Source organism: Pseudomonas sp. HMSC063H08 (assembly GCF_001813645.1).
GTDB lineage: Bacteria > Pseudomonadota > Gammaproteobacteria > Pseudomonadales > Pseudomonadaceae > Pseudomonas > Pseudomonas aeruginosa.
Map to the genome: position 1 here is coordinate 185,075 of NZ_KV813561.1, position 45,728 is coordinate 230,802.

Sequence of the window (45,728 nt, forward strand, 5' to 3'; positions counted from 1 at the left end):
AAGTACATCGAGAAGGACGCCGCGCTGGAGCGGCGCTTCCAGCCGGTGTTCGTCCCCGAGCCGACGGTGGAGCAGACCATCTCCATCCTCCGTGGCCTGCGCGACAAGCTCGAAGGCCACCACAAGGTGACCATCCGCGACGAGGCCTTCGTCGCCGCCGCCGAGCTGTCCGACCGCTACATCGGCAACCGCTTCCTGCCGGACAAGGCCATCGACCTGATCGACCAGGCCGCCGCCCGCGTGCGCATCGCCAGCACCTCGCGGCCGGCCGAGATCCAGGAACTGGAGGCCGAGCTGGCGCAGCTCAAGCGCGAGCAGGACTACGCCGCCAGCCGCAAGTGGTACGACGAGGCGAAGGTCTTCGAGAAACGCATCCAGGAACGCAAGGAACACCTCGAGCAGATCACCGAGCGCTGGCAGCAGACCCAGGGGTCGAAGACCGAGGAGGTGCGGGTCGAGGACATCGCCGAGATCATCTCCAAGCTCACCGGCATCCCGGTCACCGAACTGACCGCCGAGGAGCGCGAGAAGCTCCTGCAGATGGAAGAGCGCCTGCACCAGCGGGTGATCGGCCAGCAGGAAGCGATCACCGCGGTCAGCGACGCCGTGCGCCTGGCCCGCGCCGGGCTGCGCCAGGGCAGCCGGCCGATCGCCACCTTCCTGTTCCTCGGCCCGACCGGGGTGGGCAAGACCGAGCTGGCCAAGGCCTTGGCCGAGGTGGTGTTCGGCGACGAAGACGCGATGATCCGCATCGACATGAGCGAATACATGGAGCGCCACGCGGTGTCCCGGCTGATCGGTGCGCCGCCGGGCTACGTCGGCTACGACGAGGGCGGCCAGCTCACCGAGCGGGTGCGCCGGCGGCCGTACAGCGTGATCCTGCTCGACGAGATCGAGAAGGCCCACGCCGACGTCAACAACATCCTCCTGCAGGTGTTCGACGACGGCCGCCTGACCGACGGCAAGGGGCGCGTGGTGGACTTCACCAACACCATCATCATCGCCACCAGCAACCTCGGCTCCGAGCTGATCATGAAGAACGCCCAGGCCGGCGAGTTCGCCCAGCCGCCGGAGAAGCTCAAGCGCGAACTGATGACTACCCTGCGCGGGCATTTCCGCCCGGAATTCCTCAACCGCCTCGACGAGGTGATCGTCTTCGAGTCGTTGAGCAAGGCGCAGATCGAGGACATCGTGCGCCTGCAACTGGAGCGGGTGAAGCGCGCCGCGCACGCCCAGGACATCTACCTGCACATCGACGACAGCCTGGTCGGCCACCTCGCCGAAGAGGCCTACCAGCCGGAGTTCGGCGCCCGCGAACTGAAGCGGCAGATCCGCCAGCAGCTGGAGACGCGCCTGGCCACGGCGATGCTCAAGGGCGAGGTGAAGGAGGGCGAGACGGTCACCTTCTTCTACGACGCCAAGGACGGCGTCGGCTACCGCAAGGGCGCCGCGCCGAAGCCGGCGGCACGCAAGAAGTCCGGCGCCGGCGAGACGCCCAGGGGCCGCGCGACGGCGGCGAGGAAGCCGGCGGCGAAGAAAGGCGCCGCCGCCAAGGGCAAGGCCGACAAGCCGAAGACCAAGTGACCCGACCAAGGTTGGGGAACAAGGCACCGGCCGGCCGGTCGAAATCTCACCCCGGCCTGCGAATGCGGCCGGGGCGTTCGATATCTCATGAGGAATTGCCGATGCGCGTCACCACTCACGCTACCCTGGCCGCGGCCCTGCTGCTCAGCGCCGCCTCCGCGTTCGCCTTCAATCTCGGGGATGCCGCCAAGGCGGTCGCCGGGGCGTCCCAGGGCGACTCCGCCCAGGTAGCCACCACCCCGCAGACCAGCGGTCTGCTCGGCGCACTCACCGGTCAGCTCGGGGTCAGCCAGGAGCAGGCGGTCGGCGGTACCGGCGCCCTGCTCGGCCTGGCCAAGAACCAGTTGGCCGGCAACGATTACTCGCAACTGGTGAAGACCATCCCCGGCCTCGACAAGCTGGCCGGCAACAACGCCCTGGCCGGTCTCGGCGGGCTCGGCAACGTGCTCGGCAAGAGCGGCGGCGACAGCAAGGGCCTCGGTTCGCTGCTCGGCAATGCGGACAGCATGGGCGACGTGAACAAGGCCTTCGGCACCCTGGGCATGGATAGCGGGATGACCGAGAAGTTCGCCCAGGTGCTGGTCGACTACTTCGGCAAGCAGGGCGCCAACAGCGAGCTGCTGGGCAGCCTGAGCAATCTCTGGGGAGTGAGCAAGGCGGGCGGCTCGTCGCTGCTCTGATCTGCCGCCAGCGGATCGGCGGATAACCGCGTTGCGGTTATTCGCCCTACGAGGTGGGTGCGACCCCCGGGTATTCGTTGCCCGCACCGGTAGGGCGAATAACGCCCCCGGCGTTATCCGCCGCTGCGCCGTGGAAACGGCGGATAACCGCGTTGCGGTTATTCGCCCTACGAGATGGGTGTGCTTCGGCCGGTACTTCAGCGCAGTTGCCGCAAGCGGGCGATGCGTTCGTCCTTTTCTTCCCACATGCGCGAGACCCATTCCTGCACGTACTGGCGGAACACCGGGTCGTTCTCGTAGTCGCCCTGCCACAGGGCGGGATCGATCGGCCGGGTCTGGATGTCGACGATCACCTTCGGCACCCGTCCGCAGAGCAGGTCCCAGAATCCCGGAACCTTGTCGCTCGGGTAGACCACGGTGACGTCGAGCAGGGCGTCCAGCTGCTCGCCCAGCGCGGCGAGGACGAAGGCCACCCCGCCGGCCTTGGGCTTGAGCAGGTGGCGATAGGGCGACTGTTGCTGGGCCTTCTTCTGCTCGCTGAAACGCGTGCCTTCCAGGTAGTTCACCACGGTCACCGGGATGCGCTTGAACTTCTCGCAGGCGGCCCTGGTGATCTCCAGGTCCTTGCCCTTGAGTTCCGGGTGCTTCTCCAGGAAGGCCTTGGAATAGCGCTTCATGAACGGATACTCCAGCGCCCACCAGGCCAGGCCGAGGAAGGGCACCCAGATCAGCTCCTTCTTGAGGAAGAACTTGAAGTACGGGGTGCGCCGGTTGAACACCTGGATCAAGGCGGGGATGTCGACCCAGGACTGGTGGTTGCTCACCACCAGGTACGAGGTGTCCTGACGCAGGTCGCCGGCGCCGCGCACGTCCCAGACCGTCGGCGTGCAGGTGGCGAAGATCCACTTGTCGATCTCCGCCCAGGTCTCGGCGATCCACATCACGCCCCTGGAGCAGAGGTCCTTCAGGCGCTGGCCGGGGAGCACCAGCTTGAGCAGTGCGATCAGCATCATCGGGCCGATCAGGATCAGCGTGTTGAGAAGCAGCAGAAGGCTGCTGGTCAGGCCGGTCAACAGTTCCCGCATGGTTGGTTTCCCTGTCCTGGGTGTGGGTCGACGCGGCCCATCATACGCATCCGCGCCGCGCCGCCCAAGCCGCCGGCGTGGCGAACGAAACCGCGCCGTGCTAGTCCTATGTGGACCTCGTATCACTTCAGGAGATGCCCGCGTGAAGCGTGCCCTTGCCTTGCTCTCGCTGTTCGCCCTGCCGGTCCTCGCCGCCGAACCCAACCTCTACGGCCGCTACGAATGGGTCTCCCTGCCGGAGCTGGACCGCACCCTGCAGGCGAAGATGGACACCGGCGCCTACACCTCCTCGCTGTCGGCCAAGGACATCGAGTTGTTCCAGCGCGACGGCGAGGAGTGGGTGCGCTTCCGCCTGGCCACCAAGGAGGCCGATGGCTCGGTGTTCGAGCACAAGCTGGCGCGCATCGGCAAGATCAAGAACCGCGCCGACAACCGCAACGGCGAGGACGAGGATGAGGACCGCCTGAGCGAACGCCCGGTGATCGACCTGCAGGTCTGCCTGGGCGGAGCGATGAAGACCATCGAGGTCAACCTCACCGACCGCAGCGCCTTCAACTATCCGTTCCTGATGGGCACCAAGGGCTTGCGCAAATTCCACGTCGCGGTCGATCCCTCCGAGCGCTTCGTCGCCGACAAGCCCACCTGCAAGTAAGCGTCCTACGCCACCGGCGGCGCGATTGACGCGCGCGCCGGCTTGCGGCACCGTTCCGGCATTCCCGTCAGCCGCCGTCACACCATGCCGCATATCCTGATCGTCGAAGATGAAGCCGCGATTGCCGACACCCTGCTCTACGCCCTGCAGGCCGAAGGCTTCGCCACCACCTGGGTGACCCTCGCCGGCGAGGCGCTGGCGTTGCAGGAGCGCCAGCCGGCGGACCTGCTGATCCTCGACGTCGGTCTGCCGGACATCAGCGGTTTCGAGGCCTGCAAGCGCCTGCGGCGGTTCTCCGAGGTGCCGGTGATCTTCCTCACCGCGCGCGATGCCGAGATCGACCGCGTGGTCGGCCTGGAGATCGGCGCCGACGACTACGTGGTCAAGCCGTTCAGCCCGCGCGAGGTGGCGGCTCGGGTCAAGGCCATCCTCAAGCGCATGGCGCCGCGCCCGGCGGCGCTGGAAGGGGCCGCGCCGAGCGGGCCGTTCCAGGTCGACGAGGAGCGCGTGCGGATCCACTACCGCGACACCCCGCTCAACCTCACCCGCCACGAGTTCCGCCTGTTGCAGACGCTGCTCGGGCAGCCCGAGCGGGTATTCAGTCGCGAGCAGTTGCTCGACGCCCTCGGCGTCGCCAGCGAGGCCGGCTACGAGCGCAACATCGACAGCCACATCAAGAGCCTGCGCGCCAAGCTGCGCCAGGTGAACGAACGCGGCGAAGCGATCCAGACCCATCGCGGCCTGGGCTACAGCTACAGCCCGGACCACGCCTGATGCCGCTCGGCGTTCGGATCTTTCTGGTCTACTTCCTGTTCGTCGGTCTCACCGGCTACTTCGTGCTGAGCACGGTGATGGACGAAGTGCGCCCCGGCGTGCGCCAGTCCACCGAGGAAACCCTGGTGGACACCGCCAACCTGCTCGCCGAGATCCTCCGCCAGGACGTGAAGAACGGCACCCTGGCGCAGAGCGACCTGCCGGAGATGCTCGAGGACTACGGCAAGCGGGTGCCGCAGGCGGATATCTGGGGCTTGCGCAAGGAGGCGGTGAACCACCGCATCTACGTCACCGACGCCAGCGGCAAGGTGCTGCTGGACTCCGCCGGGGTGGCCGTCGGCCAGGACTATTCGCGCTGGAACGACGTCTACCTGACCCTCCGTGGCCAGTACGGCGCGCGCTCCAGCCGCGAAGACCCGGACGACCCGGATTCCTCGGTGATGTACGTGGCGGCGCCGATCAAGGATGCCGGGAAGATCATCGGGGTGGTTTCGGTGGCCAAGCCGAACAGCAGCCTGCAACCCTACATCGACCGCTCGCAGCGGCGCCTGGCCTGGCTCGGTGCCGGGCTGATCGCCCTCGGCCTGCTGGTCGGCGGCCTGCTCTCCTGGTGGCTCAGCGGCGCGCTGCGGCGCCTCACCCAGTACGCACAGGCGGTCAGCGAGGGGCGCCGCGCCGAGCTGCCGCGCTATCGCGGCGGCGAGATGGCGCAACTGGCCGACGCGGTGGAACGCATGCGCACGCAACTGGAAGGCAAGGACTACGTCGAGCGCTACGTGCATACCCTGACCCACGAATTGAAGAGCCCGCTGGCGGCGATCCGTGGCGCCGCCGAGTTGCTCGACGGCGAGATGCCGGCCGAGCAGCGGGCGCGCTTCGTCGGCAACATCGCCGGCGAGAGCGAGCGCCTGCAACAACTGATCGAGCGCCTGCTGAGCCTGGCCCAGGTGGAGCAGCGGCAAGGCCTGGAGGAGGTCGGCAAGGTCGACTTGCGGGAGATCGCCGCGTCCCTGCTGGAAGGCCAGGCGGCGCGTATCCAGCGCCAGCGATTGCGGGTGGAGAACCGCCTGGAAGGTCCCTGCGAGGTTCGCGGCGAGCAGTTCCTGCTGCGCCAGGCGCTGGCCAACCTGCTCGACAACGCCCTCGACTTCACCCCGCCCGGCGGCATCCTTCGCCTGCTCGCCGAGGCCGACGGCGAGGGTATCGCCTTGCGCCTGTTCAACCAGGGGCCGGCGATTCCCGACTACGCCCTGGCGCGCCTCACCGAACGCTTCTACTCGCTGCCGCGCCCGGCCAGCGGGCGCAAGAGCACCGGGCTGGGACTGAACTTTGTCGCCGAGGTGGCGCAACTGCATGGCGGCCGGTTGCAGGTCGGCAACCGCGACGACGGCGTCGAGGCGCTGCTCTGGCTGCCGCGCGGCTGAGGCGTCTCCACGGAAACTCCATCGACTCTCCACACGGCGACCCGAAGCCCGCCATCGCGGCGCCGCAGACTTTCCGCCATCACCCCGACGGAGAGTCCCCCATGAACCGCACGCTGGCCTACAAGCTCGGCGCCATCGCCCTACTCATCCTGCTATTGCTGATTCCCCTGTTGATGATCGACGGCCTGATCCGCGATCGCCAGGAGGTTCGTGACGGCGTGCTGCAGGATATCGCCCGCAGCTCCAGCTACAGCCAGCGCCTCACCGGCCCGCTGCTGGTGGTGCCGTACCGCAGGACGGTGCGCGAGTGGGTCACCGAGGAGAAGACCGAGAAGCGCGTGTTGCAGGAGCGCGAGCAGCGCGGCGAGCTGTACTTCCTGCCAGACCGCTTCGCCCTCGACGGGCAGATGCGCACCGAGCTGCGCTACCGTGGCATCTACCAGGCGCGCCTGTACCACGTCGACAACAAGGTTGCCGGCTACTTCCAGGTGCCTGCGCACTATGGCATCGAAGAAGACCTGGAGGACTACCAGTTCGAAACGCCGTTCCTGGCGATGGGCATCAGCGACATCCGCGGCATCGAGAATGCCCTGCGCCTGTCCCTCAACGGTGCCAGCGTCGACTTCGAGCCGGGTAGCCGGGTCGGCCTGCTCGGCAGCGGTGTGCACGCACCGCTGCAAGGCGTCGACGGGCGCCAGGCGCAGCGCCTGGAGTACGCCTTCGACCTGTCGTTGCTCGGCAGCGAGCGGCTGGACATCGTGCCGGTGGGCCGCGACAGCCAGGTCATCCTGAAGGCCGACTGGCCGCACCCGAGCTTCGGCGGCGAGTTCCTGCCCAGCGAGCGGGAGATCACCGCCCAGGGCTTCACCGCGCGCTGGCAGACCAGCTTCTTCGCCACCAACATGGAAGAGGCGCTGCGCAGTTGCGTGGAGGAGCAGCGCTGCGACGGTTTCCAGGCGCGCGCCTTCGGCGTCGGCCTGGTCGATCCGGTGGACCAGTACCTGAAGGCCGACCGCGCGATCAAGTACGCGCTGCTGTTCATCACCCTGACCTTCGCCGGCTTCTTCCTCTTCGAGGTGCTCAAGCGCCTGGCGGTACACCCGATCCAGTACGCGCTGGTCGGCCTGGCGCTGGCGTTCTTCTACCTGCTGCTGCTGTCGCTGGCCGAGCACGTCGGCTTCGAGCTGGCCTACCTGGTCTCCGCCGGAGCCTGCGTCGGCCTGATCGGCTTCTACCTGTGCTTCGTCCTGCGCAGCGTGGCCCGAGGGCTGGGCTTCAGCGTCGGCCTGGCAGGGCTGTACGGCCTGCTCTACGGCTTGCTGAGCGCGGAGGACTACGCCTTGCTGATGGGCTCGCTGCTGCTGTTCGCGGTGCTTGCCGCGGTGATGGTGCTGACCCGCCGCCTGGACTGGTACGGGGTCGGCCGCAAGGACCTCCCGGCGGTACCCGCCAGGGCCTGACGACGAGGGCGGCGGCGCCGGCCGCCGCCGATTTCCAAGGAGGAAAAGCATGCGCCTGTTCTTCGAGTTCACCCTCTGTGCCGCCCTCGGCCTGCTGGTCAGCGGCGTGATCCTGATCTTTCTGCTGTTCTTCGGCAAGTTCGGCCTGATCGAGTACTGGATCGCCAGCGGCAAGCCCCTGGCCCACGCCATGCTGGTGCTGATGCCGGACGGATTCTGGGAAGGCCTCAGCGGCATCGAGGGCGCCGCCGGCAATCCGCACGTGCGCTCCTTCCTGGAGCTTTGCATGGGGCTCGGACAGAGCGCGCTGTTGCTGGGCCTGCTGCTGTTCCGCCTGGTGTGCTGGAAATGAACGGCTATGTCGGCCTGCGCGACGACCGTCGCGACGGCGAGCGCCTGGCGGCGCGGATCGGCCTGCTGTTCCCCGGCCCCTCGGTGGCCTGGCTGCAACGCGCCGAACGTCTGCGGCGGCAGCAGGCGTCGGCGGGCCTCGGGGTCAGGCGCGGGTGGCCTGCATCGACGGGCGCTGGCTGACTTCGGCGAACCAGGCGGCGAGTCGCGGGTAGCGGCCGCGCCAGTCCCACTCCGGCTGGCGCAGGTCGAGATAGCCCAGGGCGCAGGCGACGCCGATGGCGGCGATGTCGAAGCGCGCCTGCAGTTCGGCGATGCAGTCGCTCTCCAGCCATGCCAGGGACCGCGCGATCTTTTCCCGCTGTGCCTCGAGCCAGGCGTCCCAGCGCTTCTCCTCGGGGCGGACGAAGGTCTCGTAGCGGGTCAGCACCGCGGCGTCGAGGACGGCGTCCGCCAGCGAGGCGATGGTCAGGCGTCGCCAGCGGGCGCTGCCTTCGCGGGGGATCAGCGGTTCGCTGACGTGCTGCTGGTCGAAGTAGTCGCAGATCACCCGGCTGTCGTGCAGCACCTGGCCGTCCGGCAGGCGCAGGGCGGGAATCTTGCCGGCCGGGTTGCTGGCGTTGAGCTGCCGGATGGGCGCGACCGGCGTCGGCGTGACTTCCTCGAGCGCCACGCGCTCGCGTTGGCCGGTTTCGTGGAGCAGGACCAGGACCTTGCGCACGAAGGGCGAGGCGGCGGCGTAGAACAGCGTATGGGTAGCGCTCATGCGGGCTCCTTGGAAGGATCAGTCGCGGACGACGCGCAGACGATCGGCGGCAGGCTCGGCGCTCCAGGTTTCTCCGGGGCGACCGCCGAGCAGGGCGTTGCCGGGCGCCGGCCGGTCGCTGGGCAGGACGCGGAATGTCGCCTGCTCACTGTCGAAACGCAAGAGCGCCCCGCTGGCGGCGTCGTGCAGCCAGACACGGTCCATGGCGTCGACCCGCAGGCTGTCCGGGCGGGCCTGGCTGTCCGGCAGCGGCCAGCTCTGCCACGAGGCATCGCTGGGATCGTAGCGGTACAGCCGGGCGCCACCGCTGTCGCTGGCCCAGAGCCTGCCGATGGAGTCGGCGCCGATCCCGCGCAAGGCCTTCGTGCCTTCAGGCGCGGGCAACCGCTCGGCGCTGCCGTCGAGCGGATCGACATGCACCAGCGCGTCGTCCTGCGCGTACCAGACCTCGCCGTCCGGGGTGACGCAGATGCCGTTCGCCGCCTTGCCCTGGGGCGAGGGCCAGACCTCCACCAGGCGCCTGGCTGGGTCGAGGCGACCGTGGAAGCCGCGGCTGCCGGTGAACCAGAGGCGCCCGTCGTCGTCGAATACCGCGGACTCGAGCCCGGCCGGCGCGGCCTTGGCCGGTAGCGGGAAACGTTCGCTGCCCAGGCGCTCGCCGCCGATGCGAAGGATGGCGTTGAGGCCACTGTCGAGCACCCAGGCGTTGCCGCTCTCGTCGCTGACGATGGCTCGCGGCCGCGCGCCTTCGCCGAGCGGCACCTGCACGCTCTCGCCACTGGTCGGGTCGAGGCGCCCCAGCGAATGCCCGCCGTCCGCGCCGTACCAGACCGCACCCTGTGCACTGGGCGCGACCGCGTAGGGCGCGGAGCCCTTGTCCAGCGGGTAGTACTGTTCGCCGGCCAGGGCGGCGCCGGTCGACGACAGGGCCAGGAGCAGGCCCAGCAGCGGGTAGGGCAGGTGACGCATACGGTTCTCCCGGAACGACGAGCGGAACGTGGAAAGGCTCTGTCTTGCTATTCTGGCAGCGCATTGAGCATAGGAGGAACTGCGAATGGCCACAGTGGAAATACTCGGGGCGGAATGCCGCGCGGGGGGCGCGGTGAACGACGATGCGCTGGGCTGCACGGCGCAGGCCGCCTGGGTGATCGACGGTGCCACCAGCATCGGTCGCAGCGTGCTGGGCGTGGAAAGCGACGCGCGCTGGCTGGCCCAGGCGGTGGACCGGCACCTGCGGTTGCTGCTGGAAGTCGAGCCCGAGCAATCCAGCGAGACCCTGCTGCGGCGCCTGCTCAACGATATCCAGGGCGACTTCCGCGCCCAGAGCGGCCGCGACTGGCACGACCTCGAAGACATGCCGGCGGCCTGCCTGAGCCTGCTGCGGATTCGCGGCGGAGAAATCGAACTGCTCAACATCGGCGACAGCCGGATTCTCGTCGAAGGCGCCGACGGCCAGGTACGCAGCTTCGGCGATTCGGCCCTGTACGAACTGGATCGGCAATCCCTGGCGCATTTCTGCCGGATGCGTGAGGAACATCCGCAGTGGGACCACGCCGAACTGTTCAAGGCCAGCCGCCCGCGCGTGCGGCAGAACCGCCTGCTGATGAACAAGCCCGAGGGCTACTGGGCGCTGGACATCAGCGACCGCTGGCTCGGCCAGGTGCAGCGCGAGACCTTGCCGCTCGCCGCGTTGCGTTCCTTCGTGCTGATGACCGACGGCTTCGACCGGCTGGTCGAGCCTTTCCGCCGCTATACCGACGAACAGTTGCTGCGGCGCCTCGAGGACGTCGGAGTGAGCGCCATGCTCGACGAGTTGCGCGAGATCGAACAGGGCGACGACCAGGCCCTGGCTTTCCCGCGTTTCAAGATCCACGACGACGCCAGCGCGCTGTGGGGTCGGATCGCGGGGTGAACGACGATCTCCGGCGCCCGGAATGCAGCTCCTCCCCGATGCGCCGGCTACCGATATCCCGGCCCTCTCCCACAGGCGGGAGGAGGGCATCCGGTGCCCGGAAGGTACGTTCTGCGGTAGGGCGGATAACCGCGAAGCGGTTATCCGCCGTTGCGCACCTGTGACGCGTCGCTTACCACTTGTAGCTGACGCTGCCCACCACGCTGCGCTGGTCGCCGTAGTAGCAGTAGTAGCCGTCGCAGGACGCCAGGTAGTCCTTGTTGAACAGATTGTTGGCATTGACCGCCACGCTGACGCCTTTCAGGCTGCCGTTCAATTGGCCCAGGTCGTAGCGCACGGCGGCGTCGTACAGGGTGTACGAGCCGGCGTAGCCGTCGTAGGTGTTGGCCTGGTCGCCATAGGTCGAGCCTACGTAGCGGGCGCCGGCACCCACGCTGAAACCGTTCAGCGTACCCTCGTGCCAGGTGTAGTCGGCCCATAGCGAGGCCTGGTTGCGCGGCGCCTGTTGCAGGCGGTTGCCTGCGTACTGGCCTTTTTTCACTTCGGTGTCGGTGTAGCTATAGGAGCCGATCACTTTCAGATTGTCTGTGACGTTGCTGGTGGCTTCCAGTTCCAAGCCGGTGACCTTAACCTCGCCAGCCTGCGAGGTAGTGGGTGTCCCATTGACGTTGTCGGTGACCCTCACGTTCTCCTGGCGTAGGTCGTAGACGGCTGCGGTGAACAGCGAATCGGAGCCTACGGGTTGATACTTGACGCCCAGTTCCCATTGTTTGCCTTCGGTGGGTTTGAACATCTTGTTGGAGCCTATATCGTCGGCGCCGGTGCTTGGCTGGAATGACTCTGCATAGGAAAGGTAGGGCGCCAGGCCGTTGTCGAAGATGTAGCTCAGAGCTGCGTTACCGCTGAATTTCTTGTCGCGGCTGGTGTTGGTGGCATCGTTCTGATTGTAGAACGTGGCGCCGGCATGTACCCAGTCCTCACGGCCGCCGAGGGTCAGGCGCCAGTTGTCGAGGGCGATCTGATCCTGGACGTAGAGCCCGGTCTGATAAGTCTTCTGTCGGTAGTCATAGAACGCACTAGAGCGCGATGGCTTGGGAATTGGCTGACCATAGATCGGGTTGTTGACGTTGGTCGGCGGCACACCGGTGAAGTTGTAGATCGAGGTGTAGTCGGTGCGGGTGCGGTTGTGATCGATACCCAGCAGGAGAGTATGGCGCAGCGCACCGGTCTCGAAGTCAGCCTGGAAATTGTTATCTACCACGAACTGACTGATGTCCTCGTCCACCGAGGTCGTCATGCGCTGTAAGGTGCCGTCGGCGCTGGCCGCATCGATACTGCTGGTTGGCGTAAGCGTCTGGAACGACAGGTCGTTGCGCAGGTAGCGCAGGTTCTGGCGAAACTGCCAGACATCGTTGATGCGCCGTTCGAAGGAATAGCCCAACCAATAGTAGGTGCGGTCGTAGAAGTCCCAGTCCGGATCGCCGAGGTTTTTGTGATGGGAGATCTTTCCGAACGGAGCGTCGTATTTGGTCCCGCGTAACGGCAAGAATTGGCTGGTGGCGGCTGTATCGTCGCGGTTGAATTGGCTGAGGAAGGTCAGCCGGGTATCGTCGTCGATGTTCCAGGTCAGGCTCGGGGCGATGTTGTAGCGCTTGTCGTCGATATGGTCGACCTGGGTGTTGCTGTCGCGCACCACGCCGGAGAGGCGATAGAGAAAGCGCCCCTCGTCGTCGATCGGGCCGGTGCTGTCGAAGCTGATCTGCTTGTGGTTGTAGTTGCCGATCTCGGCCTTCACCTCGTGACTGGCGACGTTCTGCGGACGCAGGCTGACCATGTCGAGCATGCCGCCGGGCGGGGTCTGGCCGTAGACCGAGGAGGCCGGGCCGCGGAGCAGGGCGAGGCGCTCCAGGTTCCAGGTCTCCAGCTTCGGGTTGTTGTATGAGCCTGTCGCCATCGGCAATCCATCGAGGAACTGGGTCGGCTTGAAGCCGCGCACCTTCAACCAGTCGGAACGGGAGTCGCTGCCGAAACTGCTGGCGACGACGCCGGGCATGTAGCGCACCGCGTCGTCGAGGTTGTGCACGGCGCGGTCGGTCATCTGCTGGCGGGTCGCCACCGAGATCGAGCGCGGGGTCTCGAGGATCGGCGTATCGGTCTTGGTCCCGGTCATGCTGCGCTTGGCCACGTAGCCGCTGGTCGGCCCCAGTGGGTCTTCCTCGGCGCCGCTGACCGTCATCGCCTGCAACGACAGGGTGTCTTCCGGCACCTTGCGCAGGCTGTAGGTGCCGCCGGCATTTTCCACCAGCTCCAGGCCGCTGCCCTTGAGCGCTTCGCGCAATGCGCCGGGCGCGTCGAAGCGACCTTGTACGGCGTGGGCGCTGCGTCCTTCGGCGAGCGCCGGGTCCAGGGTGAGGACCAGGCCGGCCTGGGCCGCGATGCGGTTCAGGGTGCCTGCCAGCGGGCCGGCGGCGATGCGGTAGTCGCGCACGCTGGCCTGTTCGGCCGGGGCTGCGTGGAGGAACGGTGCGGGAACGGCGAGGGCGATGGCTAGGGCGAGCAGGCCGGGACGGAACGTCGGGCGGGGCATGTGCGGGGCTCCTGGATGGAAACGAGTCTCAATGCCTCCTTGCCGGACGAGTCGGAAAAAGTGATAGGGCCGGCGGGAAAAATTTTTCGCCGGCCCGTTCGGTTCAGCGTGGCACCACTTCGAACCACCAGGCGTTGTGCCTCACGCTGCGCACCGGCAGGCTCGGCTCCAAAGCCTGAAGGGCGAGGCGGGTGTCCTTCAGCGGGAAACTGCCGGTGACGCGCAGGTCGGCGATGCTCGGGTCGACCAGCAGCAGCGCCGGCGAATAGCGCCCCAGTTCCGCCACCAGGTCGGCCAGCCGGGCGTTCTCCACCACCAGCATGCCTTGTGCCCAGGCGCCGGCCAGGGCCGGGGCCGCTTCGCTGGCCTGCAGGCCTTGCGGCAGGATCAGCACCTGCTGGCCTTCCTTGATCACACGCTCTTCGCTGAGCGTTTCCGCGCGCGCGGCCACCGCCGACTGCAACACGGTGAGGCGCGTGCCGGGTTCCTCGCGGCGCACCAGGAAGCGCGTGCCGAGGGCGCGCATGTCGCCATCGGCGCTGCTGACCACGAAGGGGCGCGGGTCGCCATGGGCGGTTTCCACCAGGATCTCGCCGGCCAGTAGCACGACCTGGCGGCGTTCGCCGTCGAAGCGGACGTCGATGGCGCTGCGGCTGTTCAGGCGCACATGGGTGGCATCCGGGAGGGTCAGCTCGCGCTGCTCGCCGGTGGCGCTGTAGGCATCGGCCAGCAGGTAGCGGACCGGGACGTAGCGGTTGGCCACGCCGAGCCCGACGCCCAGCGCCAGCACTAGCCCCAGGGCGCTGCCGCCGAGCCGGCGCAGGCGGCGCTTGAAGCGTGCGTTGCCGGACAGCAGGGCGTTGCGCGCCGGCCCGTTGGCGGCTCTCGCCAGGTGCCGGTCGAGGCCGCCGAGCTGTTCCCAGGCGCGTTCGTGTTCGGGATGCGCCGCGTACCAGCGGTGGAAGGCGCGGTGATCGTCGGGATGGGCTTCGCCGGAGTCGAGCAGCAATTGCCAGGCGATGGCTTCGTCGAGCACCCGCGCGCGTACCGGCGAATGACGATCGTCGGCGCTCACCGGGGCTCTCCGTAGAGGGCGATATAGCACTGGCGCAGGCCCTGGGCCAGGTATTGGCGCACGCGCGGCACCGAGACTCCGAGACGCTCGGCGATCTCCGCGTGGGGCATGCCGTCCAGGCGGCTATAGAGAAACGCGCTGCGCGCCTTCAGCGACAGCGTGCCAAGCAGGCGATCGATCTCGCGGAGATCCTCGAGAATCAGGTACTGCTCTTCGGCCGAAGGCTGCTCCGCTTCCGGAACCAGCGCCAGTTCGGCGAGATAGGCCTGCTCAAGGGCGGCGCGGCGGAAGTGGTCGATCATCAGGCCGCGCGCCACCTTCGCCAGGAACGCGCGTGGTTCGCGCAGGCCGGGCAGCTCCGGGCGGCCGAGGAGGCGAACGAAGGTGTCCTGGCTGAGGTCTTCGGCGCGCTGGCGGCAGCCGAGGTTGCGGTTCAGCCAGGCAAGCAGCCAGCCGCGGTGGTCCCGGTACAGGCTACCCACGAATTCGCTGTTGCTGACGTCACCCGCCGACACGACCGCTCCCCATCCCGAAACGGGATTGAATGGAAAAACGAGAATTATTCGCAAATGATCGCAAAGTGCGACTATCCCTGCAATTGGCGTCCGTCGGGAAGCCACTTGAGTCGTCCCGCTGGTTTGCCGGAGGATCGGCGTTCCCATAACAAGAACAGGAGTCTCGCCGTGGCCGAACCTTTGCTGATCATCGGTTCCTATCTGTCCCCCTATGTGCGCAAGGTGCTGGTGCTGCTGGAACTGAAAGGCATCGCCTACCGCATCGACCCCATCGTGCCGTTCTTCGGCGACGAGGCCTTCGAGCACCTCAGTCCGTTGCGCCAGATTCCGGTGCTGGTGGACGGTGACTTCGTCCTCAACGATTCCAGCGTGATCTGCCAGTACCTGGAGGAGCGCTACCCGCAGCCGAGCCTGTATCCCGTCGACATCGGCCAGCGCGCCCAGGCCCGCTGGCTGGAGGAGTACGCCGATTCGCGGCTGGGCCAGGTGATCATCTGGCAGTTGTTCCACCAGTTGGTGATCAACCGTGGCATCTGGCAGCGCGAACCCGACCAGGCGATCCTGCAACGCACCTACGACGAAGACCTGCCATCGATCTGCAACTACCTGGAAGGGCGGGTCCCGCCAAGCGGCTGGCTGTGCGGCGAGCTGTCCATCGCCGATGTCGCCGTCGCCTGCCTGTTCCGCAATGCCCAGTTGGCGCGCTACCAGGTCGACGGCGAGCGCTGGCCGCGCCTGGCGCGCCTGTTGGCTGACGCTTTCGCCCTGCCGGCCTTCCAGCATCTGGCGCGTTTCGAGAAGGCCACCGCGCAGACCCCGGTCGCCGAACAGCGCCAGGCGCTGCGCGAGGCCGGCGCGCCGCTCAGCGCGACCAGCCACGCCCGCGAGCGGCCGGTGCGCGGTCCGATGAGCCGCTGAGAGGGAGTGCGGGCGGCGCCCAGGGCGCCGTCCTGATGAGGCGCCATTCAGCGCCTGGATAAGACCTTCGCGGCGCTGGTGGATCCAGCGTCCGGGCATATTTTATATAGACCAGTCTATATAAAACGGAGGCCGCACCGTGATGAACGTCCCCGAAGGGTTCCAGCCGCTGTTCCGCAGCAGTCCGTTGCTCGACCTGCTCGGTCCTTTCTTCTGCCGGCAGGACGCCCAGCGCCAGTTGGTGGTGGCGCTGCGCATCGACGAAAAGCACTGCAACCACGGTGGCACCGCCCACGGCGGCCTGCTCTCGACCCTGGCCGACGTTGGCCTCGGCTACGCCATGGCGTTCTCCCGCGAACCGCCGCAGCCGATGGTCACCGTCGGCCTGCGCCTGGACTTCTGCGGGGTCGCGCGGGTCGGCGACTGGCTGGAGGTGCATACCCGGGTCGACAAGCTCGGCCAGCGCATGGCCTTCGCCTCGGCCCGGCTGCACAGCGGCGAGCGCCTGGTGGCCAGCGCCAGCGGCGTGTTTCATCTGCCCTGAGGCTCGGGCATGCTTGCCCGGTCGTCTGCCGTGAGTTGGGGAGTCAGGTTTGCCGAAGAAGTCCAATGCCGCCGAACGGATCGTCCATGCCACCGCCTCGCTGCTGGCCAGCCGCGGGTATTTCGGCACCGGGCTGAGCGACATCATCGCTCGCGCCGAGGCGCCGAAAGGCTCGCTCTATCACTATTTCCCCGAGGGCAAGCCGCAGATCGCCAGCGCCGCGATCGGCTTCGTCGCCGACGAGGTGGCGTCCTTCCTCGACCGCGCCGGGACCCAGGCTCCCCATGCGCGCAACGTCCTCCGCCAGTTCACCGCGACCCTGCGTGGCTGGCTGGAGCATTCGCGTTTCGAAGAGGCCTGCCCGGTGCTTTCCACCAGCCTGAGCATCGACGCCGAGCTGGCCCCGGTGCACGCTGAATGCCGCCGGGCGCTCCGCGCCTGGCACGCCAGCATCGAGCGTGCGTTGCGCGCCGACGGACTGGCGGAAAAGCTCGCCGCCTCGCGCGCCTGGCTGATCCTCGCGGCGCTGGAGGGGGCGGTCGCGGTGGCCCGCGTCGAGCGGTCGTTCCAGGCGCTGGATGCGATCGAGGAAGAATTGCAGGCGCTACTGCCGGCCTAGGCGGGTGTCGCGCCCAGGCCGGCCAGGTATCCGTCAGTGCTGCACGCTGTCCACCGCGATCGCTTCGCCGGAAACTTCGCGGTAGGCCGTGCGGCGCTTGGCCAGGGCGTAGTGGATCAGGCCGGCCAGGCCGGCGCCGAAGAACCAGGAGAACGGCGATAGCTCGGCGAATGCCGGCAACAATGCCAGCAGGGTGGAGATGATCGCCGCCGGGACGAACGCGGCGATGGCCCGCGGGTTCACCCCTCGCGTGTAGTGATAGGCGCCGGCGCGGCTTTCGGTGTACAGCTCCGGCAGGTTCACCCGGCCTTTCCGCACCAGGTAGTAGTCGACCATGATGATCCCGTACAGCGGGCCGAGCAGCGCGCCGAGGCCGCCGAGGAAGTAGAGGATCACCCCGGGGCTGTTGTACAGGTGCCAGGGCAGGATCAGCACCGCGATGGTCGCGCTGATCAGCCCGGCGCGGCGGAAGTTCAGCAGGTTCGGCGCCAGGTTGGTGAGTACGTAGGCCGGGGCGACGAAGTTGGCCATGATGTTCACCGCCACGGTGACGATCAGCAGCACCAGGCTGGCCAGCACCAGGAAGAGGGTGTCGGGGATCGCGGCGACGATGTCGGTGGGGCTCTGGATGAGCTGGCCGTCGATCCTGAACTGGGCACCGGCGAGGACCACCGCGAACAGGCCGAACAGCAGGATGTTCACCGGCAGCCCCCAGAAGTTGCCGACGCTGATGGTGCGCCGGTCCGGGCAGCCGCGGGCGAAGTCGCAGAAGTTCAGGATCATGGTGCCGTACAGGGTCACCCAGAACGCCGCGCCGCCGAAGATCTTCAACCACATCTGCGAACCGCTCATGGGTTCGCCGCTTGACCAGGCGATGGAGGCGCCGGCGCGCAGGTACATCCAGGCGGCGAGGGCGGCGACGGTGAGCAGGATCACCGGTCCGGCGAAGGATTCGTAGCGACGCACCATCTCCATGCCGTAGGCGAAGATCAGCAGTTGCACGCACCAGATGGCGACGAAGGTCGCCCAGCCCAGGCTCGACAGGCCGAGGATGGCGTCCTGGTCGTAGGCGGCCAGCCCCGGCCAGATCGCCGTCAGCAGCACGCGCAGGACGATGGAGGCGAGATAGGTCTGGATGCCGAACCAGGCGATGGCGATCACCGCGCGGATCAGCGCGGGGAGTTGCGCGCCGTGGATGCCGAAGGCGATGCGGCACATCACCGGGTAGGGCAGCCCGGTCTTCTGGCCCATGTAGCCGGACAGGTTCATCAGCCCGTAGACCATCAGCGCGCCCAGGGCCAGCGCGGCGAGGATCTGCGCACCGCTCATGCCGAGGGCGAAGAGGCCGATGGCGAAGGAGTAGTTGGCGATGTTGTGCACATCGTTGGTCCACAGCGCGAACAGGCTGTAGCGTCCCCAGCGGCGTCCTTCGGCCTTGGTCGGGGCGAGATCGGCGCTGTACAGGCGCGGGCTCAGCGGCGGCAGTTCGGGGCCGGCGTGATGGCTGGCGCGTGGCAGGCAATCGAGACTGGCGGGAGTGCCCAGGTCCAGGCGCGCCGCCGAGAACTCCGCTGCGCGCAGCCCGGCGCGTGGCAGGCAGTCGAGACTGGCCGGAGTGCCCAGGTCGAGCAGCGAGGCGGAGAACTCCGCGCTCCGCTGACCGGCGCGCGGCAGGCTGTCGAGGCTTTCCAGGGTGCCGAGGTCGAGCAGCGAGGGAGAAAACTCGCGGGGCGAGGCGGGCGGCTTCGGGGTGCTGGACATGGCGGTCTCCTCCGGCAGTCGGAAGAACTCGGCGCGAGGTCGGGTTCGTCTGTTGTTTTTGTATACAAGAATTTCGAAAATTTAAGCCAGTTATGTGCCAACCGATCCTCGACCGACTTTTCCGTGTTCTGCGGAAACCGGCCTTTCACCGGCAAGCCCCTGAAACCGCTTGGGAAAAAGCTGTCGCCTCGATCAGGTAGGAATTTCGAACCGATTCATGGGCTTATGCGGACGGACGAGGGAGAGGGGAAAAAAGCGTGGCGCCAGGAGAGCGTATTGGGAAAATTGTGCACAATAATTGTGCCCAGTGTTACCGCCGCGCCCGTCGACGGTGCGCGGCGCGAAGCTCAGCCCGTCCGGGAAATATCCAGGCCCTTCAACTGCCCGATCATCCACGCATGGGCATCACGCCCGACATGCTGGGCGTGGCTGTAGAGCCGCAGCACGTAGGGCGGAATGTCGAACGGCGCGGGATACAGGGCGAGGCCGGCGGCTTCCGCCAGTGCCTGTGCGGCATGTCGCGGAGCGGTGAGCAGGAAATCGGTGGAGCCTGCCAGGAACAGCGCCGCCAGCACCGTCGGCAGTTGCACCGCCACTTCGCGACGCAGGCCGGAGCGGGCCAGCAGCCGGTCGATCACCCCACTGTCCTCGTTCCACGGCGTCACCACCGCATGCCGTTCGGCCAGGTAGCCCTCCAGCGTCGGCGCCCCGGCGAGGCGCGGGTGGTCGCGCCGCGCTACCACCACGTAGCGGTCGGCGAACCAGTCATGGGCCTGGATGCCTTCGGGCAGGCGCTCGTGTTCCTCGTCGTAGCCGAGGGCGAAATCGATCCGCCCGCTGGCCAGGGCCTCCACCGACAACTTGCGTTCCGCGTTGACCAGGCGCAGGCGCACTCCGGGCGCGCTGTGCTGCAGGCGGTTCATCAGCGGCGGAAGCAGGGCGAAGGCGGTGTAGTCGGTGGCGGCGAAGACGAAGGTACGCTGGCTCTGTCCCGGTACGAACGGCCGCCACTCTTCCAGCCCCTCGCCGAGGGCGCGCAGGGCGGCGGCCACCGCAGCGGCCAGGTGCTCGGCACGCTGGGTCGGCTGCATGCGATTGCCCTGGCGCAGGAACAGTTCGTCGTCCAGCCCCTGGCGCAGGCGCCCCAGCGCATGGCTGAAGGCCGAGGCGCTGATCGCCAGTTCGCTGGCTGCGGTGCCGACGTTGCGGTGGCGATACAGGGCGTCGAAGACAAGCAGGAGGTTGAGATCGAGACGGCGCAGCAGGGGATGCATGTTATTCAGTTGCCGATGAGAAGAATGCACTTCATGCATCTTAGCAGTCGCACTAGGATGGCCGGATCCTCCACCGGAAGGTTGCCCATGACTCTCGAAATCCGTCCCGCCGTACCGGCCGACGCCGAACAGATCCTTGCCTTCATCATCGAACTGGCCGACTACGAGCGCGCCCGCCACGAGGTGGTCACCGATGTCGAAGGCATCCGCCGCAGCCTGTTCGCCGAAGGCTCGCCGACCCGCGCGCTGATGTGCCAGAGCGAAGGCCGGCCGATCGGCTATGCGGTGTATTTCTACAGCTACTCGACCTGGCTGGGGCGCAACGGCATCTACCTCGAAGACCTCTACGTCACCCCTGAGTACCGTGGCGTCGGCGCCGGACGCCGGCTGCTCCGCGAGCTGGCCCGCGAGGCCGTGGCCAACGACTGCGGACGCCTGGAGTGGAGCGTGCTGGACTGGAACCAGCCGGCCATCGACTTCTACCGCTCCATCGGCGCGCTGCCGCAGGACGAGTGGGTGCGCTACCGGCTGGATGGCGAGGCGTTGCGCAAGATGGCGGAGTAGCTGGCGGCAAGCCGGCGTTGATGCCGGGGGAGTGCGTGGGGGTAGGGCGAATAGCGCCTGGCGATATCCGCCAGCTTTTCACCGAGGACGCCTGGCGCCCTCCGCCCTGTCGCCGCTTTTCCCCCGCAACGTCGTAGCGTTGTCCCGCAGGAACGCCCACAGGCGTTCCGCTATCGGGCCCTGCGCGCGATCGCGCCGGCGCGCCGCCACCACCTCTTCGCTGCGTCCTGGCAGATGCGGCCCGGCCAGTGCGAGCAGGCGGCCGTCGGCCAGTTCCTCGTCGACCAGGAAGTCCGGCAGGTGCCCCCAGCCGAGGCCCTGGAGGATCACCTCTTTCTTCGTTCGCTGGTCCGGCACGCTGCACTGTCGCGCGCCGGCGAGCATGAAATAGTCCGTCGGCGGAGAATGGCGGGCGCTGTCGCGCATCACGCACTGGGCGAAGGGGCGCAGTTGTTCCGGGCGCACCGGTCGCGGCGGAGGATCGCCGAGCAGGCCCGGTGCGATGACCGGGACCAGCCCGACCCTGCACAGGTCGAGCCATTCCAGGCGTGGGTCGGACTTGTCCACGCGATGCAGGATCAGGTCGGCCTCGCCGTCCAGCAGGCGCTCCAGCGGGCCGCTGACGGTTTCGAACAGCAATTGCAGGCGGGTCTGCGGCTGGCTGCCGAAGAACCCTGCGAGCAGCGCCAGGGCCGGGCGCGGCGGGCAGAGGTCGCCCAGTACCACGCGCAGCTCGCTTTCCTCGCCCTGGGCCAGGTGCGCGGCGTGGCCCCGCAGCCCTTCCAGTTCGTAGAGCAGGGCCTGGGCACGCTGGTGGAAGGAGCGACCGGCGGCGGTCAGGCCGACCCGGTAGCCGCCTCGTTCCAGCAGCACCAGGCCGAGCTGGCGCTCCAGCCTGGCAACGGCGGCGAACACCGCCGGATGGGAGCGGTGCAGGCGCTGTGCGGCGGCCTGGAAGCCGCCGGCGTCGACCACTGCGTCGAAGCATTGGAGGTCGTGGAGGGTGAAATCGTGCATGTCAGCTTCCCTGACAGAGTCGTTCCATTCTTTGTAGTTTTTCCCAGGGGCCGTCGCAACTAGCCTGGCGTGCATGGCAATCACCCTGACCCCGGAGGCTCCCATGGGCAACCTGTCTTTTCTCGCTACCAGCGATGGCGCCAGCCTCGCCTATCGCCTGGACGGTGCGGCGGAGAAACCGCTGCTGGCGCTCTCCAACTCCATCGGTACCACCCTGCACATGTGGGATGCACAACTCCCGGCACTGACCCGGCACTTCCGCGTCCTGCGCTACGACGCCCGTGGCCATGGCGCCTCCAGCGTGCCGACGGGGCCCTATACCCTGGCCCGGCTGGGCGAGGACGTACTGGAGCTGTTCGACGCGCTGGAGGTACGGCGCGCGCATTTCCTCGGCCTGTCCCTGGGCGGGATCGTCGGCCAGTGGCTGGCGCTGCATGCGCCGCAGCGGATCGAGCGGCTGGTGCTGGCCAACACCTCGGCCTGGCTTGGCCCGGCGGTGCAGTGGGACGAGCGCATCGCCGCGGTGCTGCAGGCCGAGGACATGAGCGAGATCGCCGCGGGCTTCCTCGGCAACTGGTTTCCGCCGGCGCTGCTGGAGCGCGCCGAGCCCGTCGTCGAGCGCTTCCGGGCGATGCTCATGGCCACCAACCGGCACGGCCTGGCCGGCTCCTTCGCGGCGGTGCGCGATACCGACCTGCGCGCGCAACTGGCGCGGATCGAGCGGCCGACCCTGGTGATCGCAGGGGCGTACGACACGGTCACCGCCGCCAGCCACGGCGAGCTGATCGCCACGTCGATTGCCGGGGCCAGGCTGGTTACGCTGCCGGCGGTGCATCTGTCGAACGTCGAGTTCCCGCAGGCGTTCGAAGGCGCGGTGCTGAGCTTTCTCGGCGCAGCCTGATTAGGCTATCGTCGCGGCTTTTCCCTCGGCGCAGGAGCCGACATGAACGAGCCGGGCAGTTTCATCTGGACGTGGTACGGGCAGGATGAGCATCGATGGGTCCTGCTCAGCGCAGAGGCGTTCCTGGCGCTCGATTTCCTGGCCCTTGACGGTGCCATGCAGAGAGAGACCATCGGCAGTTGCCCGGGCTGCTCTACCTGGTCGGAGAAGATCGTGCCGCTGCACGAGTGGCTCGAAGGCTGTCCGGGTCACCAGGCCGGGAGTTTTCGCGATGCCTTGAGGCGTGTCTGGGCGCTGTGCAACGAGCTGCCCGAGGAAGCGCTGGGCTGCTTCGACTTCGACATCTATGCCCACCCCGGATGGCAGGCGGTACGTCGAGAGGCCCGGGAGGCGCTGCGGCAGAACGGTTGGGACAGCATCCGTAGCCACGCCGAGGAGCTGCGCGACGACTGTTGGGAGCGTGTGCATGGCTACCCGAAGAAATGAGAAAGCCGCCCCTCGGGGCGGCTTTTCGCTGCGCTGCGGCGAACGGCCTACAGCCCGTTCTTCGCCTTGAACTCGCGGCGGCGGCGATGCAGGACCGGCTCGGTATAGCCGTTCGGCTGCCGGGTGCCTTCCACCACCAGCTCCAGGGCGGCCTGGAACGCGACGTTGTCGTCGAAGTTCGGCGCCATCGGCCGGTAGGACGGGTCGCTGGCGTTCTGCCGGTCGACCACCACGGCCATGCGCTTGAGGCTCTCGACCACCTGCTCCTGGCTGATCACGCCGTGACGCAGCCAGTTGGCCAGCAGCTGGCTGGAGATGCGCAGGGTGGCGCGGTCTTCCATCAGACCGACGTCGTTGATGTCCGGCACCTTGGAGCAGCCGACGCCCTGGTCGATCCAGCGGACGACATAGCCGAGGATGCCCTGGGCGTTGTTGTCCACCTCGTTCTTGATCTCTTCCGCGGTCCAGTTGGTGTTCGGCGCCAGCGGAATGGTCAGGATGTCGTCCACCGAGGCCGGGGTGCGCTTGGCCAGCTCGGCCTGGCGGGCGAACACGTCGACCTTGTGGTAATGCAGGGCGTGCAGGGTCGCGGCGGTCGGCGACGGGACCCAGGCGGTGTTGGCGCCGGCCAGCGGATGGCCGATCTTCTGCTCGAGCATGGCGGCCATCAGGTCGGGCATGGCCCACATGCCCTTGCCGATCTGCGCCTTGCCTTGCAGGCCGGTGGCCAGGCCGACGTCGACGTTGTTGTTCTCGTAGGCGCCGATCCACTTCTCCGACTTCATGGCGCCCTTGCGCACCACGGCGCCGGCTTCCATGGAGGTGTGGATCTCGTCGCCGGTGCGGTCGAGGAAGCCGGTGTTGATGAACACCACGCGATCCTTGGCCGCCTTGATGCAGGCCTTCAGGTTCACGGTGGTGCGGCGCTCCTCGTCCATGATGCCGACCTTCAGGGTGTTGCGCGGCAGGCCGAGGACGTCCTCGACGCGGCCGAACAGCTCGTTGGTGAAGGCGGCTTCTTCCGGACCGTGCATCTTCGGCTTGACGATATACACGCTGCCGGTGCGGCTGTTCTTGCGGCTGGTGTTGCCGTTCAGGTCATGAATGGCGATCAGGCTGGTGAACAGACCGTCCTGGATGCCTTCCGGCACTTCGTTGCCGTCCTTGTCGAGGATCGCATCGTTGGTCATCAGGTGGCCGACGTTGCGCACGAACAGCAGCGAGCGGCCGTGCAGGGTCAGTTCGGAACCGTCGGCCCTGGTGTAGACGCGGTCCGGGTTCATGGTGCGGGTGAAGGTGCTGCCGCCCTTGCTGACTTCCTCGGCCAGGTCGCCTTTCATCAGGCCCAGCCAGTTGCGGTAGATCACTACCTTGTCGTCGGCGTCGACCGCGGCGACCGAGTCCTCGCAGTCCATGATGGTGGTGAGGGCGGCTTCCATCAGCACGTCCTTCACGCCTGCGGCATCGGTCTGGCCGACCGGGCTGCTCGGGTCGATCTGGATTTCGAAGTGCAGGCCGTTGTGCTTGAGCAGTACCGCTTGCGGCTTGGCGGCGTCGCCCTGGAAGGCAAGGAACTGGCCAGCGTTCTTCAGGCCGGTTTCGCTACCGTTCTTCAGCGCGACGACCAGCGCGCCGTTCTTCACGCTGTAGGAAATGGCGTCGACATGGGAGCCGGACTCCAGCGGCGCGGCCTCGTCGAGGAAGGCGCGAGCGAAGGCGATGACCTTGTCGCCGCGAACCTTGTTGTAGCCCTTGCCTTTCTCGGCGCCGCCTTCTTCGCTGATCACGTCGGTGCCGTAGAGCGCGTCGTACAGCGAGCCCCAGCGGGCGTTGGAGGCGTTGAGGGCGAAGCGCGCATTCATCACCGGCACCACCAACTGCGGGCCGGCCATGCGGGCGATCTCGTCGTCGACGTTCTGGGTGCCGGCCTGGAAGTCTTCCGCCTCGGGCAGCAGGTAGCCGATTTCCTCGAGGAAGGCCTTGTAGGCAGCGGCGTCGTGGGCCTGGCCGGCGCGAGCCTGGTGCCAGCCGTCGATCTTGGCCTGGAGTTCGTCGCGCTTGGCGAGCAGGGCTTTATTCTTCGGCGCCAGGTCGTTGATCACGGCCTCCGCACCGGTCCAGAACGTGTCGGCAGAGACGCCGGTTCCGGGGATGGCTTCGTTGTTCACGAAGTCGAACAGGACTTTGGCGACCTGCAGGCCACCGACTTGAACGCGTTCAGTCATTGTTTGCCTCACTCTGCTCTAGACCAGCTCTGGACCCGGGCCGCACGGCCTTGTAGTCCGAGCCGCGGCATACTACATGATGCCGCGGGAAAAATCAGTGGTTACGCGTCGCGTTACGACTGGATGACGCTTCACGGTCACGTTGGCCAGGCTCAATGTTCGCAAAAAAACTGTACTTTGTTCCAGATAAATCTAAAAACAGTACACGATTTATCGCGAGCCCAACTGCGGCGCGGCGTCGCAGGATGTTTCACTGCGCTGCGAGCGCCTTGCCTATACTCCCGGAATCGCCCCAGGAGCCTCGCCATGCCCGTCCATGCCGCATCCCTCGCCGATCTCGCCGACCTGGTTCCGCTGTTTTCCGCCTACCTCGACTTCTACGAAGTGCCGGCGCCGGAAGAGCAAGTCCGCGCATTCCTCGCCGAGCGCCTGCGCCAAGGCGATTCGACCCTGTTCCTGGCCAGGGATGCCGAGGCGCGGGCGCTGGGCTTCGTCCAACTCTATCCGCTGTTCGCCTCCCTGGCGCTACGACCTTCGTGGTTGCTCAGCGATCTCTACGTCCGCCCGGAGGCGCGCCGCCAGGGTGTCGGCGAGGCCCTGATGAACCAGGCCCGGGGTTTCGCCGAAAGCATGGGCGCCTGCGGCCTGCAACTGGAGACGGCGAAGACCAACCACGCCGGGCAGTCGCTCTACGAGCGCCTCGGCTATGTCCGTGACGAACAGTTCTACACTTACTGGCTGCAGCTCTGAACTCCCATTCGTCCCAGCAGGAGGCAAGCTCATGGATCACCTGGTCCTGACCGTGATCGCCACCGACCATCCCGGCCTGGTCGAGCGCATCGCCCAATGCATCGCCTCCCACGGCGGCAACTGGCTGGAAAGCCGCATGTCGCGGATGGCCGGGCAGTTCGCCGGGATACTGCGGGTGGCCGTGCCGGCGGAGGGCTACGACGAACTGGTGGAAGGGCTACAGGGCCTGTCCAGCCATGGCATCCGCGTGCTCCTGGCGGAAAGCGGGATCGAGCCGGTATGCAACTGGAAGCCTATCCACCTCGACCTGGTGGGCAACGACCGCCCCGGTATCGTGCGCGACATCACCCGGCTGCTGGCCGAGCACGGGGTGAACCTGGAGAGCCTGTCCACCGAAGTGCGCCCGGCGCCGATGAGCAGCGAACCGCTGTTCCATGCCGATGCGCTGCTGGCGGTGCCGCTGACCCTGTCGCTGGACACCCTGCGCGAGCGACTGGAAGACCTGGCCGACGACCTGATGGTGGAATTGGTGCTGGACGCGTCCTGAAGTTGTTCAGGAAAGCCGGGGACGGGCCTGTGGAAAAGCCTTGGGTGAAACCCTGAAGCCCAGGCGCCGCGAGGCTTGGAGGTCGTAGCGCGTTTTTTGACCAGCTACGTTGCGGTTATTCCCAAGCCAGGTGGACCAGCCTGTGGGTATTCTGTGTGGATAACCTTGCAGGCCTTTATCCATGGGCGATACAAGGGTTTGCTCGTTTTCTGAGCAGCCTCTCTTGCGCTTTTTCTTGTGGATTAACCTTCGCCGCTGTCATTGCCCCTGTGCACAAATAACGTGGAGCAGTCTGTGGGTAAGCCGGGGAAGAATCCATGCAGGCCTTTATCCATCGGTACTCCAGGTGTCAGTACGTTTTTTGATCGATGGCTTTTCCGGTTCATCCACAGTTGCTCACAAAAGCCTTGGGCAGATTTGTGGATAAGCCTTGTGTATATCGTTGTAACCCTTGGTAATACTGGCATACAGCGGTGTGCTCAAAGACTGATCAGGCGCTTTGCAGGGCTTCTTCCGACAAGTTATCCACGCGCCTGCGGGGAGGAGAAGGCAGGTCTATGCACAAAGTACGTGCATGAACCTGTGGAAAAGCCTGGGGTGGATCGCTGAGCGTCAGTATTAGCGGGGGATAGGAAGGAGTGCGTGTTTTTTCGCCAGGCTTGCGGAGTTCCGCAAGCCTGGGGATAACGTCAGCCCGGCTGGGGAAGGCGGCGCAGGCTGCGCCAGGCGTCGAAGCTGTAGACGGCCAGGGCGAGCCAGATGAAAGCGAAGGCGGTCAGGCGGCTGGAGTCCAGATGCTCGCCGAACAGCAGGATCGCCTGTAGCAGGACCAGCGTCGGTGCCAGGTATTGCAGGAAGCCCAGGGTGGCGTAGGGCAGGTGCCTTGCCGCAGCGTTGAAGCAGACCAGCGGAACCAGCGTCACCGGGCCCGCGGCGACCACCCACAGGGCTTCCGGGGTGCTCCAGAAAGCCGTTTCGCTGGTCGGCCCGTCGGCGAAAAACAGCAACCAGACCAGCGCCAGCGGCAGCAGCAGCCAGGTTTCCACCACCAGTCCGGGCAGCGCGGCGACCGGCGCCTTTTTGCGGATCAGGCCGTAGAAGCCGAAGGTCAGGGCCAGCACCAGCGACACCCAGGGCAGGCTGCCGAGTTGCCAGACCTGCTGCGCCACGCCCAGCGAAGCCAGGGCCACCGCCAGCCATTGCAGGGGACGCAGGCGTTCCTTGAGCAGCAACATGCCGAGCATCACGTTGATCAGCGGATTGATGTAGTAGCCCAGGCTGGCTTCCAGCATGTGGCCGTTGTTCACCGCCCAGACATAGGTCATCCAGTTGCTGGCGATCAGCAGTCCGCTGGCGGCCAGCACGACGAAGCGCTGCGGATTCTGGCGCAGCTCACGCCACCAGCCCGGGTGCTTCCAGAACAGCAGCAGGACGGCGCCGAACAGGGCCGACCAGACCGCGCGCTGGACGATGATTTCCACCGCGGGAATGCGTTCGAGCAGTTTGAAGTAGAGCGGGAACAATCCCCAGATCACATAAGCCGTCAGGCCGAGGACATAGCCCCGACGGAGGTTGGCGGTCGCCATGGAGAATCCTTGAAACGTCAGGCAGGTAAGAATGGCCGTGCACGGCATGCACGAGCGGATGACCTGTGAATTCTAGTAGGGGGGTGACGGGGTTGTCTGCGCACAGTTCCCGCGGAAAAGCACCGGCACACTTGCCGTTCCCTCGCCTGCCCCGCGGCGGGACGGATAGCGCCGCGCGCCATTCGCCCTGTCCGCAGGAGGCTCAGAACAGCCGCAGCGGTTCCTCGTCCAGCGCCGCCAGTTGTTCGCGCAGCACCAGCACCTGCTCGCCCCAGTAACGTTCACTGCCGAACCAGGGGAAGCTCGGTGGGAACGCCGGGTCGTCCCAGCGCCGCGCGAGCCAGGCGCTGTAGTGCATCAGGCGGAGGCTGCGCAGGCCTTCGAGCAGCGGTAGCTGGCGCGGGTCGAAGTCGTGGAACTCATTGTAGCCGTCGACCAGTTCGGCAATCTGCGCCAGGCGTTCGTGGCGCTCGCCGGCGAGCATCATCCACAGGTCCTGGAGGGCCGGGCCCATGCGGCAGTCGTCGAGATCGACCATGTGGTAGACCTCGTCGCGGCACAGCAGGTTGCCCGGATGGCAGTCGCCGTGCAGGCGGATCGGCTGGTAGGGCACCTCGGCGAACAGGGCGTCGAGGCGTTTCAGCAGGTCGCGGGCGACCGACTCGTAGGCCGGCAGCAGGCTCCTGGGGATGAAATTGCCTTCCAGCAGGGTGGCCAGCGAGGCGTGGCCGAAGTTATCCACAGCGAGCGCCTCGCGGTGCTCGAACGGCCGCGTGGCGCCGACCGCGTGCAGGCGGCCGAGCAACTGGCCGAGGCGGTAGAGCTGGTCGAGATTGCCCGGCTCGGGCGCGCGCCCGCCGCGCCGGGGGAACAGGGCGAAGCGGAAGCCGGCGAATGCGAACAGGCTTTCGCCGTCGCGCGACAGCGGCGCCACCACCGGCACCTCGCATTCCGCCAGCTCGGCGGAGAAGGCGTGCTCCTCGCGGATCGCCGCGTCGCTCCAGCGGTCCGGTCGGTAGAACTTGGCGATCAGCGGCTCGCCGTCCTCGATGCCGACCTGGTACACGCGGTTTTCGTAGCTGTTGAGCGCCAGCACCCGTGCGTCGCTGAGATAGCCGAGGCTTTCCACGGCATCCAGGACGAGGTCGGGGGTCAGTTGGTCGAAGGGATGGGACATGACGGGGCATCCAAGGCTCGAAAGACCCCTAGTGTACGCAAGCCGGCGCGGGCCGGCAGGTTCACAGCGGCGTGCCGAGCAGGACCTGGGCTGGATCGAAGGAGGCGATCACCTTCTGGCCCTTCTTCAGCCCCAGGCTGGCCAGGCGTTCGCCGGACAGCAGCGCGCAGAGGGTAAGACCGCTGCCCAGGGCGATGCGCACCTCGCTGGGACCGGCCTTGGCCGCGAGGATTTCCTCCAGGGTGCCTTGCAACTGATTCGGCTGGTCCTCGCGCGGTTCCAGCCCGACGTCCAGCCAGCCGGCCTTTATCAGCGCCAGTACCGGGCGGCCGCGACCGAGTTCGAGTTGCTCGGTGCTGGCGCGGGTGATCAGCGCCTCGATGCGTTGCTGGCCTGGCAGCTCGATGGCGATGCGGTCGTGGAAGCCTTCGCCATGGATCGACAGGACCCGCCCGTGCAATTGGTTGCGTGCGCTGGTGCGGAGCATCAGGCGGCCGATCAGGTTGAGGTCCTCGGCGTCTTCAGCGGCCTGCAACACCTGCGCTTGCAAGGCTTCCAGGCGCCGGTAGAGAGCCAGCAGGCGTTCGCCCTCGGCGGTCAGCCGGGCGCCGCCGCCGCCCTTGCCGCCGACGCTACGCTCGACCAGCGGACGCTCGGCCAGGTTGTTCAGTTCGTCGATGGCGTCCCAGGCGCCCTTGTAGCTGATGCCCACGGCCTTCGCCGCACGGGTGATGGAGCCCAGTTCGGCGATCTGCGCGAGCAGGGCGATGCGTTGCGGGCGACGGGTGACGTGCTGGGCGAGAGTGGAGAGTGCGGACATGGAAGCTTCGCTATGAGCGGACGTATACGGCGAAGGCTCCAACAGCCATGGGCAAAACGCAAGGGCGTCACTCGGCGGCCTGGTAGAGACCGTAGCCGGCGGCGGCGCCGGCCAGGTCCCAGGCGAGGTCCTTCCAGCTCCAGCCGCTGCCGGCGGAACGGCTGTCGTAGAGTTCCTTGCCGACGCCGAAGGCGAGCGAGAAGCTCAGGCCGAAGCGTGCCTGGCGAGCACCGTGCAGGCCGCGGTCGTGGGCCATCTGCATGCCCGCCGCGGCAAGGGCCGCGGAACTGGCGAAATGCAGGGCCTTGTCTTCGCCCAGCCAGTCGTCTTCGGCGAAGTGGCTGCAACCGCCGAGCAACAGGCAGGCCGCGACCAGCAGTGCGCGCATGGATCCTCTCCCGTATCGGTTGCACGGCAGTTTAGCCCAGCTCAGCCGGGCTTCGGCGTGCGCGCCAGGCAGTAGACGTCGACCCGCGCGGCGCCCGCCCGGCGCAACAGGCGGGAAAGGCACTCGGCGGTGGCCCCGGTGGTGAGCACGTCGTCCACCAGTGCCAGGTGCAGCCCGCGAACATCGCTGGCGGGCGCCAGGGCGAAGGCGTGGCGCAGGTTGCGCCGCCGCACCGTCGCGTCCAGGCCCTGCTGGGCCGGAGTATCCAGCACTCGCCGCAGGCTGTGCGGATCGCAGCGCAGGTCCAGCTCGCCGGCCAGTCGCTCGGCGAGCTGTTGCGCCTGGTTGAAGCCGCGACGACGTTCGCGCCGTGGCGCCAGCGGGACCGGCAGCAGGCGTGCCGGGCGCGGCAGGCCTTCGGCGTAGCGTTGCCGCAGGTGTTCCGCCAGCAACTCGCCGAGCAGCCGCCCCAGCGGCCAGGCCGCCTGGTGCTTGAAGCGGTTGATCAGGCTGTCGAGCGGAAAGGCGTAGCGCCAGGGCGCGATCGCCTGTTCATAGGCCGGCGGGCGGCGCAGGCACTCGCCGCACACCTGGCCGTCCAGCGGCAGGGGCAGGGCGCAGCGCCGGCACTGCTGGCGCGACCAGGGCAGGTCGGCGGCACAGGCGCGGCACAGCGGGCGGGGCGGCTGGTCGCTGCGGGCGGCGCAGAGCAGGCAGGCCGGCGGCGGCAAAAGCCAGCGCGTGAGAGGACGAAGCGGGAACGACATGGCGGGACTTCCTGGCGGATGTCGCACCATGCAACCGCAGGCGCGCGCCGCCGACCAGCCGTTGCCAGCGGGTTCGGAACTCGCCTGTGGATAACCGAAGCCTTCCTTCGCTCCTTGCGGAAACGGCCGACGCGTGGATCAGTGGATGAGCCAGCTCATGACGATCAGGCCGAGCACCGTCCAGATCACCCCGCCGACTATCGAGCGGCGCATGAAGGCGCGTATGCCGCTGTAGAGCAGCAACAGGCCGAGCACCAGGAAGACGAAGCTGAACAGCGATGCGTCCATGCCGATGGCCCTGGCCAGGCCGTGGAGGAAGTCGTCCATGGCGCCCCAGATGCCGCCCAGCAGGCCGGAGAGCAGGTCCACCACGAAGCGGATCGCCCTGCCCAGCATCTCGCCCAGTCCGTCGAAAAAGCCTTCTGTACCCATGAGTGTCCTGTCCTGAGTGTTCCCAGCGTTGGATCAGAGATTAGCCGCCGGGTTCAGCGTCGGCTGCTGCTTTGCTGCGGAGCGAGGAACGACTGGCGGAAGTATTCGCGGAACGCGCGCATCCCGGCGCTCGCTTCGGTGTCGCGGCGCCAGGCCAGGCCGACGCTCATCGACGGCACCGGGTCGACCAGCGATAGCGTCTCGATGCGTTTGCCTTCCAGCGACCAGGGCCGGTACACCAGATCGGAGAGGATGGCCACGCCGGAGCCGTTGGCGACCATGCTGCGCACCGCTTCCACCGAACTGGTATGGAGGATCACCTGCGGCCGGTGGCCGCTCTGTTGCCAGTAGCGCAGCGCGCTCTGCCCGGCCTCGTCGACGGTGAGCATGATGTAGGGCTCGCCGGCCACGTCGGCCAGGCCCAGGTCGGCCTTCTCGCCCAGCGGATGGCGGCTGGGCAGCCACAACCGGCGCTCGGAGTTGAACAGGGTTTCGGCGGCGATCCCGGGCTCGGTGAGATTGCCGGTGAGCAGCACGGCGATGTCGTAGCGACCGTCGAGGAGGCCGCGCTCGATGCTGGCGCGCTCGTCCTCGAACAGTTGCAGCTCCAGTTCCGGGTACCACTGCGCCAGGCGTTGCAGGTGGTGGGGGAGGAAATAGCCCATCACGGTATAGCTGGCGGCGACCTTCAGGGTGCCGTCGACCCGGGTGTCCGGTTGCGGGCTGTTGAGCGCGTCGTCGACGCTGCGCTGGATCGAATAGGCGTGGTTGAGGAAGTGCCGGCCGCTGTCGGTCAGGTTCATGCCCTGGGCCGTGCGGGTGAACAGGGCGACGCCGAGCATGCCCTCCAGTTCCTGGATTGCGCTGGTCACCGCCGACTGCGAGATGTTCAGGTGGATGGCGGCCTGGGAGATCTGGCCGAACTCGGCGGTGGCGATGAAGTAGCGAACCTGGCGGAGGGTCAGGGCCATGGGCAGCATCCGGAAGAGGTATCTGTTTTTCAGAAACCAGTCTATCAAATAATAAATCTACCCAATACCTTTCCCGGCTTTTACCGTGGCTCCATCCAACAACAAGGCAGATGAGGCCAGCCGGCAATGACTGAAGTCGACCTCAATTCCGACATGGGCGAAGGCTTCGGCCCATGGACCATCGGCGATGGCGTGGACGCGGCGATCATGCCGCTGATCAGCAGCGCCAACATCGCCACCGGTTTCCATGCCGGCGACCCGAGCAGCATGCGCCGCACCGTGGAGATGGCCGCCGAGCATGGCGTGGCCATCGGCGCCCATCCGGGCTTCCGCGACCTGGTCGGCTTCGGTCGCCGGCACATCGCCGCGCCGGCCATCGAGCTGGTCAACGACATGCTCTACCAGCTTGGCGCCCTGCGCGAATTCGCCCGGCTGCAGGGCCTGTCGCTGCAACACGTCAAGCCCCACGGCGCGCTCTACATGCACCTGGCGCGCGACGAGGCCGCCGCGCGCCTGTTCGTCGAGACCCTGCAACGCCTGGAACCGGAACTGCTGCTCTATTGCATGCCCGGTTCGGCCACCTGGCGCATCGGTCGGGAACTGGGCCAGCCGCTGGTGCGCGAGTTCTACGCCGACCGCGACTACGACCGCAGCGGCTCCATCGTCTTCACCCGGCGGGTCGCCGCCCTCGATCCGCAACAGGTCGCCGACAAGGTCCTGCGCGCCTGCCGCGAGGGCAAGGTGCGCACCGTCGAGGGCGAGGACCTCGACATCGCCTTCGACTCGGTGTGCATCCACAGCGACACCCCCGGCGCCCTGGAGCTGGTCGCCAGCACCCGCGCGCGCCTGGAAGGCGCCGGCATCCGCATCAAGGCGCCGCGTTGAGCGCCGCTCGCCTCGGCGAGCCTCGCGACAAGCTTTTCTGCCATTTCCTACAACGTTCGAATAATGAGGATTCGTCATGGCCGAACATAACGTGCAGTCCCCCTTGCCCGGCACCTTCTATCGCAAGGCCAGCCCCGACGCGCCACCCTACGCGGAGGTCGGGCAGGCGGTCGAGGCCGGCAGCGTGATCGGGCTGATCGAGGTGATGAAGCAGTTTTCCGAAGTGCAGGCCGGGCAGGCCGGCATACTCCAGGTGTTCCACGTGGAAGATGGCGAGGCCATCGAGCCGGGACAGGTGCTGGCGGTGATCGCCAGCGCTACCTGAGGAGGACGCCATGCACAAGCGACTGAACAAGCTGCTGGTGGCCAATCGCGGCGAGATCGCCGTGCGCATCATCCGCGCCGCGCAGGCACTGGGCATTCCCACGGTAGCGGTGTGCAGCGAGGCGGATCGCGATTCGCTGGCCGCGCGGCTGGCCGATGAGGTACGTCTGATCGGCCCTGCGCGGGCCGAGCGGAGCTACCTGGATATCGAGGCGATTCTCATGGCGGCGCGGGAAACCGGTGCCGACTCGATCCATCCCGGCTACGGTTTCCTCTCCGAGAACCCTGCCTTCGCCGAAGCGGTGCAGACGGCCGGACTGGTCTTCGTCGGTCCGGATGCGCAGACCATCCGCCGCATGGGCGACAAGGCCGAGGCGCGGCGTACCGCGATGGCCGCCGGGGTGCCGGTGGTGCCGGGCTCGCCCGGCGAGCTGGACGACCTCGACGCGGCGCTGGCCTGCGCCGAAGAGGTCGGCTATCCGCTGCTGGTCAAGGCCTCCGCTGGCGGCGGCGGGCGTGGCATCCGTATCGCCCACGACGCCGACGAACTGCGTCGGGAATTCCCCATCGCCCAGCGCGAGGCGCAGGCCGCCTTCGGTTCGCCGGCGGTGTACCTGGAGCGCTTCATCCGCCAGGCGCGGCACATCGAAGTGCAGATCCTCGGCGATGGCGAGCGCGCGGTGCATCTGTTCGAACGCGAATGCTCGCTGCAGCGGCGGCGCCAGAAGGTCTTCGAGGAGGCACCTTCGGCGGCGCTGGACGGCGCGCAGCGCCAGGCCCTCTGCGAGAGCGCCGTGCGCCTGGCGCAGAGTCTCGGCTATCGTGGCGCGGGCACCCTGGAATACCTGTTCGACGCGCACAGCGGCGAGTTCTTCTTCATCGAGATGAACACCCGTATCCAGGTCGAGCATCCGGTCAGCGAGATGGTCACCGGCATCGACCTGGTCCAGGCCATGCTGCGCATCGCCGCCGGCGAGGCGCTTCCCTGGCGCCAGGAGGACATTCGCCTGAACGGCGCGGCGCTGGAGATGCGGATCAACGCCGAAGACCCGGCGCGCAATTTCTTCCCCAGCCCCGGCACCGTGGAGCGCCTGGAGTGGCCGCAGGGCGAGGGCGTGCGAGTGGACAGCCACCTGTACCCCGGCTACCGGGTGCCGCCGTACTACGATTCGTTGCTGGCCAAGCTGATCGTCCATGGTCGCGACCGCGACGAAGCGTTCGCCCGCGCGCGCCAGGCGCTGGAGCGCACCGTGCTGGCCGGCATGGCCACTACCCTGCCGCTGCACCGCTGGCTGCTCGCCGATGCGCGGGTACAGGCCGCGCAGTTCGATACCGCTACCCTGGAAACCTGGCTCGCCGAGCGGACCGCCGCCGCGCAGGAGGTTTGAGATGCACGCCAACATCCGCTACAGCTTCGGCGGCGACGAGCACCTGTTCGCCGAGGTCGCCGAGTCCATGTCGCTGGAAGCCTTCTTCCGCGGCATGGCGATCACCCGCGCCATCGAGACCCTGCAATTGCCCGGGGTGCTCGACGTGTGCCTGGCCAACGCCTCGTTCCAGGTCCGCTTCGACCCCGACCGGCTGGCCCCGCAGGCGCTGCTGGAGACCGTGCGCGGCCTGGAAGCCGAGGCGGTTGCCGCGCGCAGCATCGAGACGCGTATCGTCGAAGTGCCGGTGTTGTACAACGATCCCTGGACCCACGAGACCCTGATGCGCTTCCGCGACCGTCACCAGGACCCGGACTCCACCGACCTCGAGTACGCCGCGCGGATCAACGGCTACGCCGACGTGCGGGCGTTCATCCAGGCGCACAGCGGCACGCCGTGGTTCGTCTCGATGGTCGGGTTCGTCGCCGGCCTGCCGTTCATGTACCAGATGGTCGAGCGCGAACGGCAGTTGCAGGTGCCCAAGTACCTGCGTCCGCGCATCGACACGCCGAAGCTGACCCTCGGCCACGGCGGTTGCTTCGGCTGCATCTATTCGGTGCGCGGTGCCGGCGGCTATCAGATGTTCGGCGTGACTCCGGCGCCGATCTTCGATCCCCGCCAGGGCCTGCCCTATCTCGAGGAATCGATGGTGTTCTTCCGCGCTGGCGACATCGTCCAGTTCCGCCCCATCGAGCGGACCGAATACGAGCGCATGGCGGCCGAAGTCGAAGCGGGCACATTCGACCTGCGCATCCGCCCGGTGAGTTTCGATCTCGACGCGTTCCTCGCCGATCCGCGAGGCTGCACGCAACATCTGCAGGAGGTGCTGTATGTCGATTAAGGTGCTCAAGCCCGGCCTCGCCACCTCGGTGCAGGACGCCGGCCGCGAAGGCCACTATCACCTGGGCATCCCGCCGTCCGGCGCGCTCGACCAGTATGCCCTGCGCGCTGCCAACCTGCTGGTGGGCAACGCACCGACCGCCGCCGTGCTGGAGTGCGCGCTGCTGGGGCCGCAACTGGAGTTCCAGCGCGACGCCCTGGTGGCCGTGTGCGGGGCGCGCATGACGCCTCGCCTGGAGGGCGCGGAGATGCCGCTGGATACCTCCTTCCGGGTGCGCGCCGGCCAGGTCCTGGGGTTCGATTTCATCCGTGCCGGCGCCCGTGGCTATCTCGCCATCGACGGCGGCATCGCGGTACCCGAGGTGCTGGGCAGCCGTTCGACCTACGGTCTGGGGGCGATCGGTGGCTTGCAGGGACGGCGACTGGCGGAGGGCGACCTGCTGCCCCTGGGACCTGCCTCGCCCTCTGCCGTGGAGGGCTTGGCGCTGCCGCGCTCGTTGCAGGTGGAGGTCGGCGGCGAGGTGAGCTTGCGGGTAGTTCCCGGACTCTACGTCCATCGCCTGACTCCCGACGCGGTCGAGCGTTTCTTCGCCGAGACCTGGACCGTCGGCTCGGAGGCGGACCGCACCGGCTACCGCTTCAAGGGCGGCACGGCGCTCCGGTTCGAGCCGCGCGAACAGCCATTCGGCGCAGGCTCGGACCCGTCCAACATCGTCGACGCCTGCTATCCCATCGGCTCGATCCAGGTACCGGGCGGGCTCGAACCCATCGTCCTGCATCGTGATGCGGTATCCGGTGGGGGATATGCCACGCTGGGCACGGTGATCAGCCCCGACCTGAACCGGCTGGCGCAGATGCAACCGAACCAGAAGGCGCGTTTCGTCGCCGTCAGCCTGGAGGAAGGTCTCGAGGCGCGTCGCCGTTACAACTGGCAAGTGCAACGACTCCAGCACTTCTTCCTGCGCTGAGTCGTCGATACCGGCCGCTTCCGTCTGCGAAGCGGCCTCCCGCTCACTTGTAGTAGATATCTATCGCAGTGGTGGCATTGAATCGACCCAACGTAGGTGCGTTGGTCATCCATTTCAGTTGGGCCAGGAAGTTCTTCACCACGACCTGGTCTTTGCTGTGTTCCACCAATTGGAATTCTTTGTTGAAGGGGACGATGCGACGGTCTTCTTGCCTGAGCACGGTGATGCCTACGGACTTGTTGTCTCCCGGCACCAACGTGTCGCCTACGGTGCTGGAAGAATTCACGGGTCTCAGAAGGGCTCCCAGGCCATAGGCGCTATTGCAGTTCTTGCTTGCAGTGATCTGGAAGGGCTTTTCCTTGATGGTCTGGTTGGTGGCGGCTTGAAGCGCTTGAAGTAGGCCGAAGTCGAGTGTCTTGGGTGAAATGCTCAGGGGCGACGATCGCCGATGAAATGATCAAATATTGATCAGGTGTATACCTGTGTCCTGGTCTGGGTTGACAGCGTCCTAGAGCCACTTATGATGCCCCTTAAGCCTGACCCCGGCGTGCCGGGGCTCCCCGACAAAAGGCGCCATGCAAGCGTCGAAGGAATCTTCCCCATGAGTGCAACCGCTTCCGTCGCCACCCGTCACGACTGGTCCCTCGCCGAAGTCCGTGCCCTGTTCGAGCAGCCGTTCAACGACCTGCTGTTCCAGGCGCAGACGGTGCATCGCGCGCACTTCGACCCGAACCGCGTACAGGTCTCGACGCTGCTGTCGATCAAGACCGGCGCCTGTCCCGAGGACTGCAAGTACTGCCCGCAGTCCGGCCACTACAACACCGGCCTGGACAAGGAGAAGCTGATGGAGGTGCAGAAGGTCCTCGAGGCGGCGGCCGAGGCCAAGGCCATCGGTTCGACCCGCTTCTGCATGGGCGCTGCCTGGAAGCACCCGTCGGCCAAGGACATGCCCTACGTCCTGGAGATGGTCAAGGGCGTGAAGAAGCTCGGCCTGGAGACCTGCATGACCCTCGGCCGCCTGACCCAGGAACAGACCCAGGCGCTGGCGGACGCCGGCCTCGACTACTACAACCACAACCTGGATACCTCGCCGGAGTTCTACGGCAACATCATCACCACCCGCACCTACAGCGAGCGCCTGCAGACCCTGGCCTACGTGCGCGAGGCGGGGATGAAGATCTGCTCCGGCGGCATCCTCGGCATGGGCGAGTCGGTGGACGACCGCGCCGGCCTGCTGATCCAGTTGGCGAACCTGCCGGAGCACCCGGAGTCGGTGCCGATCAACATGCTGGTGAAGGTCAAGGGCACGCCCCTGGCGGAAGAGAAGGACGTCGATCCCTTCGACTTCATCCGCACCCTGGCGGTGGCCCGGATCATGATGCCGAAGTCCCACGTGCGCCTGTCCGCCGGCCGCGAGCAGATGAACGAGCAGATGCAGGCGCTGGCCTTCATGGCCGGGGCCAACTCGATCTTCTACGGCGAAAAGCTGCTGACCACGAAGAACCCGCAGGCCGAAAAGGACATGCAGTTGTTCGCCCGTCTCGGCATCAAGCCGGAAGAGCGCGAAGAGCACGCCGACGAAGTGCACCAGGCCGCCATCGAGCAGGCGTTGGTGGAACAACGCGAATCGAAGCTGTTCTATAACGCCGCTTCCGCCTGACCATACTGGAAGGGAGGGCGCTGCCGTCCCTTCGTTGCAGCCGCTGATGTCGGCCCTGCGTGGACGGGTGCGCCTGCGTCCGTCCAGCAACACGAGCGACCTGCCATGTCCTTCGATCTCGCTTCCCGCCTCGCCAGCCGGCGCGCGGAAGACCTCTACCGCCAGCGGCCGCTGCTGGAGTCGGCCCAGGGCCCGGACGTCGTGGTCGACGGCCAGCCGCTGCTGGCCTTCTGTTCCAACGACTACCTCGGCCTGGCCAATCATCCCGAAGTGATCGCCGCGTTACGCGCCGGCGCCGAGCGCTGGGGCGTGGGCGGCGGCGCCTCGCACCTGGTGGTCGGCCACAGCGGTCCGCACCACGAACTGGAGCTGGCCCTCGCCGAATTCACCGGGCGGCCGCGCGCGCTGCTGTTCTCCACCGGCTACATGGCCAACCTTGGCGCGGTGACCGCGCTGGTCGGCAAGGGCGACACGGTGCTGGAGGACCGCCTCAACCACGCTTCGCTGCTGGATGCCGGATTGCTCTCCGGCGCGCGTTTCTCGCGCTACCTGCACAACGACCCGGCAAGCCTCGCCGCGCGCCTGGACAAGGCCGAGGGCAATACCCTGGTGGTCACCGATGGGGTCTTCAGCATGGACGGCAATCTCGCCGACCTGCCGGCCCTGGCCGCCGTCGCGCAGGCCCGCGGCGCCTGGCTGATGGTCGACGACGCGCATGGCTTCGGCCCGCTGGGCGCCAGCGGCGGCGGGATCGTCGAACACTTCGGCCTCGGCCAGGAGCAGGTGCCGGTGCTGATCGGCACCCTCGGCAAGGGTTTCGGTACCGCCGGCGCCTTCGTAGCCGGTAGCGAGGAACTGATCGAGACCCTGATTCAGTACGCCCGGCCCTACATCTACACCACCAGCCAGCCGCCAGCGGTGGCCTGCGCCACCCTGAAGAGCCTGGAGCTGCTGCGCCGCGAAAGCTGGCGGCGGCAACACCTGGCGGCGTTGATCGCCCGTTTCCGCCATGGCGCCGAGGCGCTTGGCCTGACCCTGATGGACAGCTTCACGCCGATCCAGCCGATCCTGGTCGGCGGCAGCCGCCAGGCCGTGGCCCTGGCCGGCATGCTTCGAGCCCGCGGCATCATGGTCGGCGCGATCCGCCCGCCAACCGTGCCGGCCAACAGTGCGCGGCTGCGCGTCACGCTGTCCGCCGCGCACAGCGAAGCGCAGGTCGACCGCTTGCTCGAAGCCCTCGGCGAAAGCTGGCGACAGCTGTCGTCTAGCCTTCTGGCAGAGATCGAAGCCGAGGAGGGAGACGATGCGTGACCACCTGATCCTGTTGCCGGGCTGGGGCCTGGGCAGCGCACCGCTGGAACCGCTGCGCGACGCGCTGCACGAGCGCGAGCCGCACCTGAACGTGTTGATCGAGCCGCTGCCGTCGCTGGACGATGCCGCCGACTGGCTCGACGAACTCGACGACAACCTGCCGCGCGATAGCTGGCTGGCCGGCTGGTCGCTGGGTGGCATGCTCGCCGGCGAACTGGCGGCGCGCCGCGGCGACGATTGCCGGGGCCTGCTGACCCTGGCCAGCAATCCGTGCTTCCGCGTGCGCGAGGACTGGCCGAACGCGATGCCGGCGGAAACCTTCGAGGACTTCTTCGAGGCTTTCCTGCTCGAACCGCACCTGACCCGCAAGCGTTTCACCCTACTGGTCAGCCAGGGTGCGCGCGACCCTCGGACCCTGGCGCGGCAACTGCAGGTGGCGCTGCCGCAGCTGGAGCGCGAGGCGCTGGTCGCCGGCCTGCAGTTGCTCGGCCAACTGGATACCCGGGCCGCCCTGGAAAACTTCCGCGGGCCGCAATTGCATCTGTTCGCCGAAGCCGATGCGCTGGTGCCGGTGGCCGCGGCCGAGGCCCTGCTCGAGTGGCTGCCGGACGTCGAGGTCTCGACCCTGGCGGCCAGCCACGGCCTGCCGCTGGAATGCCCGGACGAGGTGGCCAGCGCAATCCTGAGATTCCTTCGCGAGGGTGACGATGCCTGACGATTCCGCGCCGCTGCTGGCGCCCCATGGCGTTGCCGCGCTGCCCGACAAGCGCCGGGTCGCCGCGTCGTTTTCCCGCGCGGCGGCCAGCTACGACGCGGTGGCCGAACTCCAGCGCGGCGTCGGCGAGAGCCTGCTGTCGGCATTGCCGGAAGGCTTCTCGCCGCGCCGCTGGGTCGATCTCGGCTGCGGCACCGGTCATTTCAGCCGGGCCCTGGAACGCCGCTTTGGCGCGGCCGAGGGCCTGGCTGTGGACATCGCCGAAGGCATGCTGCGGCATGCCCGCGCGCGCGGCGGCGCCAGCCATTTCATCGGCGGCGACGCCGAGAGGCTGCCGTTGCGCGACGGCAGTTGCGACCTGCTGTTCTCCAGCCTGGCCATCCAGTGGTGCGCCGACCTCCCGGCGGTGCTGGCCGAGGCGCGGCGGGTCCTGCGGCCGGGCGGCGTGCTGGCGTTCAGCAGCCTGTGCGTCGGTACCCTGGGCGAGTTGCGCGACAGTTGGCGGGTGGTGGACGGCTTCGTCCACGTCAATCGCTTCCGCGCCTTCGCCGACTACCTGCAACACGCGGCCGGCAGCGGTCTGCTGCCGCTGACCCTGCGCCACGAGGACCGGCTCCTGCATTTCCCCGACCTGCGCAGCCTGACCCACGAACTCAAGGCGCTGGGCGCGCACAACCTCAACCCCGGGCGGCCCGACGGCCTGACCGGGCGCCAGCGTATCCGCGCGCTGGTCGCCGCCTACGAGCGTTTCCGCCAGCCCGAGGGGCTGCCCGCTACCTACCGCGTCGTCTTCGGCGTGCTGCGCAAGGATTCCTGAACCATGCCGGCGTTCTTCGTCACCGGTACCGACACCGAGATCGGCAAGACCACCATCGCCGCCGGCCTGCTCCACGCGGCCCGGCGTGCCGGCCTGAGCACCGCCGCGGCGAAGCCGGTGGCCTCCGGCTGCGAGCCCACGGCGCAAGGCCTGCGCAATGGCGACGCGCTGGCGTTGCTCGGCCAGTGTTCGCTGGCGCTGGCCTACGAGCAGGTCAACCCGCTGGCCTTCGCGCCGGCCATCGCCCCGCACCTGGCGGCGCGCGAGGCCGGCGTCGAACTGAGCGCCGCACGCTTGCACGAGGCGGTGCGCGAGGTGCTGGCGCTACAGGCCGACTTCACCTTGGTGGAGGGCGCCGGCGGTTGGCGCGTGCCGTTGCAGGGGCGCGAGAACCTCTCCGACCTGGCGCGCCTGCTGGCGCTGCCGGTGGTGCTGGTGGTCGGCGTGCGCCTGGGCTGTATCAACCATGCGCTGCTCAGCGCCGAGGCGATCCTGGGCGACGGCCTGGCGCTGGCCGGCTGGGTGGCCAACGTGGTCGACCCGGCTACCTCGCGCCTGGAGGAGAACCTGGCGACCCTCGCCGAGCGCCTGCCGGCGCCCTGCCTGGGCCGGGTACCGCGCCTGGAGGAAGCCACTCCCGCGGCCGTGGCCGCGCACCTCGACCTGCGGCCCCTGGGCATCGGGCTATAAACAGCGGGCCGTCCATAACCAACGGGCGGTACCCAGCGCCGGCCAAGTCTGCTTGAATAGAAGCCACTTGCTATCGTAGCGGCGCGTGCGCGTCCCCAGGAGTAGACGGTGGAAATTTCCGGCAACGCTTTCGTCAGTGGCCTCAATGCGGTGCAGTCGGGTAGCGCCCGCGTCGCCCAGGCCGGCAGCGAGATCGCCCGCAACACCGTGGAGGCCCGTTCGCCCCAGGCCGAGCAGATGGTCGAGCTGACCCGCGGCAAGCTCGAGGCGCAGAGCGGCGCCCGGGTCATCGAGGTAGCCGACGAGACCCTCGGCACCCTGATCGACACCCACGCCTGACTCCCTGGCGGCCGGCAGCGGTCGTCCCCGACTCTTTCTTTTCCGACTGTCACCCGGCGGCCCCTGAAGCCTGCCGGGCGCTTCGCCATGGGCTTTACTGAGAGAGACGAAAGCGCTTTGGATGGTCGTTGCAGCCAGTGATTTCGGGCATGACCGAGCGGTCGGTTCGGATGCTTGACAAGGGATTGGCGTAAACGTATGTTTCAAACGCCTGTTTGAGAGTCGGGACGCATGAGTGCGTCCGGCAAGGCGACCGGGAGCGATCCCGCACTGCGACCGCAGACTCTGGACATCCGTCCGGTCGCCGATTAACCAGAACCCTTCGTAGAGGTTGACTGCTATGCCTGATTACAAGGCCCCCTTGCGTGATATCCGTTTCGTTCGCGACGAGCTGCTGGGCTACGAAGCGCACTACCAGAGCCTGCCGGGCGCCGAAGACGCGACTCCCGACATGGTCAACGCCATCCTCGAGGAAGGTGCGAAGTTCTGCGAACAGGTGATCGCTCCGCTGAACCGCGTCGGCGACCTGGAAGGCTGCACCTGGAGCGCCGACGGCGTGAAGACCCCGACCGGCTTCAAGGAGGCCTACCAGCAGTTCGTCGAAGGCGGCTGGCCGAGCCTGGCCCATGACGTCGAGCACGGCGGCCAGGGGCTGCCGGAATCCCTTGGCCTGGCCATCAGCGAGATGGTCGGCCAGGCCAACTGGTCCTGGGGCATGTACCCGGGCCTGTCCCACGGCGCCATGAACACCCTGCATGCCCACGGCACCGCCGAGCAGCAGGCGACCTACCTGACCAAACTGGTCTCCGGCGAGTGGACCGGCACCATGTGCCTGACCGAGCCGCACTGCGGCACCGACCTGGGCATGCTGCGCACCAAGGCCGAGCCGCAGGCCGACGGCAGCTACAAGGTCACCGGCACCAAGATCTTCATCTCCGCCGGCGAGCACGACATGGCCGACAACATCGTCCATATCGTCCTGGCCCGCCTGCCCGACGCCCCGCAGGGCACCAAGGGCATCTCGCTGTTCATCGTGCCGAAGTTCCTGCCCAACGCCGAAGGCAACGCCGGCGAGCGCAACGCGGTTTCCTGCGGTTCCATCGAGCACAAGATGGGCATCCACGGCAACGCCACCTGCGTGATGAACTTCGACGCCGCCACCGGCTTCCTGATCGGCCCGCCGAACAAGGGCCTGAACTGCATGTTCACCTTCATGAACACCGCTCGCCTGGGTACCGCGCTGCAAGGCCTGGCCCATGCCGAAGTCGGTTTCCAGGGCGGCATCGCCTATGCTCGCGAGCGTCTGCAGATGCGCTCGCTGACCGGTCCGAAGGCGCCCGAGAAGCCCGCCGACCCGATCATCGTGCATCCTGACGTGCGCCGCATGCTGCTGACCATGAAGGCCTTCGCCGAAGGCAATCGCGCGATGCTGTACTTCGCCGCCAAGCAGGTCGACATTGTCCAGCGCAGCCAGGACGAAGAGCAGAAGAAAGCCGCCGACTCGATGCTGGCCTTCCTCACGCCGATCGCCAAGGCGTTCATGACCGAAGTCGGCTTCGAGTCCGCCAACCACGGCGTGCAGATCTTCGGCGGCCACGGTTTCATCGCCGAGCACGGCATGGAGCAGAACGTCCGCGACAGCCGCATCTCGATGCTGTACGAAGGCACCACCGGCGTTCAGGCCCTCGACCTGCTGGGTCGCAAGGTGCTGATGACCCAGGGCGAGGCGCTGAAGGGCTTCACCAAGATCGTGCACAAGTTCTGCCAGGCCAACGAAGCCAACGAAGCCGTCAAGGAATTCGTCGCTCCGCTGGCACAGCTGAACAAGGAGTGGGGCGACCTGACCATGAAGGTCGGCATGGCCGCCATGAAGGATCGCGAGGAAGTCGGCGCCGCTTCGGTGGACTACCTGATGTACTCCGGCTACGCCTGCCTGGCCTACTTCTGGGCCGACATGGCGCGCCTGGCCGCCGAGAAGCTGGCCGCCGGCACCGGCGAGGAAGCCTTCTACAAGGCCAAGCTGCAGACCGCGCGCTTCTACTTCCAGCGCATCCTGCCGCGTACCCGCGCCCACGTCGCCGCCATGCTGTCCGGCGCCAACAACCTGATGGAGATGGCCGAGGAAGATTTCGCCCTCGGTTACTGATGGAACGGGCCGCTGGCGGCCCGTTCCCCAGGTGAGAAAGAGCCCGCCCTTCGGCGGGCTTTTTCATGCCTGCGATCCGCTGCATCCTGGCCTTTCGACCTCGGGGTTATGGCGTTGCATTCAGCGTCCGCAGCGTGATTGTAGGCGCCCGCCCGGCGCAGTAGCTTCGAGGGATTCGCGCCTGTGGGGCGCCCCTGCCGAGGAGAACAGAGATGCCGGAATACAAGGCTCCGCTGCGCGACATGCGCTTCCTGATCGATGAGGTATTCGACTTCCATGGGCGCTACCAGGCGCTCGGCGCCAGCGACGCGACCCCGGACATGGTGGCGGCGATCCTCGATGAAGGGTCGAAATTCTGCGAACAGGTTCTGGCGCCGCTGAACCGCTCCGGCGACGAAGAAGGCTGCCACTTCGACAACGGCGTGGTGACCACGCCCAAGGGCTTCAAGGAAGCCTATGCACAGTACGTCGAGGGTGGCTGGAACGGTGTCGCCAGCGATCCCGCGTACGGCGGCCAGGGCCTGCCGCACTCGCTGGGTCTGCTGCTCAGCGAGATGATCGGCGCCAGCAACGTCTCCTGGGGCATGTACCCGGGCCTGACCCGCGGCGCCATGTCGGCAATCCACGCCCACGGCAGCCAGGCGCAGAAGGACCTCTACCTGGCGCGGATGACCGCCGGCACCTGGACCGGCACCATGTGCCTGACCGAGCCGCACTGCGGCACCGACCTGGGCATCATCAAGACCCGCGCGGTGCCGAACGCCGACGGCAGCCATGCGATCAGCGGGACGAAGATCTTCATCTCCGCCGGCGAGCACGACCTGAGCGAGAACATCGTTCACCTGGTGCTGGCCAAGTTGCCCGATGCGCCGGCCGGGACCAAGGGTATCTCGCTGTTCATCGTGCCGAAGTTCCTCCCCGACGCCGCCGGCGAGGCAGGCGTGCGCAACGCGGTTTCCTGTGGCTCCATCGAGCACAAGATGGGGATCAAGGC

48 protein-coding genes are annotated in these 45,728 nt (G+C 67.3%); 30 read left to right on the forward strand and 18 right to left on the reverse strand.

Features of this window, described 5'->3' with window-relative positions; translation table 11 throughout:
• Together HMPREF2924_RS25930 and HMPREF2924_RS25935 are read left to right on the forward strand one after the other, a co-directional pair.
• A partial coding sequence (locus HMPREF2924_RS25930) for an AAA family ATPase (RefSeq protein WP_141765580.1) occupies positions 1 to 1,584 on the forward strand: 1,584 nt, incomplete at its 5' end.
• A gap of 101 nt (positions 1,585 to 1,685) precedes the next feature.
• Positions 1,686 to 2,264 carry a DUF2780 domain-containing protein gene (locus HMPREF2924_RS25935; RefSeq protein ID WP_003084725.1) on the forward strand — a complete coding sequence of 193 codons (579 nt, stop codon included), beginning with the start codon at positions 1,686 to 1,688 and terminating at the stop codon, positions 2,262 to 2,264.
• 197 nt (positions 2,265 to 2,461) lie between these two features.
• Here the strand turns inward: HMPREF2924_RS25935 and HMPREF2924_RS25940 are convergent, their stop codons facing one another.
• Entirely contained in the window at positions 2,462 to 3,349 is an 888-nt protein-coding gene (locus tag HMPREF2924_RS25940; protein ID WP_003129039.1) for an acyltransferase, read from the reverse strand.
• Positions 3,350 to 3,491: 142 nt separating this feature from the next.
• Here HMPREF2924_RS25940 and HMPREF2924_RS25945 point away from each other — a divergent pair, with 142 nt between their 5' ends.
• From HMPREF2924_RS25945 to HMPREF2924_RS25970, 6 genes are all read left to right on the forward strand, one after another.
• The gene (locus tag HMPREF2924_RS25945; protein WP_003084733.1) at positions 3,492 to 4,001 is read left to right on the forward strand and encodes a retropepsin-like aspartic peptidase RloA2; all 510 of its coding nucleotides are present in this window, start codon (positions 3,492 to 3,494) and stop codon (positions 3,999 to 4,001) included.
• An 84-nt stretch (positions 4,002 to 4,085) separates the two neighbouring features.
• Positions 4,086 to 4,775 carry a two-component system response regulator CreB gene (gene creB, locus HMPREF2924_RS25950; RefSeq protein WP_003084734.1) on the forward strand — a complete coding sequence of 230 codons (690 nt, stop codon included), beginning with the start codon at positions 4,086 to 4,088 and terminating at the stop codon, positions 4,773 to 4,775.
• A complete protein-coding gene (creC, locus tag HMPREF2924_RS25955) occupies positions 4,775 to 6,199 on the forward strand; it encodes a two-component system sensor histidine kinase CreC (RefSeq protein WP_003084735.1) in 1,425 nt (474 codons plus the stop codon). The genes creB and creC overlap by 1 nt, the downstream gene beginning before the upstream one ends.
• Before the next feature lie 101 nt (positions 6,200 to 6,300).
• Positions 6,301 to 7,659 (forward strand): cell envelope integrity protein CreD, encoded by a 1,359-nt coding sequence (gene creD, locus HMPREF2924_RS25960; protein ID WP_003084736.1) that lies wholly within the window; start codon positions 6,301 to 6,303, stop codon positions 7,657 to 7,659.
• A gap of 49 nt (positions 7,660 to 7,708) precedes the next feature.
• Positions 7,709 to 8,011 (forward strand): hypothetical protein, encoded by a 303-nt coding sequence (locus HMPREF2924_RS25965; protein WP_003084737.1) that lies wholly within the window; start codon positions 7,709 to 7,711, stop codon positions 8,009 to 8,011.
• Positions 8,008 to 8,193, forward strand: a complete 186-nt coding sequence (locus tag HMPREF2924_RS25970; protein ID WP_023094495.1) for a hypothetical protein — start codon at positions 8,008 to 8,010, stop codon at positions 8,191 to 8,193. Before HMPREF2924_RS25965 ends, HMPREF2924_RS25970 begins: the two co-directional genes overlap by 4 nt.
• On the opposite strand, the gene HMPREF2924_RS25975 is transcribed toward HMPREF2924_RS25970, so the two are convergent.
• Together HMPREF2924_RS25975 and HMPREF2924_RS25980 are read right to left on the reverse strand one after the other, a co-directional pair.
• Positions 8,156 to 8,776 carry a glutathione S-transferase gene (locus HMPREF2924_RS25975; RefSeq protein ID WP_003129043.1) on the reverse strand — a complete coding sequence of 207 codons (621 nt, stop codon included), beginning with the start codon at positions 8,774 to 8,776 and terminating at the stop codon, positions 8,156 to 8,158. The two genes, HMPREF2924_RS25970 and HMPREF2924_RS25975, sit on opposite strands and share 38 nt — an antisense overlap.
• Before the next feature lie 18 nt (positions 8,777 to 8,794).
• Positions 8,795 to 9,745 (reverse strand): Vgb family protein, encoded by a 951-nt coding sequence (locus tag HMPREF2924_RS25980; protein ID WP_003111755.1) that lies wholly within the window; start codon positions 9,743 to 9,745, stop codon positions 8,795 to 8,797.
• Positions 9,746 to 9,830: 85 nt separating this feature from the next.
• On the opposite strand from HMPREF2924_RS25980, the gene HMPREF2924_RS25985 reads away from it, so the two are divergent.
• Positions 9,831 to 10,688, forward strand: a complete 858-nt coding sequence (locus tag HMPREF2924_RS25985) for a PP2C family serine/threonine-protein phosphatase (RefSeq protein ID WP_003084748.1) — start codon at positions 9,831 to 9,833, stop codon at positions 10,686 to 10,688.
• A 172-nt stretch (positions 10,689 to 10,860) separates the two neighbouring features.
• Here the strand turns inward: HMPREF2924_RS25985 and HMPREF2924_RS25990 are convergent, their stop codons facing one another.
• The 3 genes from HMPREF2924_RS25990 to HMPREF2924_RS26000 form a co-directional block, all read right to left on the reverse strand.
• Positions 10,861 to 13,275: a TonB-dependent siderophore receptor gene (locus tag HMPREF2924_RS25990; protein ID WP_003129046.1), complete on the reverse strand. Its 2,415-nt coding sequence runs from the start codon at positions 13,273 to 13,275 to the stop codon at positions 10,861 to 10,863.
• A 103-nt stretch (positions 13,276 to 13,378) separates the two neighbouring features.
• Complete coding sequence (locus HMPREF2924_RS25995; protein WP_003129047.1) at positions 13,379 to 14,350, reverse strand: FecR domain-containing protein; 972 nt, start codon at positions 14,348 to 14,350, stop codon at positions 13,379 to 13,381.
• Positions 14,347 to 14,865 carry an RNA polymerase sigma factor gene (locus HMPREF2924_RS26000; RefSeq protein ID WP_003084762.1) on the reverse strand — a complete coding sequence of 173 codons (519 nt, stop codon included), beginning with the start codon at positions 14,863 to 14,865 and terminating at the stop codon, positions 14,347 to 14,349. Before HMPREF2924_RS26000 ends, HMPREF2924_RS25995 begins: the two co-directional genes overlap by 4 nt.
• 168 nt (positions 14,866 to 15,033) lie before the next feature.
• Between HMPREF2924_RS26000 and HMPREF2924_RS26005 the strand changes: the two genes are divergently transcribed.
• The 3 genes from HMPREF2924_RS26005 to HMPREF2924_RS26015 all read left to right on the forward strand — a co-directional run bounded on the left by HMPREF2924_RS26005 (position 15,034) and on the right by HMPREF2924_RS26015 (position 16,946).
• Positions 15,034 to 15,783 carry a glutathione S-transferase family protein gene (locus HMPREF2924_RS26005; RefSeq protein ID WP_003129049.1) on the forward strand — a complete coding sequence of 250 codons (750 nt, stop codon included), beginning with the start codon at positions 15,034 to 15,036 and terminating at the stop codon, positions 15,781 to 15,783.
• A 139-nt stretch (positions 15,784 to 15,922) separates the two neighbouring features.
• Positions 15,923 to 16,327, forward strand: coding sequence for a PaaI family thioesterase (locus HMPREF2924_RS26010; RefSeq protein WP_003118845.1), 405 nt, complete (start codon positions 15,923 to 15,925; stop codon positions 16,325 to 16,327).
• Between the two features lie 49 nt (positions 16,328 to 16,376).
• Positions 16,377 to 16,946, forward strand: coding sequence for a TetR/AcrR family transcriptional regulator (locus tag HMPREF2924_RS26015; protein ID WP_003084771.1), 570 nt, complete (start codon positions 16,377 to 16,379; stop codon positions 16,944 to 16,946).
• A gap of 33 nt (positions 16,947 to 16,979) precedes the next feature.
• On the opposite strand, the gene HMPREF2924_RS26020 is transcribed toward HMPREF2924_RS26015, so the two are convergent.
• Together HMPREF2924_RS26020 and HMPREF2924_RS26025 are read right to left on the reverse strand one after the other, a co-directional pair.
• Positions 16,980 to 18,707 (reverse strand): NCS1 family nucleobase:cation symporter-1, encoded by a 1,728-nt coding sequence (locus HMPREF2924_RS26020; protein ID WP_003129051.1) that lies wholly within the window; start codon positions 18,705 to 18,707, stop codon positions 16,980 to 16,982.
• Positions 18,708 to 19,054: 347 nt separating this feature from the next.
• On the reverse strand, positions 19,055 to 19,981 hold the full coding sequence (locus HMPREF2924_RS26025) for a LysR substrate-binding domain-containing protein (RefSeq protein ID WP_003129053.1): 927 nt from the start codon (positions 19,979 to 19,981) through the stop codon (positions 19,055 to 19,057).
• A gap of 87 nt (positions 19,982 to 20,068) precedes the next feature.
• Between HMPREF2924_RS26025 and HMPREF2924_RS26030 the strand changes: the two genes are divergently transcribed.
• Positions 20,069 to 20,545, forward strand: coding sequence for a GNAT family N-acetyltransferase (locus HMPREF2924_RS26030; protein WP_003123899.1), 477 nt, complete (start codon positions 20,069 to 20,071; stop codon positions 20,543 to 20,545).
• 78 nt (positions 20,546 to 20,623) lie between these two features.
• Here the strand turns inward: HMPREF2924_RS26030 and HMPREF2924_RS26035 are convergent, their stop codons facing one another.
• Positions 20,624 to 21,562: a LysR family transcriptional regulator gene (locus HMPREF2924_RS26035; protein WP_003084779.1), complete on the reverse strand. Its 939-nt coding sequence runs from the start codon at positions 21,560 to 21,562 to the stop codon at positions 20,624 to 20,626.
• A 103-nt stretch (positions 21,563 to 21,665) separates the two neighbouring features.
• Between HMPREF2924_RS26035 and pcaD the strand changes: the two genes are divergently transcribed.
• Together pcaD and HMPREF2924_RS26045 are read left to right on the forward strand one after the other, a co-directional pair.
• Entirely contained in the window at positions 21,666 to 22,463 is a 798-nt protein-coding gene (gene pcaD / locus HMPREF2924_RS26040; RefSeq protein WP_003129055.1) for a 3-oxoadipate enol-lactonase, read from the forward strand.
• 42 nt (positions 22,464 to 22,505) lie between these two features.
• Entirely contained in the window at positions 22,506 to 22,949 is a 444-nt protein-coding gene (locus HMPREF2924_RS26045) for a hypothetical protein (RefSeq protein ID WP_003129057.1), read from the forward strand.
• A 47-nt stretch (positions 22,950 to 22,996) separates the two neighbouring features.
• Here the strand turns inward: HMPREF2924_RS26045 and HMPREF2924_RS26050 are convergent, their stop codons facing one another.
• On the reverse strand, positions 22,997 to 25,174 hold the full coding sequence (locus HMPREF2924_RS26050) for a malate synthase G (protein WP_003129059.1): 2,178 nt from the start codon (positions 25,172 to 25,174) through the stop codon (positions 22,997 to 22,999).
• Positions 25,175 to 25,480: 306 nt separating this feature from the next.
• Between HMPREF2924_RS26050 and HMPREF2924_RS26055 the strand changes: the two genes are divergently transcribed.
• Together HMPREF2924_RS26055 and HMPREF2924_RS26060 are read left to right on the forward strand one after the other, a co-directional pair.
• Complete coding sequence (locus HMPREF2924_RS26055; protein ID WP_003084786.1) at positions 25,481 to 25,924, forward strand: GNAT family N-acetyltransferase; 444 nt, start codon at positions 25,481 to 25,483, stop codon at positions 25,922 to 25,924.
• A gap of 31 nt (positions 25,925 to 25,955) precedes the next feature.
• The gene (locus HMPREF2924_RS26060; RefSeq protein WP_003084789.1) at positions 25,956 to 26,471 is read left to right on the forward strand and encodes a glycine cleavage system transcriptional repressor; all 516 of its coding nucleotides are present in this window, start codon (positions 25,956 to 25,958) and stop codon (positions 26,469 to 26,471) included.
• Positions 26,472 to 27,160: 689 nt separating this feature from the next.
• Here the strand turns inward: HMPREF2924_RS26060 and rarD are convergent.
• The 7 genes from rarD to HMPREF2924_RS26095 form a co-directional block, all read right to left on the reverse strand.
• Complete coding sequence (gene rarD, locus HMPREF2924_RS26065; RefSeq protein WP_003103301.1) at positions 27,161 to 28,057, reverse strand: EamA family transporter RarD; 897 nt, start codon at positions 28,055 to 28,057, stop codon at positions 27,161 to 27,163.
• A 202-nt stretch (positions 28,058 to 28,259) separates the two neighbouring features.
• Positions 28,260 to 29,234: a serine/threonine protein kinase gene (locus HMPREF2924_RS26070; protein WP_003129062.1), complete on the reverse strand. Its 975-nt coding sequence runs from the start codon at positions 29,232 to 29,234 to the stop codon at positions 28,260 to 28,262.
• A gap of 61 nt (positions 29,235 to 29,295) precedes the next feature.
• Complete coding sequence (locus HMPREF2924_RS26075) at positions 29,296 to 30,054, reverse strand: TOBE domain-containing protein (protein WP_003103305.1); 759 nt, start codon at positions 30,052 to 30,054, stop codon at positions 29,296 to 29,298.
• 67 nt (positions 30,055 to 30,121) lie between these two features.
• The gene (locus tag HMPREF2924_RS26080) at positions 30,122 to 30,442 is read right to left on the reverse strand and encodes a YfiM family lipoprotein (protein WP_003129064.1); all 321 of its coding nucleotides are present in this window, start codon (positions 30,440 to 30,442) and stop codon (positions 30,122 to 30,124) included.
• A 41-nt stretch (positions 30,443 to 30,483) separates the two neighbouring features.
• Positions 30,484 to 31,209, reverse strand: coding sequence for a ComF family protein (locus HMPREF2924_RS26085; RefSeq protein WP_003129066.1), 726 nt, complete (start codon positions 31,207 to 31,209; stop codon positions 30,484 to 30,486).
• A gap of 138 nt (positions 31,210 to 31,347) precedes the next feature.
• Positions 31,348 to 31,641: a hypothetical protein gene (locus HMPREF2924_RS26090; RefSeq protein WP_003084806.1), complete on the reverse strand. Its 294-nt coding sequence runs from the start codon at positions 31,639 to 31,641 to the stop codon at positions 31,348 to 31,350.
• Positions 31,642 to 31,694: 53 nt separating this feature from the next.
• Positions 31,695 to 32,621, reverse strand: a complete 927-nt coding sequence (locus HMPREF2924_RS26095) for a LysR family transcriptional regulator (RefSeq protein ID WP_003129068.1) — start codon at positions 32,619 to 32,621, stop codon at positions 31,695 to 31,697.
• Between the two features lie 117 nt (positions 32,622 to 32,738).
• Between HMPREF2924_RS26095 and HMPREF2924_RS26100 the strand changes: the two genes are divergently transcribed.
• The 5 genes from HMPREF2924_RS26100 (at position 32,739) to HMPREF2924_RS26120 (ending at position 37,056) form a co-directional block, all read left to right on the forward strand.
• Positions 32,739 to 33,497 carry a 5-oxoprolinase subunit PxpA gene (locus HMPREF2924_RS26100; RefSeq protein ID WP_003111232.1) on the forward strand — a complete coding sequence of 253 codons (759 nt, stop codon included), beginning with the start codon at positions 32,739 to 32,741 and terminating at the stop codon, positions 33,495 to 33,497.
• A gap of 76 nt (positions 33,498 to 33,573) precedes the next feature.
• Positions 33,574 to 33,822 carry an acetyl-CoA carboxylase gene (locus tag HMPREF2924_RS26105; protein ID WP_003111233.1) on the forward strand — a complete coding sequence of 83 codons (249 nt, stop codon included), beginning with the start codon at positions 33,574 to 33,576 and terminating at the stop codon, positions 33,820 to 33,822.
• 10 nt (positions 33,823 to 33,832) lie between these two features.
• On the forward strand, positions 33,833 to 35,209 hold the full coding sequence (locus tag HMPREF2924_RS26110) for an acetyl-CoA carboxylase biotin carboxylase subunit (RefSeq protein ID WP_003129071.1): 1,377 nt from the start codon (positions 33,833 to 33,835) through the stop codon (positions 35,207 to 35,209).
• Position 35,210: 1 nt separating this feature from the next.
• Entirely contained in the window at positions 35,211 to 36,089 is an 879-nt protein-coding gene (locus tag HMPREF2924_RS26115) for a 5-oxoprolinase subunit B family protein (RefSeq protein WP_019484654.1), read from the forward strand.
• Positions 36,079 to 37,056, forward strand: coding sequence for a 5-oxoprolinase subunit C family protein (locus tag HMPREF2924_RS26120; protein WP_003084819.1), 978 nt, complete (start codon positions 36,079 to 36,081; stop codon positions 37,054 to 37,056). Before HMPREF2924_RS26115 ends, HMPREF2924_RS26120 begins: the two co-directional genes overlap by 11 nt.
• 43 nt (positions 37,057 to 37,099) lie before the next feature.
• Here the strand turns inward: HMPREF2924_RS26120 and HMPREF2924_RS26125 are convergent, their stop codons facing one another.
• Positions 37,100 to 37,489 carry a fimbrial protein gene (locus HMPREF2924_RS26125; RefSeq protein ID WP_218014958.1) on the reverse strand — a complete coding sequence of 130 codons (390 nt, stop codon included), beginning with the start codon at positions 37,487 to 37,489 and terminating at the stop codon, positions 37,100 to 37,102.
• A 168-nt stretch (positions 37,490 to 37,657) separates the two neighbouring features.
• Here HMPREF2924_RS26125 and bioB point away from each other — a divergent pair, with 168 nt between their 5' ends.
• The 8 genes from bioB to HMPREF2924_RS36620 all read left to right on the forward strand — a co-directional run.
• Entirely contained in the window at positions 37,658 to 38,716 is a 1,059-nt protein-coding gene (gene bioB / locus HMPREF2924_RS26130; RefSeq protein WP_003103330.1) for a biotin synthase BioB, read from the forward strand.
• Between the two features lie 105 nt (positions 38,717 to 38,821).
• Positions 38,822 to 40,027, forward strand: coding sequence for an 8-amino-7-oxononanoate synthase (bioF, locus tag HMPREF2924_RS26135; RefSeq protein WP_003084826.1), 1,206 nt, complete (start codon positions 38,822 to 38,824; stop codon positions 40,025 to 40,027).
• Positions 40,020 to 40,742 carry an alpha/beta fold hydrolase gene (locus HMPREF2924_RS26140; protein ID WP_003084828.1) on the forward strand — a complete coding sequence of 241 codons (723 nt, stop codon included), beginning with the start codon at positions 40,020 to 40,022 and terminating at the stop codon, positions 40,740 to 40,742. The genes bioF and HMPREF2924_RS26140 overlap by 8 nt, the downstream gene beginning before the upstream one ends.
• A complete protein-coding gene (bioC, locus tag HMPREF2924_RS26145) occupies positions 40,735 to 41,559 on the forward strand; it encodes a malonyl-ACP O-methyltransferase BioC (protein WP_015502249.1) in 825 nt (274 codons plus the stop codon). The genes HMPREF2924_RS26140 and bioC overlap by 8 nt, the downstream gene beginning before the upstream one ends.
• Before the next feature lie 3 nt (positions 41,560 to 41,562).
• The gene (gene bioD / locus HMPREF2924_RS26150; RefSeq protein WP_003129110.1) at positions 41,563 to 42,249 is read left to right on the forward strand and encodes a dethiobiotin synthase; all 687 of its coding nucleotides are present in this window, start codon (positions 41,563 to 41,565) and stop codon (positions 42,247 to 42,249) included.
• A gap of 108 nt (positions 42,250 to 42,357) precedes the next feature.
• The gene (locus HMPREF2924_RS26155; RefSeq protein ID WP_003103338.1) at positions 42,358 to 42,588 is read left to right on the forward strand and encodes a hypothetical protein; all 231 of its coding nucleotides are present in this window, start codon (positions 42,358 to 42,360) and stop codon (positions 42,586 to 42,588) included.
• A gap of 340 nt (positions 42,589 to 42,928) precedes the next feature.
• On the forward strand, positions 42,929 to 44,734 hold the full coding sequence (locus HMPREF2924_RS26160; protein ID WP_003084842.1) for a phenylacyl-CoA dehydrogenase: 1,806 nt from the start codon (positions 42,929 to 42,931) through the stop codon (positions 44,732 to 44,734).
• 212 nt (positions 44,735 to 44,946) lie between these two features.
• Positions 44,947 to 45,728, forward strand: a 782-nt coding sequence (locus HMPREF2924_RS36620; RefSeq protein WP_256567981.1) for an acyl-CoA dehydrogenase family protein, incomplete at its 3' end; no start/stop codon positions are given.

What these genes read in the sequence shown, in the direction of transcription:
- HMPREF2924_RS25935 (WP_003084725.1), top strand. Translation starts at nt 1,686, where the DNA reads ATGCGCGTCACCACTCACGCTACCCTGGCCGCGGCCCTGCTGCTCAGC.
- HMPREF2924_RS25940 (WP_003129039.1), bottom strand. Translation starts at nt 3,349, where the DNA reads ATGCGGGAACTGTTGACCGGCCTGACCAGCAGCCTTCTGCTGCTTCTC.
- creB (WP_003084734.1), top strand. Translation starts at nt 4,086, where the DNA reads ATGCCGCATATCCTGATCGTCGAAGATGAAGCCGCGATTGCCGACACC.
- creC (WP_003084735.1), top strand. Translation starts at nt 4,775, where the DNA reads ATGCCGCTCGGCGTTCGGATCTTTCTGGTCTACTTCCTGTTCGTCGGT.
- creD (WP_003084736.1), top strand. Translation starts at nt 6,301, where the DNA reads ATGAACCGCACGCTGGCCTACAAGCTCGGCGCCATCGCCCTACTCATC.
- HMPREF2924_RS25965 (WP_003084737.1), top strand. Translation starts at nt 7,709, where the DNA reads ATGCGCCTGTTCTTCGAGTTCACCCTCTGTGCCGCCCTCGGCCTGCTG.
- HMPREF2924_RS25970 (WP_023094495.1), top strand. Translation starts at nt 8,008, where the DNA reads ATGAACGGCTATGTCGGCCTGCGCGACGACCGTCGCGACGGCGAGCGC.
- HMPREF2924_RS25975 (WP_003129043.1), bottom strand. Translation starts at nt 8,776, where the DNA reads ATGAGCGCTACCCATACGCTGTTCTACGCCGCCGCCTCGCCCTTCGTG.
- HMPREF2924_RS25980 (WP_003111755.1), bottom strand. Translation starts at nt 9,745, where the DNA reads ATGCGTCACCTGCCCTACCCGCTGCTGGGCCTGCTCCTGGCCCTGTCG.
- HMPREF2924_RS25985 (WP_003084748.1), top strand. Translation starts at nt 9,831, where the DNA reads ATGGCCACAGTGGAAATACTCGGGGCGGAATGCCGCGCGGGGGGCGCG.
- HMPREF2924_RS25990 (WP_003129046.1), bottom strand. Translation starts at nt 13,275, where the DNA reads ATGCCCCGCCCGACGTTCCGTCCCGGCCTGCTCGCCCTAGCCATCGCC.
- HMPREF2924_RS26020 (WP_003129051.1), bottom strand. Translation starts at nt 18,707, where the DNA reads ATGTCCAGCACCCCGAAGCCGCCCGCCTCGCCCCGCGAGTTTTCTCCC.
- HMPREF2924_RS26025 (WP_003129053.1), bottom strand. Translation starts at nt 19,981, where the DNA reads ATGCATCCCCTGCTGCGCCGTCTCGATCTCAACCTCCTGCTTGTCTTC.
- HMPREF2924_RS26030 (WP_003123899.1), top strand. Translation starts at nt 20,069, where the DNA reads ATGACTCTCGAAATCCGTCCCGCCGTACCGGCCGACGCCGAACAGATC.
- HMPREF2924_RS26035 (WP_003084779.1), bottom strand. Translation starts at nt 21,562, where the DNA reads ATGCACGATTTCACCCTCCACGACCTCCAATGCTTCGACGCAGTGGTC.
- pcaD (WP_003129055.1), top strand. Translation starts at nt 21,666, where the DNA reads ATGGGCAACCTGTCTTTTCTCGCTACCAGCGATGGCGCCAGCCTCGCC.
- HMPREF2924_RS26045 (WP_003129057.1), top strand. Translation starts at nt 22,506, where the DNA reads ATGAACGAGCCGGGCAGTTTCATCTGGACGTGGTACGGGCAGGATGAG.
- HMPREF2924_RS26050 (WP_003129059.1), bottom strand. Translation starts at nt 25,174, where the DNA reads ATGACTGAACGCGTTCAAGTCGGTGGCCTGCAGGTCGCCAAAGTCCTG.
- HMPREF2924_RS26055 (WP_003084786.1), top strand. Translation starts at nt 25,481, where the DNA reads ATGCCCGTCCATGCCGCATCCCTCGCCGATCTCGCCGACCTGGTTCCG.
- HMPREF2924_RS26060 (WP_003084789.1), top strand. Translation starts at nt 25,956, where the DNA reads ATGGATCACCTGGTCCTGACCGTGATCGCCACCGACCATCCCGGCCTG.
- rarD (WP_003103301.1), bottom strand. Translation starts at nt 28,057, where the DNA reads ATGGCGACCGCCAACCTCCGTCGGGGCTATGTCCTCGGCCTGACGGCT.
- HMPREF2924_RS26070 (WP_003129062.1), bottom strand. Translation starts at nt 29,234, where the DNA reads ATGTCCCATCCCTTCGACCAACTGACCCCCGACCTCGTCCTGGATGCC.
- HMPREF2924_RS26075 (WP_003103305.1), bottom strand. Translation starts at nt 30,054, where the DNA reads ATGTCCGCACTCTCCACTCTCGCCCAGCACGTCACCCGTCGCCCGCAA.
- HMPREF2924_RS26080 (WP_003129064.1), bottom strand. Translation starts at nt 30,442, where the DNA reads ATGCGCGCACTGCTGGTCGCGGCCTGCCTGTTGCTCGGCGGTTGCAGC.
- HMPREF2924_RS26085 (WP_003129066.1), bottom strand. Translation starts at nt 31,209, where the DNA reads ATGTCGTTCCCGCTTCGTCCTCTCACGCGCTGGCTTTTGCCGCCGCCG.
- HMPREF2924_RS26090 (WP_003084806.1), bottom strand. Translation starts at nt 31,641, where the DNA reads ATGGGTACAGAAGGCTTTTTCGACGGACTGGGCGAGATGCTGGGCAGG.
- HMPREF2924_RS26095 (WP_003129068.1), bottom strand. Translation starts at nt 32,621, where the DNA reads ATGCTGCCCATGGCCCTGACCCTCCGCCAGGTTCGCTACTTCATCGCC.
- HMPREF2924_RS26100 (WP_003111232.1), top strand. Translation starts at nt 32,739, where the DNA reads ATGACTGAAGTCGACCTCAATTCCGACATGGGCGAAGGCTTCGGCCCA.
- HMPREF2924_RS26105 (WP_003111233.1), top strand. Translation starts at nt 33,574, where the DNA reads ATGGCCGAACATAACGTGCAGTCCCCCTTGCCCGGCACCTTCTATCGC.
- HMPREF2924_RS26110 (WP_003129071.1), top strand. Translation starts at nt 33,833, where the DNA reads ATGCACAAGCGACTGAACAAGCTGCTGGTGGCCAATCGCGGCGAGATC.
- HMPREF2924_RS26115 (WP_019484654.1), top strand. Translation starts at nt 35,211, where the DNA reads ATGCACGCCAACATCCGCTACAGCTTCGGCGGCGACGAGCACCTGTTC.
- HMPREF2924_RS26120 (WP_003084819.1), top strand. Translation starts at nt 36,079, where the DNA reads ATGTCGATTAAGGTGCTCAAGCCCGGCCTCGCCACCTCGGTGCAGGAC.
- bioB (WP_003103330.1), top strand. Translation starts at nt 37,658, where the DNA reads ATGAGTGCAACCGCTTCCGTCGCCACCCGTCACGACTGGTCCCTCGCC.
- bioF (WP_003084826.1), top strand. Translation starts at nt 38,822, where the DNA reads ATGTCCTTCGATCTCGCTTCCCGCCTCGCCAGCCGGCGCGCGGAAGAC.
- HMPREF2924_RS26140 (WP_003084828.1), top strand. Translation starts at nt 40,020, where the DNA reads ATGCGTGACCACCTGATCCTGTTGCCGGGCTGGGGCCTGGGCAGCGCA.
- bioC (WP_015502249.1), top strand. Translation starts at nt 40,735, where the DNA reads ATGCCTGACGATTCCGCGCCGCTGCTGGCGCCCCATGGCGTTGCCGCG.
- bioD (WP_003129110.1), top strand. Translation starts at nt 41,563, where the DNA reads ATGCCGGCGTTCTTCGTCACCGGTACCGACACCGAGATCGGCAAGACC.
- HMPREF2924_RS26160 (WP_003084842.1), top strand. Translation starts at nt 42,929, where the DNA reads ATGCCTGATTACAAGGCCCCCTTGCGTGATATCCGTTTCGTTCGCGAC.